This window comes from Pseudomonas sp. BIOMIG1BAC, assembly GCF_001705995.2.
GTDB classification, from domain to species: Bacteria; Pseudomonadota; Gammaproteobacteria; order Pseudomonadales; family Pseudomonadaceae; genus Aquipseudomonas; species Aquipseudomonas sessilinigenes.
Window position 1 is genome coordinate 281,843 of the sequence record NZ_CP049045.1, and the last position, 55,263, is coordinate 337,105.

The 55,263-nt window shown below is 63.2% G+C and carries 56 protein-coding genes (2 of these 56 only partly in view); 24 read left to right on the forward strand and 32 right to left on the reverse strand.

Features of this window, described 5'->3' with window-relative positions:
- From ctaD to ATY02_RS01350, 3 genes are all read left to right on the forward strand, one after another.
- Positions 1–410, forward strand: partial view of a cytochrome c oxidase subunit I gene (gene ctaD / locus ATY02_RS01340; RefSeq protein ID WP_068578094.1) — the 3' portion only. 1,186 nt of this gene lie to the left of the window's left edge; 410 of the gene's 1,596 nt are visible here — the last part of the coding sequence; the start codon falls outside the window, past its left edge; the stop codon is at positions 408–410.
- 83 nt (positions 411–493) lie between these two features.
- Entirely contained in the window at positions 494–1,054 is a 561-nt protein-coding gene (locus ATY02_RS01345) for a cytochrome c oxidase assembly protein (protein WP_068578097.1), read from the forward strand.
- Between the two features lie 33 nt (positions 1,055–1,087).
- Positions 1,088–1,975 (forward strand): cytochrome c oxidase subunit 3, encoded by an 888-nt coding sequence (locus ATY02_RS01350; RefSeq protein ID WP_068578099.1) that lies wholly within the window; start codon positions 1,088–1,090, stop codon positions 1,973–1,975.
- A gap of 6 nt (positions 1,976–1,981) precedes the next feature.
- Here the strand turns inward: ATY02_RS01350 and ATY02_RS01355 are convergent, their stop codons facing one another.
- Positions 1,982–2,185, reverse strand: coding sequence for a twin transmembrane helix small protein (locus ATY02_RS01355; protein WP_022642262.1), 204 nt, complete (start codon positions 2,183–2,185; stop codon positions 1,982–1,984).
- 70 nt (positions 2,186–2,255) lie between these two features.
- Here ATY02_RS01355 and ATY02_RS01360 point away from each other — a divergent pair, with 70 nt between their 5' ends.
- Genes ATY02_RS01360 through ATY02_RS01380 form a run of 5 tightly spaced genes read left to right on the forward strand, consistent with a single transcriptional unit; the run spans position 2,256 to position 6,164 of the window.
- Positions 2,256–2,996 carry an SURF1 family protein gene (locus tag ATY02_RS01360; protein WP_068578101.1) on the forward strand — a complete coding sequence of 247 codons (741 nt, stop codon included), beginning with the start codon at positions 2,256–2,258 and terminating at the stop codon, positions 2,994–2,996.
- Complete coding sequence (locus ATY02_RS01365; protein WP_068578107.1) at positions 2,962–3,552, forward strand: hypothetical protein; 591 nt, start codon at positions 2,962–2,964, stop codon at positions 3,550–3,552. Before ATY02_RS01360 ends, ATY02_RS01365 begins: the two co-directional genes overlap by 35 nt.
- Positions 3,553–3,562: 10 nt before the next feature.
- The gene (locus tag ATY02_RS01370) at positions 3,563–4,642 is read left to right on the forward strand and encodes a COX15/CtaA family protein (protein WP_068578103.1); all 1,080 of its coding nucleotides are present in this window, start codon (positions 3,563–3,565) and stop codon (positions 4,640–4,642) included.
- Positions 4,630–5,532, forward strand: coding sequence for a heme o synthase (cyoE, locus tag ATY02_RS01375; RefSeq protein ID WP_124345409.1), 903 nt, complete (start codon positions 4,630–4,632; stop codon positions 5,530–5,532). The genes ATY02_RS01370 and cyoE overlap by 13 nt, the downstream gene beginning before the upstream one ends.
- A complete protein-coding gene (locus ATY02_RS01380) occupies positions 5,529–6,164 on the forward strand; it encodes an SCO family protein (RefSeq protein WP_068577355.1) in 636 nt (211 codons plus the stop codon). The genes cyoE and ATY02_RS01380 overlap by 4 nt, the downstream gene beginning before the upstream one ends.
- A gap of 169 nt (positions 6,165–6,333) precedes the next feature.
- Here ATY02_RS01380 and ATY02_RS01385 read toward each other — a convergent pair whose 3' ends face one another.
- The 3 genes from ATY02_RS01385 to ATY02_RS01395 form a co-directional block, all read right to left on the reverse strand.
- Positions 6,334–7,107 (reverse strand): MetQ/NlpA family ABC transporter substrate-binding protein, encoded by a 774-nt coding sequence (locus ATY02_RS01385; RefSeq protein WP_068577353.1) that lies wholly within the window; start codon positions 7,105–7,107, stop codon positions 6,334–6,336.
- 61 nt (positions 7,108–7,168) lie between these two features.
- Positions 7,169–7,843 (reverse strand): methionine ABC transporter permease, encoded by a 675-nt coding sequence (locus tag ATY02_RS01390; protein ID WP_068577351.1) that lies wholly within the window; start codon positions 7,841–7,843, stop codon positions 7,169–7,171.
- Entirely contained in the window at positions 7,843–8,850 is a 1,008-nt protein-coding gene (locus ATY02_RS01395) for a methionine ABC transporter ATP-binding protein (protein WP_068577350.1), read from the reverse strand. Before ATY02_RS01395 ends, ATY02_RS01390 begins: the two co-directional genes overlap by 1 nt.
- Positions 8,851–9,084: 234 nt before the next feature.
- Between ATY02_RS01395 and katE the strand changes: the two genes are divergently transcribed.
- The gene (katE, locus tag ATY02_RS01400; protein WP_083236617.1) at positions 9,085–11,259 is read left to right on the forward strand and encodes a catalase HPII; all 2,175 of its coding nucleotides are present in this window, start codon (positions 9,085–9,087) and stop codon (positions 11,257–11,259) included.
- A 36-nt stretch (positions 11,260–11,295) separates the two neighbouring features.
- On the opposite strand, the gene ATY02_RS01405 is transcribed toward katE, so the two are convergent.
- The 4 genes from ATY02_RS01405 to zur are packed head-to-tail and all read right to left on the reverse strand — an operon-like array spanning position 11,296 to position 14,086.
- Positions 11,296–12,015: a PA5502 family lipoprotein gene (locus ATY02_RS01405; RefSeq protein WP_068577346.1), complete on the reverse strand. Its 720-nt coding sequence runs from the start codon at positions 12,013–12,015 to the stop codon at positions 11,296–11,298.
- 37 nt (positions 12,016–12,052) lie between these two features.
- A complete protein-coding gene (gene znuB, locus ATY02_RS01410) occupies positions 12,053–12,841 on the reverse strand; it encodes a zinc ABC transporter permease subunit ZnuB (RefSeq protein WP_022642273.1) in 789 nt (262 codons plus the stop codon).
- Positions 12,834–13,604, reverse strand: coding sequence for a zinc ABC transporter ATP-binding protein ZnuC (gene znuC, locus ATY02_RS01415; RefSeq protein WP_068577344.1), 771 nt, complete (start codon positions 13,602–13,604; stop codon positions 12,834–12,836). The genes znuB and znuC overlap by 8 nt, the downstream gene beginning before the upstream one ends.
- A complete protein-coding gene (gene zur, locus ATY02_RS01420; RefSeq protein ID WP_068577342.1) occupies positions 13,604–14,086 on the reverse strand; it encodes a zinc uptake transcriptional repressor Zur in 483 nt (160 codons plus the stop codon). The genes znuC and zur overlap by 1 nt, the downstream gene beginning before the upstream one ends.
- Positions 14,087–14,143: 57 nt before the next feature.
- On the opposite strand from zur, the gene ATY02_RS01425 reads away from it, so the two are divergent.
- Positions 14,144–15,073, forward strand: a complete 930-nt coding sequence (locus ATY02_RS01425; RefSeq protein WP_068577340.1) for a zinc ABC transporter substrate-binding protein — start codon at positions 14,144–14,146, stop codon at positions 15,071–15,073.
- An 84-nt stretch (positions 15,074–15,157) separates the two neighbouring features.
- Here ATY02_RS01425 and ATY02_RS01430 read toward each other — a convergent pair whose 3' ends face one another.
- Together ATY02_RS01430 and ATY02_RS01435 are read right to left on the reverse strand one after the other, a co-directional pair.
- Positions 15,158–16,108: a homoserine kinase gene (locus ATY02_RS01430; RefSeq protein WP_068575395.1), complete on the reverse strand. Its 951-nt coding sequence runs from the start codon at positions 16,106–16,108 to the stop codon at positions 15,158–15,160.
- A gap of 65 nt (positions 16,109–16,173) precedes the next feature.
- Complete coding sequence (locus ATY02_RS01435; protein ID WP_068575394.1) at positions 16,174–16,461, reverse strand: DUF2782 domain-containing protein; 288 nt, start codon at positions 16,459–16,461, stop codon at positions 16,174–16,176.
- Positions 16,462–16,535: 74 nt separating this feature from the next.
- On the opposite strand from ATY02_RS01435, the gene polA reads away from it, so the two are divergent.
- Positions 16,536–19,325 (forward strand): DNA polymerase I, encoded by a 2,790-nt coding sequence (polA, locus tag ATY02_RS01440; protein ID WP_068575393.1) that lies wholly within the window; start codon positions 16,536–16,538, stop codon positions 19,323–19,325.
- A 407-nt stretch (positions 19,326–19,732) separates the two neighbouring features.
- Here the strand turns inward: polA and yihA are convergent, their stop codons facing one another.
- Complete coding sequence (yihA, locus tag ATY02_RS01445; RefSeq protein ID WP_068575392.1) at positions 19,733–20,374, reverse strand: ribosome biogenesis GTP-binding protein YihA/YsxC; 642 nt, start codon at positions 20,372–20,374, stop codon at positions 19,733–19,735.
- A gap of 193 nt (positions 20,375–20,567) precedes the next feature.
- Here yihA and ATY02_RS01450 point away from each other — a divergent pair, with 193 nt between their 5' ends.
- The 7 genes from ATY02_RS01450 to ATY02_RS01480 all read left to right on the forward strand — a co-directional run bounded on the left by ATY02_RS01450 (position 20,568) and on the right by ATY02_RS01480 (position 27,973).
- Positions 20,568–20,858, forward strand: a complete 291-nt coding sequence (locus ATY02_RS01450) for a c-type cytochrome (protein ID WP_068575391.1) — start codon at positions 20,568–20,570, stop codon at positions 20,856–20,858.
- A gap of 45 nt (positions 20,859–20,903) precedes the next feature.
- Positions 20,904–21,509 carry a c-type cytochrome gene (locus ATY02_RS01455; RefSeq protein WP_068575390.1) on the forward strand — a complete coding sequence of 202 codons (606 nt, stop codon included), beginning with the start codon at positions 20,904–20,906 and terminating at the stop codon, positions 21,507–21,509.
- Between the two features lie 196 nt (positions 21,510–21,705).
- Positions 21,706–22,335: a thiol:disulfide interchange protein DsbA/DsbL gene (locus tag ATY02_RS01460; RefSeq protein ID WP_068575389.1), complete on the forward strand. Its 630-nt coding sequence runs from the start codon at positions 21,706–21,708 to the stop codon at positions 22,333–22,335.
- Positions 22,336–22,346: 11 nt separating this feature from the next.
- Entirely contained in the window at positions 22,347–23,225 is an 879-nt protein-coding gene (locus ATY02_RS01465) for an endonuclease/exonuclease/phosphatase family protein (RefSeq protein WP_068575388.1), read from the forward strand.
- Positions 23,222–25,411: a GGDEF domain-containing protein gene (locus ATY02_RS01470; RefSeq protein WP_068575387.1), complete on the forward strand. Its 2,190-nt coding sequence runs from the start codon at positions 23,222–23,224 to the stop codon at positions 25,409–25,411. The genes ATY02_RS01465 and ATY02_RS01470 overlap by 4 nt, the downstream gene beginning before the upstream one ends.
- 86 nt (positions 25,412–25,497) lie before the next feature.
- Positions 25,498–26,277 carry an N-acetylmuramoyl-L-alanine amidase gene (locus ATY02_RS01475; protein ID WP_068575386.1) on the forward strand — a complete coding sequence of 260 codons (780 nt, stop codon included), beginning with the start codon at positions 25,498–25,500 and terminating at the stop codon, positions 26,275–26,277.
- 76 nt (positions 26,278–26,353) lie between these two features.
- Entirely contained in the window at positions 26,354–27,973 is a 1,620-nt protein-coding gene (locus tag ATY02_RS01480; protein ID WP_068575385.1) for an EAL domain-containing protein, read from the forward strand.
- Positions 27,974–27,977: 4 nt separating this feature from the next.
- On the opposite strand, the gene ATY02_RS01485 is transcribed toward ATY02_RS01480, so the two are convergent.
- Positions 27,978–29,765 (reverse strand): KinB sensor domain-containing domain, encoded by a 1,788-nt coding sequence (locus ATY02_RS01485; protein ID WP_068575384.1) that lies wholly within the window; start codon positions 29,763–29,765, stop codon positions 27,978–27,980.
- A 10-nt stretch (positions 29,766–29,775) separates the two neighbouring features.
- Positions 29,776–31,122: a sigma-54-dependent response regulator transcription factor AlgB gene (gene algB, locus ATY02_RS01490; RefSeq protein WP_068575383.1), complete on the reverse strand. Its 1,347-nt coding sequence runs from the start codon at positions 31,120–31,122 to the stop codon at positions 29,776–29,778.
- Between the two features lie 455 nt (positions 31,123–31,577).
- Here algB and ATY02_RS01495 point away from each other — a divergent pair, with 455 nt between their 5' ends.
- The 5 genes from ATY02_RS01495 (at position 31,578) to ATY02_RS01515 (ending at position 35,994) form a co-directional block, all read left to right on the forward strand.
- Positions 31,578–31,865, forward strand: a complete 288-nt coding sequence (locus ATY02_RS01495) for a hypothetical protein (protein ID WP_068575382.1) — start codon at positions 31,578–31,580, stop codon at positions 31,863–31,865.
- A gap of 84 nt (positions 31,866–31,949) precedes the next feature.
- Positions 31,950–32,114: a DUF1328 domain-containing protein gene (locus ATY02_RS01500; protein WP_003170804.1), complete on the forward strand. Its 165-nt coding sequence runs from the start codon at positions 31,950–31,952 to the stop codon at positions 32,112–32,114.
- A 2-nt stretch (positions 32,115–32,116) separates the two neighbouring features.
- Positions 32,117–32,581 carry an inhibitor of vertebrate lysozyme family protein gene (locus ATY02_RS01505; RefSeq protein ID WP_068575381.1) on the forward strand — a complete coding sequence of 155 codons (465 nt, stop codon included), beginning with the start codon at positions 32,117–32,119 and terminating at the stop codon, positions 32,579–32,581.
- 728 nt (positions 32,582–33,309) lie between these two features.
- The gene (gene gltP / locus ATY02_RS01510) at positions 33,310–34,641 is read left to right on the forward strand and encodes a glutamate/aspartate:proton symporter GltP (protein WP_068575380.1); all 1,332 of its coding nucleotides are present in this window, start codon (positions 33,310–33,312) and stop codon (positions 34,639–34,641) included.
- Between the two features lie 123 nt (positions 34,642–34,764).
- The gene (locus tag ATY02_RS01515; RefSeq protein WP_068575379.1) at positions 34,765–35,994 is read left to right on the forward strand and encodes a nucleoside recognition domain-containing protein; all 1,230 of its coding nucleotides are present in this window, start codon (positions 34,765–34,767) and stop codon (positions 35,992–35,994) included.
- 30 nt (positions 35,995–36,024) lie between these two features.
- Here the strand turns inward: ATY02_RS01515 and ATY02_RS01520 are convergent, their stop codons facing one another.
- From ATY02_RS01520 to ATY02_RS01560, 9 genes are all read right to left on the reverse strand, one after another.
- Entirely contained in the window at positions 36,025–36,645 is a 621-nt protein-coding gene (locus ATY02_RS01520; RefSeq protein WP_068575378.1) for an ABC-type transport auxiliary lipoprotein family protein, read from the reverse strand.
- A complete protein-coding gene (locus ATY02_RS01525; RefSeq protein ID WP_068575377.1) occupies positions 36,642–37,580 on the reverse strand; it encodes an MlaD family protein in 939 nt (312 codons plus the stop codon). The genes ATY02_RS01520 and ATY02_RS01525 overlap by 4 nt, the downstream gene beginning before the upstream one ends.
- A gap of 1 nt (position 37,581) precedes the next feature.
- Entirely contained in the window at positions 37,582–38,385 is an 804-nt protein-coding gene (locus tag ATY02_RS01530) for an ABC transporter ATP-binding protein (protein WP_068575376.1), read from the reverse strand.
- Entirely contained in the window at positions 38,382–39,530 is a 1,149-nt protein-coding gene (locus ATY02_RS01535; protein WP_068575375.1) for an ABC transporter permease, read from the reverse strand. The genes ATY02_RS01530 and ATY02_RS01535 overlap by 4 nt, the downstream gene beginning before the upstream one ends.
- Before the next feature lie 54 nt (positions 39,531–39,584).
- Positions 39,585–40,628: a DUF5924 family protein gene (locus tag ATY02_RS01540; RefSeq protein WP_068575374.1), complete on the reverse strand. Its 1,044-nt coding sequence runs from the start codon at positions 40,626–40,628 to the stop codon at positions 39,585–39,587.
- Between the two features lie 160 nt (positions 40,629–40,788).
- Positions 40,789–42,171, reverse strand: coding sequence for a M16 family metallopeptidase (locus ATY02_RS01545; RefSeq protein WP_068575373.1), 1,383 nt, complete (start codon positions 42,169–42,171; stop codon positions 40,789–40,791).
- 58 nt (positions 42,172–42,229) lie between these two features.
- Positions 42,230–43,888, reverse strand: coding sequence for a Na/Pi cotransporter family protein (locus ATY02_RS01550; protein ID WP_068575372.1), 1,659 nt, complete (start codon positions 43,886–43,888; stop codon positions 42,230–42,232).
- A 224-nt stretch (positions 43,889–44,112) separates the two neighbouring features.
- The gene (locus ATY02_RS01555) at positions 44,113–44,877 is read right to left on the reverse strand and encodes a TerC family protein (RefSeq protein ID WP_068575371.1); all 765 of its coding nucleotides are present in this window, start codon (positions 44,875–44,877) and stop codon (positions 44,113–44,115) included.
- Between the two features lie 66 nt (positions 44,878–44,943).
- Positions 44,944–46,251: a CitMHS family transporter gene (locus ATY02_RS01560; protein WP_068575370.1), complete on the reverse strand. Its 1,308-nt coding sequence runs from the start codon at positions 46,249–46,251 to the stop codon at positions 44,944–44,946.
- Positions 46,252–46,569: 318 nt separating this feature from the next.
- Between ATY02_RS01560 and ATY02_RS01565 the strand changes: the two genes are divergently transcribed.
- Entirely contained in the window at positions 46,570–46,971 is a 402-nt protein-coding gene (locus ATY02_RS01565; RefSeq protein ID WP_068575369.1) for a GFA family protein, read from the forward strand.
- A 75-nt stretch (positions 46,972–47,046) separates the two neighbouring features.
- Here the strand turns inward: ATY02_RS01565 and ATY02_RS01570 are convergent, their stop codons facing one another.
- From ATY02_RS01570 to ATY02_RS01615, 10 genes are all read right to left on the reverse strand, one after another.
- Positions 47,047–49,008 carry a DUF4105 domain-containing protein gene (locus tag ATY02_RS01570; protein WP_068575368.1) on the reverse strand — a complete coding sequence of 654 codons (1,962 nt, stop codon included), beginning with the start codon at positions 49,006–49,008 and terminating at the stop codon, positions 47,047–47,049.
- Complete coding sequence (locus tag ATY02_RS01575) at positions 49,005–49,325, reverse strand: DUF2388 domain-containing protein (protein ID WP_068575367.1); 321 nt, start codon at positions 49,323–49,325, stop codon at positions 49,005–49,007. Before ATY02_RS01575 ends, ATY02_RS01570 begins: the two co-directional genes overlap by 4 nt.
- A gap of 27 nt (positions 49,326–49,352) precedes the next feature.
- Positions 49,353–49,661 (reverse strand): DUF2388 domain-containing protein, encoded by a 309-nt coding sequence (locus ATY02_RS01580; RefSeq protein WP_068575366.1) that lies wholly within the window; start codon positions 49,659–49,661, stop codon positions 49,353–49,355.
- Between the two features lie 104 nt (positions 49,662–49,765).
- Positions 49,766–50,086, reverse strand: a complete 321-nt coding sequence (locus ATY02_RS01585; RefSeq protein ID WP_068575365.1) for a DUF2388 domain-containing protein — start codon at positions 50,084–50,086, stop codon at positions 49,766–49,768.
- Positions 50,087–50,245: 159 nt separating this feature from the next.
- Positions 50,246–50,434 (reverse strand): DUF1127 domain-containing protein, encoded by a 189-nt coding sequence (locus tag ATY02_RS35885; protein ID WP_083235705.1) that lies wholly within the window; start codon positions 50,432–50,434, stop codon positions 50,246–50,248.
- 278 nt (positions 50,435–50,712) lie between these two features.
- Positions 50,713–50,928 (reverse strand): DUF1127 domain-containing protein, encoded by a 216-nt coding sequence (locus tag ATY02_RS01595; protein WP_068589259.1) that lies wholly within the window; start codon positions 50,926–50,928, stop codon positions 50,713–50,715.
- 320 nt (positions 50,929–51,248) lie between these two features.
- A complete protein-coding gene (locus ATY02_RS01600) occupies positions 51,249–52,742 on the reverse strand; it encodes an acetyl-CoA hydrolase/transferase family protein (RefSeq protein WP_068584257.1) in 1,494 nt (497 codons plus the stop codon).
- A 179-nt stretch (positions 52,743–52,921) separates the two neighbouring features.
- Positions 52,922–54,358 carry an NAD(P)(+) transhydrogenase (Re/Si-specific) subunit beta gene (locus ATY02_RS01605; protein ID WP_068584260.1) on the reverse strand — a complete coding sequence of 479 codons (1,437 nt, stop codon included), beginning with the start codon at positions 54,356–54,358 and terminating at the stop codon, positions 52,922–52,924.
- Positions 54,358–54,678: an NAD(P) transhydrogenase subunit alpha gene (locus tag ATY02_RS01610; protein ID WP_003233786.1), complete on the reverse strand. Its 321-nt coding sequence runs from the start codon at positions 54,676–54,678 to the stop codon at positions 54,358–54,360. Before ATY02_RS01610 ends, ATY02_RS01605 begins: the two co-directional genes overlap by 1 nt.
- 15 nt (positions 54,679–54,693) lie before the next feature.
- A protein-coding gene (locus ATY02_RS01615; protein ID WP_068584264.1) for a Re/Si-specific NAD(P)(+) transhydrogenase subunit alpha crosses the window boundary here: on the reverse strand, positions 54,694–55,263 show its 3' portion. It continues 552 nt past the right edge of the window; the window shows 570 of its 1,122 coding nt (coding positions 553–1,122); its start codon lies off the right edge, out of view; its stop codon occupies positions 54,694–54,696.

Here is a 55,263-nt window from a genome sequence, read left to right on the forward strand (position 1 = left end):
ACTACGTGCTGGTGCCCGGGGCGATCTTCGGCATCTTCGCCTCGGCCTACTACTGGCTGCCCAAGTGGACCGGGCACATGTACGACGAGACCCTGGGCAAGTTGCACTTCTGGCTGTCCTTCATCGGCATGAACATGGCGTTCTTCCCCATGCACTTCGTCGGCCTGGCCGGCATGCCGCGGCGGATCCCGGACTACAACCTGCAGTTCGCCGATTTCAACATGGTGTCGTCCATCGGGGCCTTCACCTTCGGCGCGACGCAGGTCTTCTTCCTGTTCATCGTCATCAAGTGCATTCGCGGCGGCGCGCCGGCTCCGGCCAAGCCATGGGAAGGGGCCGAGGGGCTGGAGTGGAGCATTCCTTCGCCAGCGCCCTACCACACCTTCGTCACGCCACCGGAAGTGAAGTGAACCCCTGGCCGACTGTGCAGGAGCGGACCTGTTCATGAGGGCGGCGCGGGGCGTCGCCCGGTTTGTTGCAGGAGGGTATCGGGATGGCTGAAGTCTCGTTGAAGAAGCTGGTCACGCGGCTGCTGCTGGTGGTCGTGGCGATGTTCGTCTTCGGTTTTGCCCTGGTGCCGATCTACGACGTGATGTGCAAGGCCCTGGGGATCAACGGCAAGACCGGCGGGCAGTACCAGGATGCGCAACGGCAGCAGGTCGATGCCTCGCGCCAGGTGCGGGTGCAGTTCTTGTCGACCAACGCCATCGACATGGTCTGGGACTTCTACCCCAAGTCCGATGACATCGTGGTCCACCCGGGGGCGGTGAACGAGATGATCTTCATTGCTCGCAACCCCAGCGACCACCCGATGAGTGCCCAGGCGATCCCGAGCATCTCGCCCAGCAGTGCGGCGATGTATTTCCACAAGACCGAGTGCTTCTGCTTTACCCAGCAGGTGCTGCAACCCGGTGAGCAGATCGAGATGCCCGTGCGTTTCATCGTCGATCGCGACATGCCCAAGGATGTGAAGCACCTGACGCTGGCTTACACGCTGTTCGATATCACCGCGCGTCATCCACCGGTGGCGGCCGCCACCAAGACTGGCGGCTAGGCGCCCTGGCGTGCCCGATAAGGAGAACAATCAATGGCGACTCATGAGCACTATTACGTTCCCGCCCAGAGCAAGTGGCCGATCATCGCCACGCTGGGCATGTTCGTCACCGTGGCCGGCCTTGCGACCTGGTTCAACGACCTCAAGGCGGCGCGCCCGGAATCCCACGGCCCGCTGATCTTCTTCGTCGGCGGCCTGCTGCTGGCCTACATGCTGTTCGGCTGGTTCGGCGCGGTGATCAAGGAAAGCCGCGCAGGCCTGTATAGCGCCCAGCTCGATCGCTCGTTCCGCTGGGGCATGAGCTGGTTCATCTTCTCGGAGGTGATGTTCTTCCTGGCCTTCTTCGGCGCCTTGTTCTATGTGCGGCACCTGTCCGGCCCCTGGCTTGGCGGTGAGGGGCACAAAGGCATCGCCCACACCTTGTGGCCGAACTTCCAGTTCGTCTGGCCGCTGCTCGAAAACCCCGATCCGAAGCTGTTCCCATCGCCCAAGGGGACCATCAGCCCCTGGGGCCTGCCACTGCTCAATACCGTGCTGCTGGTGAGCTCCAGCGTCACCGTGACCATCGCCCACCACGCCCTGAAGAAGGGCCATCGCGGGGCGCTGAAGCTGTGGCTGGCGCTGACCGTGCTGCTGGGCTGCGCCTTCCTGGGCTTCCAGGCCCAGGAGTACATCCATGCCTACCACGAGCTGGGCCTGACCCTGGGCTCGGGGATCTACGGCGCGACGTTCTTCATGCTCACCGGCTTTCACGGGGCCCACGTGACCATCGGCACGCTGATCCTGTTCGTGATGCTGATGCGGGTGATGCGTGGGCATTTCGATGCCGAGCACCAGTTCGGCTTCGAGGCCGCCAGCTGGTATTGGCACTTCGTCGATGTGGTGTGGATCGGCTTGTTCGTTTTCGTCTACGTGCTCTGAACAGCCTTACCAGGGGGAATGGGACACCAGCTGGCCGCTGAAGAAACCCCAGGCGATCAAGCCGACGGTGATCACGGCCAGGCACACCCGAATACTCAGCGACGTCAGCAGGCGCTTGGATTGGCTGTCGTCCTTGACCAGAAAGAACAGGCCGCTGAACAGGCTGATAACCGTGGCAATCAGCATCAGGACGATGGCTGCTTTGAGCATGGTGGACTCCGGGGGGAAGCGCGATGCAAGTCAGTATAGCGAGTGGATTTATCAGCTTTGCGGCGCGGCCATGAAAGGCTTTCGCCCGGGCCTGGTGCCGACGCTGGTGGTGCTTGCGTTGCTGCCGGTGCTGGTCTGGCTGGGGTTCTGGCAGCTGGGGCGTGGCGAGCAGAAGCGCCAGTTGCTGGCCAGCTACGCCGAGCGTCGCGCTGGCGCGCCGGTGCCGTTGTTCGAGCTGCTGGAAGCGCCGGACCCGGCCTTCTTGCGCGTGCGCCTGCACGGGCATTTCGATGGCGAGCACAGCCTGTTGCTGGATAACCGCATGCATGACGGCAAGGTCGGGGTCGAGCTGCTGCAGCCCTTCCTGGACCAGGCCAGCGGCCGCTGGCTGCTGGTCAACCGTGGCTGGCTGCCCTGGCCCGACCGGCGTACGCCACCGCGTTTCGAGACGCCGGCGCAGAGCCTGGACCTGGAGGCCTGGGTCTATGTCGTGCCGGGGGCGGCGTTCCAACTGCATGCCGATCCGGCGGGGGCCAGTTGGCCCCGGCTGGTGACGGCGGTGGCGCCGGACAAGCTGTGGGCTGAGCTGGGTCGCACAGGTTTTGCCCATGAGGTACGCCAGGAATCCGGCCCCGGCGCCTATCTCACACAGTGGCCCGTGGTCGCCATGGGCCCGGAAAAGCACCAAGCCTATGCCGCGCAGTGGTTCGCCATGGCCGTGGCGCTGCTGCTTCTCTACGGCTACTTCGGCTGGCACAACGCAAGGGAGAAACGCCATGGGAACGGCCATGAATCCACCCAACATCTCTGAAACCCGGGAACCCAACCGGCGGCGTGGTCGCTGGCAACTGGTGCTCATCGTGCTGATGGTGATCGGTCCGATGATCCTCGCTACCAGCATGTACAAACTGCAGTTCTGGGTGCCGGACAGCCGCAGTTATCACGGCGAGCTGATCGGTAATGGCCAGACCCGTGCCGAGATCGGCGTGCAGTCCGAGGACGATCGCTGGCAGATCCTGGTAACCGCGCCCAAGGGCTGCGCGGTGGATTGCCAGCAGTTGGTGTACCTGGCGCGGCAGGTCCAGGTGGCGCTGGGACGTGATGCCTCGCGGGCCAGCCACGCGCTGGCCGTTGCCCAACCCCTGGATGCCGACTATGAGGCCCGGTTGCAGCGGGAATATCCACAACTGCAGCGCTACCCCCTGGACCCGGCGAGCTTCGCCAAGGGCACCAGGGACCAGCAGGCGCCGCAACTGTGGATCGTCGATCCCCACAGCAACCTGGTGTTGCGCTACGACGCCCGGGTCAAGGGCAAGGACCTGCTCGACGACCTGCGCCACCTGCTGAAACTGTCGAACATCGGATGAGGGCATCGACATGGCCAAACCTGGATTTCGCCTTGCCTTGTTCGCCACCCTGCTGGCGTTACTGGTGGTGCTGCTGGGGGCCTATACCCGGCTGACCCATGCCGGTCTCGGTTGCCCCGACTGGCCCGGTTGCTACGGCTTTATCAGCGTGCCGCAAAGCGAAGCCCAGCTGGCCCATGCCGAGCTGCATTTCCCCGAGTCGCCAGTGGAGGAGCACAAGGGCTGGAACGAGATGATCCACCGTTATTTCGCCGGCACCCTGGGGCTGCTGATTGCGCTCCTGGCCGCGCGTTCCTGGACCCATCGGCGTTACCCCGGACAGCCCCTGAAACTGCCGCTGTTCATCCTGGCGGTGGTCTTCGCCCAGGCCGCCTTTGGCATGTGGACCGTGACCCTCAAGCTCTGGCCCCAGGTGGTGACCGCTCATTTGCTGGGCGGCTTCGCCACCTTGAGCTTGTTGTTCCTGTTGACCTTGCGCCTGTCCGGCGTGCTGCCGGCGCTGATCGTGCCGCGGCGCCTGCAGTATTGGGCCACGGCTGCCCTGGTGCTGGTGATTGGGCAGATCGCCCTGGGCGGCTGGGTCAGCTCCAATTACGCGGCGGTGGCCTGTATCGACCTGCCCACCTGCCATGGGCAGTGGTGGCCGCAGATGGATTTTGCCAATGGCTTCCACCTGACCCAGCACATCGGCCCCAACTACCTGGGGGGGCAGTTGGATAGCGATGCCCGCACCGCGATCCACATGACCCACCGCCTGGGCGCGCTGCTGGTGAGCCTGGTGCTGCTGGGACTGGCCTGGCAGTTGCGCCAGGTGGGCATGACCCGCCTGGCCGCGCTGGTGCTGGTGGCGCTGGCCGCGCAGGTCAGCCTGGGCCTGAGCAACGTTCTGTTCCACCTGCCGCTGCCCGTGGCTGTCGCCCATAACGCCGGCGGTGCGGCGCTGTTGCTGACCCTGGTGCTGGTCAACTATCACGCCCGCACCAGCCTGGTGCCGGTCCGGGACCGCCGCCTGCCGGGCTGGCGGCTCAGTCCACGCAAGCACGTGGCGAGTCTCATCACCATCAAAGGAGAGATGCCATGGCGACTCTGATCGGTACCCGTCAGCACCCCCAGGCGCTCTGGCGCGATTACCTGGAACTGACCAAGCCCAAGGTGGTGGTGCTGATGCTGATCACCTCCCTGGTGGGCATGTTCCTCGCCACCCGGGCCGGCGTACCCTGGACCGTGCTGGTGTTCGGCAACCTGGGCATCGGCCTGTGTGCGGGAGGCGCGGCGGCCGTCAACCATGTGGTGGACCGGCGCATCGATGCGCAGATGGCCCGCACCCACAAGCGTCCACTGGCCGAGGGCCGGGTCTCGCCCCGGGCCGCCCTGGCCTTCGCCCTGCTTTTGGCCCTGGCCGGGCAGGCGTTGCTGCTGGCCTTCACCAATCCATTGACGGCCTGGCTGACCCTGGCTTCGCTGTTGGGTTATGCGGTGGTCTACACCGGCTTTCTCAAGCGCGCGACGCCGCAGAACATCGTCATCGGCGGTTTGGCGGGCGCCGCCCCGCCGCTGCTGGGCTGGGTCGCCGCCACTGGCCACCTGAGCGCCGAGCCGCTGCTGCTGGTGCTGGTCATCTTCGCCTGGACCCCACCGCACTTCTGGGCCCTGGCCATCCACCGCAAGGAGGAGTACGCCAAGGCCGATATCCCGATGCTGCCGGTGACCCACGGCGAGCAGTACACCAAGGTGCATATCCTGCTCTACACCTGCGCCCTGCTGGCGGTGAGCCTGCTGCCCTTCGTGATCCACATGAGCGGCGTGCTGTACCTGGCCTGCGCCCTGATCCTGGGCGGGCGCTTCCTGCAATGGGCATGGGTGCTGTACCGTGGCACTCGACCACACGCGGCGATCGATACCTTCAAGTACTCTATCTACTACTTGTTCCTGCTGTTCATCGCCTTGCTCGTAGACCACTACCTACTGTTGAACCTATGACCAGAACCCAGAAAACCGTCTTCATCCTCGTTGCCGTGGTAGCCCTGATCCTGGGCCTGACCGTTAACAAAGTCCTGTCCGGCAAAGGCCAGGGCGACCCTACCGCGCTGATCGACGCCGGTATCATCATGCTGCCCCAGAGCCGTACCCTGCCCGCGGTGAAGATGCTCGACCAGGATGGCCAGCCAGTGGTGGTGGACGAGCTCAAGGGCAAGTGGTCGCTGCTGTTCTTCGGCTATACCTTCTGCCCGGACATCTGCCCCACTACCCTGGCCCAGCTACGCCAGATCAAGAGCGAGCTGCCCAAGGAGGTGGTGGACCAGTTGCAGATCGTGCTGGTCAGCGTCGATCCCAACCGCGATACCCCGCAGCAGCTCAAGCAGTACCTGGGCTACTTCGACAAGGACTTCAAGGGCCTGACCGCCTCTTCGGTGGAAGACCTGCAAAAGCTTGCCAATGCCGTGAGCATTCCCTTCATCCCGGCCGACACCAGCAAGGCCAACTACACCGTGGACCACAGCGGCAACCTGGCGGTAATCGGCCCGGATGGCAACCAGCGTGGCTTCATCCGCGCGCCGTTGAACAACCAGAAACTGGTGGCCCAACTACCGGCGATGGTGCAACGCAAGTAATGCTTGCCCTGTAGCCGCTGCCGCAGGCAGCGCCTTCAGGATCGCCAGGTCGCATCCGCGGCTACACGAAACGTGTCGGGACTTCAGGATGCGGCTACACGCCGCCGGTGCAATGCCTGAAACGCAACGGGGCGCCCCAAGGCGCCCCGTTGTTGTTTCTGCGAGTCGATCAGAACGCCGGCACGATCGCGCCCTTGTACTTCTCTTCGATGAACTTCTTCACCTCAGGGCTGTGCAGGGCGGCAACCAGCTTCTTCATGGCGTCCGAGTCCTTGTCGTCAGCACGGGCCACCAGGATGTTCACGTAAGGCGAGTCCTTGCCTTCGATCACCAGGGCGTCCTTGGCCGGATCCAGCTTGGCTTCCAGGGCGTAGTTGGTGTTGATCAGAGCCAGGTCGACCTGGGTCAGCACGCGCGGGATGGTGGCGGCTTCCAGCTCGCGGAACTTCAGGCCCTTGGTGTTCTCGCTGATGTCCTTGACGGTGGCCAGGATGTTGTTGGAGTCCTTGAGCTTGATCACGCCGGCCTTGTCCAGCAGCAACAGGGCGCGGCCGCCGTTGGTGGCGTCGTTGGGCACGACCACGGTGGCGCCGTTGGGCAGTTCCGACAACTGCTTGTACTTGTTCGAGTAGGCGCCCAGGGGCTCCACGTGCACGCCGGCGACACTCACCAGCTGGGTGCCCTTGGCCTTGTTGAACTCATCCAGGTACGGCTGGTGCTGGAAGAAGTTGGCGTCCAGGCGTTTTTCGGCTACCTGCACGTTGGGTTGCACGTAGTCGGTGAAAACCTTGACCTTCAGGTCTACACCTTCCTTGGCCAGGGCCGGTTTGACGAACTCCAGGATCTCGGCGTGGGGCACCGGCGTAGCGGCCACGGTCAGGGTTTCGGCAGCATGCGCGGAGAACGCGGCCACGGCTGCGAAAGCGACGAGTAGTTTTTTCATCGAACAAGCTCCTTGTAAGTCGCCCGACCCCGGGCGCCTGCCGGCCAGCCGGCGATTGCGTTTATTTACGGGAAAAGTGCACTACCAGTTTATCGCCGATGATCTGCAGAACCTGAACCAGCACGATCAGCAGCACCACGGTGACCGACATCACGTCATCCTGGAAACGCTGGTAGCCATAACGAATGGCCAGGTCGCCCAGGCCCCCCGCACCCACCACACCGGCCATGGCGGTATAGCCGACCAGGGCGATGGCGGTGACGGTGATGGCCGCGATGATGCCCGGACGGGCTTCTGGCAGCAGGGCGTTCATGATGATCTGCCGGGTCGTGGCGCCCATGGCCTGGGTCGCTTCGATGATGCCCCGGTCCACTTCGCGCAGCGCGGTTTCCACCAGGCGGGCGAAGAAGGTCGAGGCCCCCACCACCAGCGGCGGAATGGCCCCTGCGACTCCAAGAGAAGTGCCTGTGATGAACACGGTGGTGGGGATCATCACAATCAGCAGGATGATGAATGGCAACGAGCGTATGGCGTTGACCACGAAGCCCAGCACCGAATAGACGCCTTTCTGCTCCAGTAGCTGCTTGGGGCTGCACAGGAACAGCAAGACGCCCAGTGGCAAGCCCACCAGTACGGTGAAAAACAGGGATGTGCTGAGCATGATCATGGTGTCGCTGGTGGCGATGCCGATGTCGACCCAGTCGATATTGTTGAAGTAACTCAGTAGTCCTTCCATTAGCGCAGCACCTCCATGTGGACGTCCGCCGCGGCGAAGCGAGCAAAGGCCGCTTCCATGTCGCCGCCGGAGATGGCCAGGGTCAATTGCCCGTAAGGGGTGTCTTTGATGCGGTCGATGCGTCCGGCGAGGATGCTGTAGTCGACTCCCGTCTCCCGGGCCACGGTGCCCAGCAGCGGTGCATAGGTGGATTCGCCCTGGAAGGTCAGGCGCACGATACGTCCCGGTACATGGGCGAAGTCATCGCGCTGTTCGTTCTCGTCGATCTGTTCGTCTTCCTGGACGAAGCGCTTGGTGGTCGGGTGCTTGGGATGCAGGAACACCTGGGCCACATCGCCTTGCTCGACGATCGTACCGGCGTCCATCACCGCCACCTGGTCGCAGACGCGGCGGATCACGTCCATTTCATGGGTGATCAGGACGATGGTCAGCTTCAGCTCACGGTTGATCTCGGCCAGCAATTGCAGGACCGACGCAGTGGTCTGCGGGTCCAGGGCGCTGGTGGCTTCATCGCACAGCAGGATCTTGGGCTTGGTGGCCAGGGCACGGGCGATGCCGACGCGCTGCTTCTGGCCGCCGGACAACTGCGCCGGGTACTTGCGGGCATGGTCGGCCAGGCCCACGCGGGCCAGCAGTTCAGTGACGCGCTTGTCGATCTCGGTCCGCGACAGCTCGCCGGAGAGCTGCAGTGGCAGGGCCACGTTGTCGGCCACCGTCTTGGAAGCCAGCAGGTTGAAGTGCTGGAAGATCATCCCGACCTGCTGGCGGAAGCGGCGCAGGCCGCCGGCGTCCAGCGCGGTGATTTCCTCGTTGTCGACGATGATCTTGCCGCCGCTGGGGTTTTCCAGGCGGTTGATCAGGCGTAGCAGGGTGCTTTTGCCCGCACCGGAGTGGCCGATCAGGCCGAACACCTGGCCATTCTCGACCCGAAGACTGGTCGGGTGCAGGGCAGGGATATCCTTACCGGCGACCCGGTAGGTTTTATGGACGTTTTGAAACTCGATCACGTAGCGAACCTTGTGAGGCGCGTTAGAAAAGGGGCAGCGGTTGGCCGGGCGCGCATTTTAGCCTGTCCGTATAGAGGTTCTTAGTATTTATTTCGCAATCATCCTGCCATTTGGCAATAACGCGATCAAAGGTCATAAAAAAGGAACGCCTGCGGCGACTCCCCAGTCACTACTCAAGCCACTCGAAAGCGCCCAGGTGCCGTGCCTCGGCGCATCCGCCCGCGAAGCCCCGGCATGCCAGGGATTTCGCCAACGAGGAGTATGTGTCTGATGAGTACCCAGAAAACCACCAGCCCGAACAGCCAGGCCGCGGGGACCGACACCCTGGACCGGGGCAACAGCAACGCCAAGCTCGAAAGCCTGGAGCGGTTCCGCAGCGACGCCACCGGGCAGGCCCTGCGGACCAACCAGGGAGTGAAGATCGCCGATAACCAGAACACCTTGAAAGCCGGCACCCGCGGCCCTTCGCTGCTCGAAGACTTCATCATGCGGGAGAAGATCACCCACTTCGACCATGAGCGGATTCCCGAGCGCATCGTCCATGCCCGAGGCACTGGCGCCCATGGTTACTTCCAGAGTTATGCCGACCATTCGGCGTTGACCAAGGCTGGATTCCTGCGTGATCCGGGGAAAAAAACACCCGTGTTCGTGCGTTTTTCCACGGTCCAGGGGCCAAGAGGCTCTGGCGATACCGTGCGTGACGTGCGCGGCTTTGCGGTGAAGTTCTTCACCGACGAGGGCAACTTCGACCTGGTGGGCAACAACATGCCGGTGTTCTTCATCCAGGACGCGATCAAGTTCCCCGACTTCGTGCATGCGGTGAAGCCCGAGCCGCACAACGAGATGCCCACCGGCGGCTCGGCCCACGACACCTTCTGGGACTTCGTCTCGCTGGTGCCGGAGTCGGCGCACATGGTCATCTGGGCCATGTCCGACCGGGCAATTCCCAAGAGCCTGCGCAGCATGCAGGGTTTTGGCGTGCACAGTTTCCGCTTTATCAACGCCGAGGGGCGCTCGCACTTCGTCAAGTTCCACTGGCATCCGTCGGTGGGCACTTGCTCGCTGCTATGGGACGAAGCGCAGAAGCTGGCGGGCAAGGACACGGATTTCCACCGCCGTGATCTCTGGGAGGCCATCGAGATCGGTGATTACCCGGAATGGGAACTGGGTGTGCAGATCATCGCCGAGGAAGACGAACACCAGTTCGAGTTCGACATTCTCGACCCGACCAAGCTGATTCCCGAAGAGCTGGTGCCCGTCACGCCGCTGGGCAAGATGGTGCTCAATCGCAACCCGGACAACTTCTTCGCCGAGACCGAGCAGGTGGCGTTCTGTCCGGGGCATATCGTGCCCGGCATCGATTTTTCCAATGACCCATTGCTGCAGGGCCGGTTGTTTTCCTACACCGATACCCAGATCAGCCGCCTGGGCGGGCCCAACTTTCATGAATTGCCGATCAATCGGCCGGTGGCGCCGTTCCACAACAGCCAGCGCGACGCCATGCATCGCTCCACCATCGACAAGGGACGGGCTTCCTACGAGCCCAACTCGATCGACGGCGGCTGGCCCAGGGAGACCCCGCCGGCCGCCGAGAACGGCGGTTTCGAGAGTTACAACGAGCGTATCGATGCGCATAAGATCCGCCAGCGCAGCGAGTCCTTCAGCGACCATTTCTCCCAAGCGCGGCTGTTCTACAACAGCATGAGCAAGCATGAGCAGGAGCACATCATCGCCGCCTACAGCTTCGAGCTGGGCAAGGTCGATCGGCCGCAGATCCGCGAGCGGCAGGTGCAGCAGATCCTGGCCAATATCGATTTGCAGTTGGCCAAGCGCGTGGCCGAGAACCTCGGCCTGAAGGCTCCGGCCAAGGGCACGGTGGCCGAGCGCAAGGTGTCGCTGTCGCGCTCGCCTGCCCTGAGCCAGGCCAACCTGTTGTCCGGGGGTATCAAGACCCGCAAGGTGGCGGTGCTGGTGGCCAATGGCGTGGACGGCGCGGCGATCGCTGCGTTGCAGAAGGCGCTGAAGGCCGAAGGGGCTCATGCCAAGCTGCTGGGGCCGACCTCGGCGGCGGTGACGAGCGCCCAAGGCAAGGCATTGGCGGTGGATGCCTCGATGGAGGGTTTGCCGTCGGTGGCGTTTGACGCCGTGTTCGTGCCGGGTGGCGCCCAGGCGATCAAGGCCCTGGCGGGCGATGGCGTCGCCCTGCACTACCTGCTCGAGGCCTATCGGCACCTGAAGGCCATCGCCTTGCACGGCGAAGCCCGGGAGCTCTTGAAGGTACTTGGGCTGGAGGCGGATGAAGGCGTGATCGTCGGTGGCGATGCCAAGGCCCTGAAAGCGTTCTTCGCGGCCATGGCCCAGCATCGGGTGTGGAGTCGCGAGGCCAAGGCCAGGGCGGTTCCGGCCTGAGGTGGTTGCCGGCAGCCTGCGGGCTGCCGGCCACTGTCATTGCGCCTGGCGTGGGGTCAGGACCATCTGCGCCGGCACATGGCGCACGATCTGCCGGTCGATCTTCTGCTGGAAGTCGGGAGCCAGCTTCTTCACCCGCTTGTGCAGCAGGGTCGAGAGCCACGGGTAGTCTTCGCGACGTGGGACCTGGAGGGTGACGTCGCACTGGTAGTTCACCACGTCCGCGGCCAGGGCATCGAGCTGGCGGCGCAGCTGGCGGATGTCGGTGACATTCAGGGCGATGGTGCTGCTGGGGGCGGTGGGGTCGATCAGCTTGGCTGCAGGGCGCGCCTCGGCGGCCTTCAGTGCGGCTTCGGCCTTGTCCAGCTCGGCCTTGCGGGCGTGGGCGATGGCATTGTTGACCCCGCCAGTCAGGGCCGGCGCCTTGGGCATCAGCGCCCGGGCACGGCTCAAGGCCGTGGCGGCAGCGTTCACGTCGCCCTTTTGCAGGACGATCTGGCTGCGCTGCAGGTAGGCCTCGGCCAGCTGTCGCTGGTACTGGACCAATTGTGGGTCGTCAGGGGTCTGTGCCTGCAAGGCGCTCAACTGGTCCTCGGCGGTCGCCAGTTCGCTGCTGGCGATGCTTTGCTGCAGTTGTGCGACGGCCGTGGCCCGCGCATCGGGGACCTCGGTGGCCACCGGCGGCGTGCTTTGGCAGGCCCCCAGTAGCAGGGAGAATGCGACAAGGAGCAGATAACGGGAGGCGAACGGCTTCATTCCTGCGACTCTCTAATTGCGCAAAAAGCGAGCAAGTCTACACCCCTCGACGGGGCAGAACAAAACTCAGCAGAAACAGGGCGGCCGCTGTGACCACGATCGACGGCCCGGCCGGGGTGTCCTTGAACCAGGACAGCGCCAGCCCGCCGCCCACTGCCAGCATGCCCAGCAGGCTGGCGCCCAGGGCCATCTGCTCCGGCGAGCGGGCGTGACGCTGTGCCGCAGCGGCGGGGATGATCAACAGGGAGGTGATCAGCAGCACCCCGACGATCTTCATGGCGACGGCGATCACCACCGCGATCAACAGCATCAGCGTCATGCGCAGCGAGGCCACGGGCAGGCCTTCGACCTTGGCCAGCTCCTCGTGCACGGTGATGGCCAGCAATGGCCGCCACAGCGCTACCAGCAGCAACAGTACAGCGGCGCTGCCGCCGAGGATCCACGCCAGGTCGCCGGGGCTGATCGCCAGCAGGTCGCCGAACAGATAGGCCATCAGGTCGATCCGCACTTCATGCATGAAGCTTAGTACCACCAGGCCCAGGGACAGGGTGCTGGGTGCAAGAATCCCCAGCAGCGTGTCGGATGCCAGGGGTTGGCGCTGTTGCAGGGTGACCAGCAGTACCGCCAGCAACAGGCAGCCGACGGTGACCGCCACCGCTGGGCTGACATCCAGCAGGAAACCCAGGGCGACGCCCAGCAGCGCGGCGTGGGACAGGGTGTCGCCGAAATAGGCCATGCGCCGCCAGACCACGAAGGAGCCCAGGGGGCCAGCGACCAGCGCCAGGGACAAACCTGCGAGCAGGGCGTACAGCAGGAAATCAGCCATGCTTGCAGTTTTCTCCGTGGACATGGGGCTGGACCACCACCGAGCCATGCAGGTCGTGGGCGTGGTCATGATGGTGGTGGTAGATCGCCAGGCTTGGCGCGTTCTTGCCGAACAGCTCGACAAAGGCCGGGTCGCCACTGACCTGCTCGGGGTGCCCGGAGCAGCAGACGTGGCGGTTGAGGCAGACCACCTGGTCGGTGGTGCTCATCACCAGGTGCAGGTCGTGGGAAACCATCAGCACACCACAGCCGTGGCGGTCACGCAGGCGGGTGATGAGGCTGTACAGCTCAGCCTGGCCGGCCACGTCGACACCCTGCACCGGCTCGTCGAGGACCAGTAGCTCAGGCTCGCGCAGCAGCGCCCGGGCCAGCAGCACGCGCTGCATCTCACCACCGGAAATACTCTGCACCGGGCTGTCGATCACCTGTTCCGCTCCGACCTCCTTGAGTGCCGCCAGGGCCGCCGGGCGGTCCACCCCCGGCACCAGGCGCAGGAAGCGCAGCACCGAGAGCGGCAGGGTCGGGTCGACATGGAGTTTTTGCGGCATGTAGCCCACCCGCAACCGAGGCTTGCGCCAGACGCTGCCGGTATCGGGCTTGAGCAGGCCGAGCACGGCGCGCACCAGGGTGGTCTTGCCGGCACCGTTGGGGCCGATCAGGGTGACGATCTGCCCGGGTTCGACACTGAGCTGGATGTTGTCCAGCACGTTCTGCCCGGCAAAGGTCACCCCGACTTGCTCGAGGCGGATCAACGCAGTGCTCATCACGCCCCCTGGCAGCCGGAGCAGAGCCCGATCACTTCGACGGTCTGGCCCTCGACCACGAAGCCGACGTCGCGGGCGCTGTTGATGATCGCGTCGCTGATGGATTTCTGTTCGAGTTCGATGGCCGCGTGGCACTCGCGGCAGATCAGGAACTGGCCCTGGTGCGCGTGTTCCGGATGGTTGCAACCGACGAAGGCGTTGAGCGAGGCGATGCGGTGTACCAGGCCGTTGTCCAGGAGGAAGTCCAGGGCCCGGTACACCGTTGGCGGTGCAGCGCGGCGCCCATCCTGCTCGCTGAGCACTGCCAGGATGTCGTAGGCGCCCAGGGGCTTGTGGCTTTGCCACACCAGCTCCAGCACCCGCCGGCGCAGTGCGGTCAGGCGCAGGCCCTGCCGGGTGCACAGGGCATCGGCCTCAGACAGTGCGTTGTGCACGCAGTGAGAGTGGTCGTGTGGTCGGCTGGCAAGAGGTGTTTTAGGCATGAGCGGCGACGAGGTTGGTGAGAGACGTTATTATGTTACCCGCTATCGCCTCTTCGAGTGTCCATCGTGCCCCGACTTTTTCGTCTTTTTGTCGCTTTTACCTTCAGCTTGTTCGCGATCGGCTCGGCCCAGGCTGAAGTCCGGGTGCTGACCAGTATCAAGCCCCTGCAGTTGATTGCCGCGGCGGTGCAGGACGGCGTGGCGATTCCCGAGGTGCTGCTGCCGCCGGGCGCTTCGCCGCACAACTATGCGTTGCGCCCCTCCGATGTGCGCAAGGTGCAGAGCGTGGATCTTCTGTACTGGATCGGCCCGGACATGGAAGGGTTCCTGCCGCGTGTCCTGAAGGGGCGCAGCCTGCCCTCGGTGGCGGTACAGGACCTGCCAGGCATGAAGCTTCGCCGTTTTGCCGAAGATAGCCACTCCCACGCTGAAGATGCCGACGAACATGATCACGATCACCGTCCCGGCAGCCTGGATGCCCACCTTTGGCTGTCGCCGGTCAATGCCCGGGTGATCGCCACTCGCATGGCGGCCGACTTGAGCGCCGCCGATCCGGCCAATGCCACGCGTTATCAGGACAACCTGAAGGCTTTCAGCGAGCGCCTGGATGCCCTGGACACCCGCCTGAAGGCTCGCCTGGCGGGGATCGCCGGCAAGCCCTATTTCGTCTTCCATGAAGCCTTCGACTATTTCGAGGACGCCTATGGTCTCAAGCACACCGGGGTGTTCAGCGTCGCTGCCGAGGTGCAGCCTGGGGCCCAGCATGTAGCGGCCATGCGCGCGCGCCTGCAGCAGGTGGGCAAGACGTGTGTGTTCAGCGAGCCGCCGCTGAGTCCGCGGCTGGCGGAAACCCTGGTGGCCGGCCTGCCGGTAAAGCTGGCCGAACTGGATGCATTGGGCGGCTACACCCCGGCGTCCGCCACGGGCTACGAGCAGGTGCTGGAGAAGCTCGGCAACGATCTGGCCGGCTGCCTGGAGCAGCTATAAGCGGGTTTCCAGTACAGGCTTCATCCTTCGCGGGCCAGCCGCTCCTGCTCGTTTACGGCAGGGGCGGCTGGCCCGCGAAGCGTTTCAGAGGGCGAACGGCAGGGCCACGCTGACCTGCTGGCGCTGGGCCAGGTAGCGCTGGAACTCCATCGGGTCGTGGATCAGTACGTCCTGGCCGGCAAAGGTCTCGGCAGCGATCAGGCGTGACAGCCAGAAACGCACGCAGGCCACCCGCAGGATGGTTGGCCACAGTTCGGCCTCGGCGGCGGTGAATGGCCGCAAGGTCGCGTAGGCACCGAGCAAGGCCCGTGCGCGTTGGCCGTCGAGCATCCCTTCGGCGTCGGAACACCAGTCGTTCAGGGCAATGGCCACGTCATACAGCATCGGCCCCGAGCAGGCGTTATAGAAATCGATCAGGCCGGTCAGGTGGGTACCTTCGAACATCGCGTTGTCGCGGAACAGGTCGGCATGGATGTTGGCCCGTGGCAGGGCGAGGATCCTGGTCCTCTGTTCGACGATCTCTTGCAGCGCACGTTGCAGCAGGTCCTTGGCGGTGCTGTCCAGGTGTGGCAGCAGCTTGGCACCCTCTTCCTGCATCCAGTCCAGGCCACGATCGGTCTTGCGCTTGATCATGTTGTCCTTGGTGGCCACGTGCAGGTGGCCCAGCAGCTCGCCAACCTGGACGCAGTGCTGGGCGTTGGCTTGCTTGATGTGCTTGCCGGCCAGGCGCGGTTGCAGCAGCGCTGGCTTGCCCGCCAGTTCCCGCAGGGCGACGCCGTCGGTGGTACGCAGCGCGTAGGGAACCGGCAGGTCCGCCTCGTGCAAGACGTCCAGCAACTCGATGAAGAACGGCATTTCCTGGACAGGCCCGCGCTCGACCAGCGTCAAGACGAACTCGCCCTGTTCCAGGCTGATGAAGAAATTGGTGTTTTCGCTACCAGCGGCAATCCCCTGGAAATCAAGCAGGCGGCCGAGCCCATATGGGGCGAGAAAGGTTTCCAGCTCGGGCCGAGCCAGGGGGGTGAACACAGACATGGTTAAGAACTGCCAGTACGGGCGCCGCTATCGGGCCGGCGCCATTGAGTTGAAGTCGGAGTGGCTTACCACTCGAAGATTTTCCACGAAGGGATCAGCATATCGGGCTGATCCGAACGGATGAAGTTGCCGTCTGAGCCATCGGCGCGCACCAGAAAATAGGGCTTGCCACCTTTTGGCGTGACCTTGATCGCATACAGGAAGCCATTTTGCCGGTATTCCTGGATGGTCTTGTCGCCTTCCGTGCGAATGGTGACTTCCGGGTCGGCCGAAGGTGCATCTTCCGCGGCGATCGCTGCCATGGAGGAAACTGCAATCAAGCCGGCCAGCAGCAAGCGATTTATTGTGCGCATGATAACCTTGTCCCTTTGTCGTCAACGGTCCCGCTATTCTAGCGCCGGACCCGTCCAAAAGGTTGATTCCGCTCATGAGCCAAGCCCCCCTCGTCCTGGTGGACGGTTCGTCCTACCTGTACCGCGCTTTTCACGCGCTGCCACCGCTGACTACCTCCAAAGGCATGCCGACCGGCGCGGTCAAGGGCGTGCTGAACATGCTCAAGAGCCTGCGCAAGCAGTACCCGCAAAGCCCGTTCGCCGTGGTGTTCGACGCCAAGGGCGGGACCTTTCGCGACGAAATGTATGCTGACTACAAGGCCAATCGCCCCAGCATGCCCGATGACATGCGGGTGCAGATCGAGCCGCTGCATGCCAGCGTGATCGCCCTGGGCTTCCCGTTGCTGTGCGTCGAGGGCGTCGAGGCCGACGACGTGATCGGAACCCTGGCCCGCAGCAGCTCCGCGGCGTCCCGGCCGGTGGTCATCTCCACCGGCGACAAGGACATGGCGCAGCTGGTGGATGGGCACATTACCCTGGTCAACACCATGTCCGGTAGCAGCATGGACGTGGAGGGCGTGAAGGAGAAATTCGGTGTCGCTCCCGAGCAGATCATCGATTACCTGGCGCTGATGGGCGACTCCTCCGACAACATCCCTGGCGTTCCGGGCATCGGCCCGAAGACCGCCTCGGGCTTGCTGGTGGGGGTCAACGGCGGCCTCAAGGAGCTCTACGAGCAGCTCGATATCGTGCCGACCCTGCCGATTCGCGGGGCCAAGACGCTGCCGGCCAAGCTTGAAGAACATAAGGAAATGGCTTTCCTGTCCTATCAACTGGCGACCATCAAGGTCGACGTTGCCCTGGATGTGGGCCTGGACGACCTGCACCTGCGCGAGCCGGATCGCGAAAAGCTCGCAGAGCTCTACAGCCTGATGGAGTTCAAGAGCTGGCTCGACGATCTGCAGCGCGATGCCAAGCGTGTCGAGCTCGATACCAGCGCTGCCCCGGCCGCCGCTGAACAGCAAGCGCCGGCGGAGGAGTCTCCGCTGGAACTGCAGTACGAAACCATCCTCGACCCGGCGCGTTTCGACTTCTGGCTGCAAAAGCTCAAGGGGGCCAAGCTGATGGCCTTCGATACCGAAACCACGGGTATCGATGCCCAGCAAGCCCAACTGGTGGGCCTGTCCTTCGCGGTCACCGCGGGTGAGGCGGCCTACGTTCCGCTGACACACAGCTACATGGGGGCGCCCGCGCAGTTGGATCGCGACACCGTGCTGCTGGCACTGAAGCCGTTGCTCGAAGATCCGCAACTGCTGAAGGTGGGCCAGCATGCCAAGTTCGACATGAACATCCTGGCCAACTGCGCCATCGGTGGTGATCAGGCCAATGGCATCACCATGCGTGGCGTGGCCTTCGACACCATGCTCGAGTCCTATGTGCTCAATTCCACCGCCACCCGCCATGACATGGACAGCCTGGCGCAGAAGTACCTGGACCACAGCACCGTGAGTTTCCAGGACATCGCCGGCAAGGGCGCCAAGCAGCTGACCTTCGACCAGATTCCGCTGGAGCAGGCAGGTCCCTACGCAGCCGAGGACGCGGACGTGACCCTACGCCTGCACCAGGCCTTGTTCGAGAAGCTGACTGCCATCCCGAGCCTGGCCAGCGTGCTGACCGATATCGAGATGCCTCTGGTACCGGTACTGGCTCGCATCGAGCGCCAGGGCGCGCTGGTGGACGACAAGCTGCTGGGCGTGCAGAGCATCGAGCTGGGCGACAAGATGGAGGCCCTGGAGCGTGAGGCTTTCGAAATCGCCGGCGAGGAATTCAACCTGGGATCGCCGAAGCAGTTGGGCAGCATCCTCTATGACAAGCTTGGCCTGCCAGTGCTGAAGAAGACTGCCAAGGGCCAGCCGTCCACCGCCGAAGAGGTGCTGGCCAAGCTGGCCGAGGACGACTACCCGCTGCCCCGGGTGCTGATGCAGTACCGCTCCATGAGCAAGCTCAAGAGTACTTATACCGACCGCCTGCCGGAGCAGATCAACCCGCGCACCGGACGGATCCACACCTCGTATCACCAGGCAGTAGCGTCTACCGGGCGCCTGTCTTCCAGTGATCCGAACCTGCAGAACATCCCGGTGCGCACGGCAGAGGGGCGGCGCATTCGCCAGGCCTTCGTCGCTCCGGCCGGCTACAAGCTGCTGGCGGCGGACTACTCGCAGATCGAGCTGCGGATCATGGCGCATCTGTCCCAGGACGAAGGCTTGCTCAATGCTTTTCGCAACAACCAGGACGTGCACACGGCCACGGCGGCGGAAGTGTTTAAGGTCGATCTCGGGGACGTTACCTCCGAGCAGCGCCGCAGTGCCAAGGCCATCAACTTCGGCCTGATCTATGGCATGGGGGCGCAGAAGCTGGGCAAGGATATCGGCGTCGATACCAAGCAGGCCAAGGCATATATCGACACCTACTTCGCCCGCTATCCGGGGGTGCGCGAGTACATGGACCGCACCCGTGCCCAGGCGGCCGACCAAGGGTATGTGGAGACCATCTTCGGTCGCCGCCTGTACCTGCCCGAGATCAACTCCAACAAGCCCCAGGAGCGGGCCGGTGCCGAACGCACGGCGATCAACGCGCCAATGCAAGGCACTGCCGCGGACATCATCAAGAAAGCCATGGTGGCGGTGGACAACTGGCTGCAGGGCTCGGGGCTGGACGCCAGGGTCATTCTCCAGGTGCACGACGAACTGGTATTGGAGGTTCGCGAGGACCTGGTGGACCAGGTGCGCGAAGAAATTCGCGGTTACATGAGCGGTGCCGCGACCCTGGATGTGCCGCTATTGGTGGAAGTCGGGGTGGGAAATAACTGGGATGAGGCCCATTAAGGGGACTTTTCGCCGATTTTTGCCGCGACATAGTGTCGCGGCAAAAGCCTGGAGAACCATTAGCGCGAAAAATTCCAGGGGTTATCGCCAATAGTTTTTGCGCTCGGCCGGAACTAAATCGAGAAACGCCCACTCAGAGTTACTGAATGGCTGGTGAAGCCCTTCAATGTTCCTATGTTGTGTTAAGTGTTGGCAGATATCTGGACCCCGCCCTAGCGGTCTAGAACTTGAACCCCGAACTTCCCCCTCCCCATATGAAGTCCGGGGTTTTTTTTGCCTGAAAATTGCCTGCGTGGCGACCATGCTGCGTTAAAAAGCGGCGGGAAATGCTCATTTAGGCCCCTAAACTCCGCTTTTCCGCCGCTTTTTGCCTTGCCTGATCACCGCGCAGACAATTTTTATCTCTCTCAGGCCTCGATCTCGGCGCCTTTGTCGGCCAGTTCCAGCCAGCCCGCCAGCACGGTGTAGGCCTCTTCCAGGCCCATGCGCTTGGGTGCGGAGAACAGCTGGATAGTGATGGCTTCGCCCCAGCCCTTGCGAATTTGCGACTGGACCTTGAGCAGGGTGTTCTTGGCTGCGCCATAGGTCAGTTTGTCGGCCTTGGTCAGCAGGATGTGCATTGGCATGCCGCTGGCCACGGCCCAGTCCAGCATCAGGGTGTCGAAATCGGTCATTGGATGACGGATATCCATCATCAGGATCAGGCCCTTGAGGCTCTCCCGGCTGCCCAGGTAGGCCTCCAGGTGGCGCTGCCAGTGCTGCTTCAAGGGGATCGGTACCTTGGCGTAGCCATAGCCCGGCAGGTCGACCAGACGGCGATCGTCGTCTAGCTTGAAGAAGTTCAACAATTGTGTGCGGCCCGGGGTCTTCGAGGTGCGTGCCAGGCTGGCGTGGGTCAGGGTGTTCAAGGCGCTGGATTTACCGGCGTTGGAACGCCCGGCGAAGGCAACTTCGAAGCCGGCGTCGTCAGGGCATTGATCGACCTTGGCGGCGCTGAGCATGAAAGTAGCCTGTTGGCACAGACCGAGGATGGGGTTCTTCAGTTGCATGGGATTTCCGAAATAGGGGCGGTGCCGAGGATGGGTGCGGCGAGCGGTGTCGTTTCCGTTTCAGTAGCGCCAGTATATAATGCCGCAGATTTTGTGTGCGCTTTGTCCCAGCGTAGGATGAAGTTCACGAGAGCGATAAACCTTGTATGCGCATTAGAACGCAGCACGCTCTCAACCCTGAAAAGGTCGTTTTATGACGAAATGGCTGCTGGCTACCGGGCTCTTGATGCCGCTTTACAGCGCGCAGGCTACACAGGATCCGGAAGCTGTGTACAACCGTGTTTGTGGGGCTTGTCATTCCGGCCAACTACCGACGGCGCCCCGCAAGGGCGACCAGGAAGCTTGGGCGCCGAGGTTGGCGCAAGGTATGGAGACGCTGGTGCAACACGTGACCCAGGGTTTCAAGGCGATGCCGCCGCGTGGTTTGTGCATGGACTGCAGTGCCGAGGATTACCGAGCCATCATCCACTGGATGAGCGAGTGATCCCGGTCCATAACTCTTAACCCTTAGCCGTAGTTGGATTAGCTGATGAACAAATTACTCGTGAGTCTGCTGTTGACCTTGGGCATCACCGGTGTTGCCCATGCCGCAGGCGACGCTGCTGCCGGTCAGGCGAAAGCCGCAGTCTGTGGCGCTTGCCACGGCCCTGATGGGAACAGCATGGCGCCAAACTTTCCCAAACTGGCAGGCCAGGGGGAGAGGTACCTGGACAAGCAGCTGCACGATATCAAGTCCGGTAAGCGTCAAGTGCTGGAAATGACCGGCCTGCTGACCAACCTGAGCGATCAGGACCTGGCTGACATCGCCGCCTATTTCGCCAGCCAGAAAGGCAGCGTCGGCGCGGCTGATCCAAAAGTTGTGGCCCGTGGCGAAGAACTGTTCCGTGGCGGCAAGCTGGACCAGGGCATGCCAGCCTGTACCGGCTGCCATTCGCCGAACGGCGCGGGTAACGCAGCGGCAGGTTTCCCTCACCTGGGTGGCCAGCATGCTCAATATGTGGCCAAGCAGCTGACCGACTTCCGCGAAGGCGCACGTACCAACGATGGCGACACCATGGTCATGCGCAGCATTGCCAGCAAGCTGAGCAACAAGGACATCGAAGCAGTGTCCAGCTATATTCAAGGCCTGCACTGAGGCCGCCGCGATCAGTTGCCGGAAGGTGCATAGCCACGGCGACGTTAATGATCGATTAATCTGACGGTGCAAGCATAAAGGGTGGCTCAGGCCGCCCTTTTTTATGGCGCCAGCCGCTACACTAGCGAACTCAAGCCCGCCATGATCTGTCTGAATTCAGGTCGCGCGAGGCGCCTAAATCGTCCAGGAGTAAAGCATGCGTAATCTGATTCTCAGCGCCGCTCTTGTCACCGCCAGCCTGTTTGGCGTGACCGCTCAAGCCGCCGAACCGCTTGAAGCCGGTAAACAATATGTCGAGTTGAGCAGCGCCGTTCCGGTTGCGGTGCCTGGCAAGATCGAAGTGGTGGAGCTGTTCTGGTATGGCTGCCCTCATTGCTATGCCTTCGAACCCACCATCAACCCTTGGGTCGAGAAACTCCCTGCCGACGTCAACTTCGTACGTATCCCAGCCATGTTCGGTGGCATCTGGAATGTCCATGGCCAGCTGTTCATCACCCTGGAAGCCATGGGGGTCGAGCACAAGGTGCACAAGGCCGTGTTCGAGGCCATCCACAGCGGCAAGAAACTCGCTACTCCTGAGGAAATGGCCGACTTCCTGGCTGGCGAGGGTGTCGACAAGGACAAGTTCCTGAGCACCTACAATTCCTTCGCCGTCAAAGGCAAGGTCGAGGATGCCAAGAAGAAAGCCCAGGCCTATCAGATCTCTGGCGTACCTACCATGGTGGTCAACGGCAAGTATCGTTTCGACCTGGGCACCGCTGGCGGTCCTGAAGGTGCGCTGAGCGTGGCCGACCAGCTGATCGCCAAAGAGCGCGCGGCCAAGTAAGCGCCGCCGCCATGCCGCGCTGGGGCTCGGAACGCATCGTTGGCCTGCATGATCCGCAGGTCAACGAACATCATTTAGCGTCGACCGGCCTGCCGGCAGACAGTCGCCTGCGACTACTCAGCTTCAACATCCAGGTCGGCATCAGCACCGAGCGTTATCGTCACTACCTGACCCGCGGCTGGCAGCACCTGTTGCCCCATAACGGTCGGGCGGACAACCTGCAGAAAATAGGCAACCTGCTGGGGGACTTCGACCTGGTAGCCCTGCAGGAAGCCGATGGCGGCAGCCTGCGTTCGGGCTACGTCAACCAGGTGGAGCACCTGGCCCAACTGGGTGCCTTTCCCTACTGGTACCAGCAGCTCAATCGCAACCTCGGACGCCTGGCCCAGCACAGCAATGGCGTGCTCAGCCGCTTGCGGCCCTGGGCGATCGAGGATCATCCCCTGCCCGGCCCCAAGGGGCGTGGGGCGATCCTGCTGCGTTTCGGCGAGGGGCCGGAGGCCCTGGTCGTGGTGATGATGCACCTGGCCCTTGGCGCTCGGGCGCGAACCCGGCAACTGGCCTACATTCGCGAGTTGATCGGCGGCTACAAGCATCAGGTGCTGATGGGGGATATGAATACCCATGCCAGCGACCTGTTGGAGCATTCCCCCTTGCGCGACTTGAGCCTGCTGGCGCCGCAACTGCAGGCGACCTTCCCCAGCTGGCGCCCACAACGCTGCCTGGATCACATCCTGCTCAGCCCCAGCCTGACCCTGGAGCGAGTCGAAGTCCTGGCCCAACCCATATCCGATCACTTGCCGGTCGCGGTAGAGATTCGTCTGCCGGGTTCGCTCACGGCCGATGCATTGCCCGCGTTGAGTCCTGCCCCTCGCGGAATCGATGAATGAGCGACGACGCCCAACGTTGGAAAGAGAAGTACTTAAAAAGCATCGAACAACAGGAAAAGCTCGAGCGCCGCTGGGCTGCACGACTGGACTTGTTGCGCCGGGGCCTGGTGCGCAGCACCCTGGCCGCGGAGGGCACCGACCGCGCGGTTGACCAATGCATGAAGGAAATGCGCGAGGTCGTGCGTACCGACGATATGGACGCCGGACTGGCTGCCTTGATTCCGCGCCTGGAAAAGGCCGTGCTGGACTCCGAACAGCGTCGGGAAACCCGTATCGACCAGATGAGCAGCGCATTGACGGCGCTGGTCACCCAATTGCAGTCCCTGCCCCTGCCCAGGGAAGTCAGTCGCCCGCTCAAGGCGTTCGCCAAGCAGCTGGATGGCCGGGTCGGTCAGGCCCGGGAGATTCCCTTGCTATTGGGGGAACTGAGCGCCCTGCAAGGCAAGGCCCTGAACCAGTTGGACGGTCCGGCCGAACCCGGGCGCCCTGGCCTGTTGCAACGGCTGTTCGGCTCCCGTGATCCTGCGCAAGCCGCGCCGGGAGCCGAGGCGCTCGCCCCTTCGGCTCAGGCTGTAGACAATCATCCACAGCCTGAGGAGCCAACGGCCCCGGATGAAGCGGCTCGCGAGCACGACGAAGTGCCCGATAGCGTTGTGCCCCAAGCTGGCGTGGTAGCGCCGGCACCTGGTGTCGCACCGTTGTCGGCAGAGGCGGAACCCTTGCCCCAGCCCGCCTTCGAGCCCTCTGCTGCCGTTGCCCCCAAGCTCGAAACCGAGCCAGAACCCGAACCCGGCCCGACAGAGGCTGTCGCCTTCATACCCCAGGTCCTGGTGCCGGAAACTCCTGCGCTCGAGCTGGAGCGCCCTTCCGAGGTGCCGGCAGGGTTGCAGGAGCCCATTGACGTATTGCGAACCGAGAGGCCCGGGCCGACCCTGGCACCTGCACCTGCACCTGCACCCGATCCCCTGATCGCCCCCGAGCCGAAGGGCGGCAATCCTGACGAGCTGCTGCCCATTTCCTCTGCCGCCTTGCTCGACAGCCTGCCCCTGCCCCAGGTGATGGCCGAGGCGTTGGCGGCCATCGACCCGGAGCAGCCGGATCATGACGTGCTCTATGCGTTGCCGGACTCGCCCGAGCCTTCCTACAGTTCGGTGGCCAAGCACATCGAGCACACCCTCCTGGGCCTGCTCGATGACCTGAGCCTGCCTGAGCGGCATCGCCCTCAAGCAGAGGCAATGCGTGATCGTCTGCAACATGGCCTGAACTGGTATGAGTTGCTGCCGATCCTCGATGATCTTGCGGTGTTGATGCTGGCGATCACCGACTCTGGCCAGCATGAGTTCGAGAATTACCTAAAGCAGCTCAACGAGCGCCTGGAAGCCTTCCAGAGCAATCTGCAGGCAGCCAGTGACGGTCATGCCGATATCAGCTCGGCCGCGCGCGCCATGGATACGCAGATCCGCGAGCAGGTCGATGGTCTGCAGAGCAGCGTGCAGGAAGCAGCGGACCTGGACGACCTCAAACAGGTACTGGAAAGCCATCTGGAAGGCCTGCTGGGCACCATGGACCAGCATCAGCGACAGCGCGACGAGCGCGAGAAGGACATGGCCACACGCTTGCAAAGCCTGGCGGCCCGGGTCTCGAGCATGGAGCAGGAGGCCCAGGGCTATCGCGAGCACTTGGAGGAGCAGCGGCAGAAGGCATTGATCGACCCGCTGACCGGGCTGCCCAACCGTGCGGCCTGGAGCGAGCGCCTGGAGCATGAGATCGAACAGTGGCAACGCCATGGCAACAGCCTGTTGCTGGCCATGCTCGATCTCGACCACTTCAAGCGGATCAACGATAACTATGGGCACCTGGCTGGCGACAAGGTGCTGAAAATCATTGCCAGCGTACTGCGCAAGCGCTTGCGGGGTACCGACTTCATCGCCCGCTTCGGTGGTGAGGAGTTTGTCCTGCTGTTGCCCAATACACCGTGGCCGGTGGGCGTACGGTTGGTGGAAACCCTGCGTGCGGCGATCGAGGCCTGTCCGTTCCATTTCAAGGGCGAACCGGTGACCATCACCGTGTCTGTGGGTGTGAGTGCGTTCAAGTCGGGAGATCGCAGCGATATGGTGATAAAAAGAGCCGATCAGGCGCTATATCGAGCAAAAGATGCCGGACGAAACCGGGTCGAGGCCGGCTGAGCCGAGCCGGGTAGCGCAGTTTTGCCCATGGATCGGGGAGCAGTACGTTACACTGTTGCATTAATGTCGCAACGTGCTGCCCTGCCATGAAACTGTTTGCCCTTGCCTTCTCCCTGTTGCTGCTTGCTGGCTGCGCCAGCGGCCCGCGCATCGATACCAGCCACCCCTCGGTCAACTACGACCAACGGGCCCAGTTCATCATCGTCCACTACACCTCGGCGTCCATGGAGCGTTCCCTGGCCCTGCTGACCCATGGCCAGGTCAGCAGCCATTACCTGATCGGCGATGACAAGTCCGCCACCATCTACAAACTGGTGGATGAACAGTACCGTGCGTGGCATGCCGGCGAGAGCCAATGGCAGGGACGAACCTGGCTCAACTCCAGCTCCATCGGTATCGAGATCGTCAACCCGGGGTTTCGCGACGGCCCCAACGGGCGGCTCTGGTACCCCTACAGCGAAGCGCAGATCCAGAACCTGATCGTGTTGCTCAAGGACATCAGCAAGCGCAACAACATTTCCCCTCGGCACATCATCGGCCACAGCGACATCGCACCGCTGCGCAAGCTCGATCCAGGCCCGCTGTTCCCCTGGAAGCGCCTGGCCGAGGCGGGCCTGGGCCTGTGGCCCAACGCCCAGGCAGTGGCTCGCCAGCAGGCGTTCTATGCGGCGAACCTGCCGAGCATCAGCTGGTTCCAGCAGCAGTTGGCCCACCTGGGCTACGCCACCCCGCAGACCGGCGAGTTGGATGTGGCCACCCGGCATGTGCTGGCGGCCTTCCAGATGCACTACCGGCCCGGCCGTTTCGATGGCACCCCGGACGCTGAAAGCGCAGCGATCCTGCAGGTCCTCAACCAGACAAAATAATGACGCCGCCGGACGGTCCGCGCCGATTGCCCAATCAGTTGCTATAACTCATTGGTAATCCTTCGGATCTTCCAAGATGCAGGCCTCCGGCGAGCCCGTGCGCAGTTGGTTTCATCGCCCATGGGTGTTGGCGATGCTGGCGGCTGCCTTGAGTGCGGCGGTGCTGATGCTGGGCAGCGTTGGCGTGGCGATGCATCAGGTCCAGCAGCAGGAAAGCGAGCAGATGAATGCCCAGGGCCAGCGATTCCTGGAGCGCCTGGAGCAGTTGTTCGGACAGCTGCGTGAGGGCCTGGATGCCTTGGAGGCGCAACCGCTACGCGAGTGCAGCGCGGACATGATCACGGCGTTGCAGCAGGTCAGCTACAGCTATCGCTTCATCTACGAGGCGGTTTACATGGACGCCGACCAGACCTGCTCCAACTGGCCGCAGCAGAACCTGACGCCATCCCCCAGGCCGGCGGATATCCGGGGCCCCACCTATAGCTACTGGCTCAATACCTCCATCGAACCCAATGAAAACCTCGCGGCGCTCATGCTCGGCCGTGGCAACTTTCGCGTTGCCACTTCCCGTGGGCACCTGACGGACGTGGTCGACCTGCCGCCCGGGGGCAGCCTGATGGTGGTGGTCGATCATGGTGCCCGGGCCATTCCGGTACTGGGCCTGGCGCGCCCCTGGCCGCCGGTGCAGCCCTGGCATCCCAGTCGAGGCCAGCCACTGCAGGTGACCCGGGACCTGCTGATCTACCGCATGCCGACCCAGAACCCCGAGTACCAACTGGTGCTGATCACTCCAAGGGCCAGCATGCAGGCGGAAATGCTCGATGGCTGGTGGTGGTTGCTGCCGGTGAGCCTGTTGTTGGCGCTGTTCATCTGCGCACTGGTGTATCAGCTGGCGCGGCAGCGGCAGTCCCTGGGGGCGGAACTGCAAGGTGCCTTGCGTCGTAAGGAACTGCAGGTGCTGTACCAACCGATCTTCGATCTCAACAGCCGGCTCTGCGTGGGAGCTGAGGCCTTGCTGCGCTGGCGGCGCCCGGACGGCACCCTGACCAGCCCCGAGCTGTTCATCCCGCTGGCGGAGAACACCGGGCAGATCCGCCAGATCACCGACTTCGTCCTGCAGCGCCTGCTGGAACAGTTGGGCCATGTGTTGCGAGCCAATCCGCAGCTGTACATCTCGGTCAACCTGGCCGCTTGCGATGTCATGGTGCCGCGTATCGGCCGGGTCATGGCGCGCCTGCTGGCGTTGCACAGGGTGGCGGCGCGGCAGATCGCCTTCGAAGTGACCGAGCGCGGACTGATCGACGTGGTGGTGGCACGCAACAACCTGCAAGCCCTGAGGGATGTCGGGCATCAAGTGTTGATCGACGATTTCGGCACCGGCTATTGCAGCCTGGCCTACCTGCAGAACCTGCCGGTGGACTGCCTGAAGATCGACAAGGCGTTCGTCGACGCCCTGGGCCACGATGCCGCCAGCAGCGGCGTGGCCCCGCACATCATCCGCATGGCCCACGCCCTGAAGCTCAAGGTGATCGCAGAAGGCATCGAGTTCGAGGACCAGGCCTTGCTGTTGAGCAGCGAAGGGGTCAGCTTCGGCCAGGGCTGGCTGTTCGCCCAGGCCCTGAGCGCCTTGCAGTTCACCGAATTGATCACGCGGGGACGGCGCCTGATGGCCAGGCGCTTGGATGATGAAGCGTGATGTCCTACAGCGGCAGCGCCAGGTAGAACTGGGTACCCTGTCCCGGTCTTGAGTACACCCCCATGCGTCCGCCATGGAGCTGGACGATTTCCTTGCACAGTGCCAGCCCGAGCCCGGCGCCACCCTTCTTGCGCCCCACCTGGACGAAAGGTTCGAAGATCCGCCCCTGCTGGCCGTAGGCGATCCCTTCGCCATTGTCCTCGACACTGACGATCACCCGCTCGCCATGACGCCTGGCCTGCAGGCGGATCTGGCCTCCCTTGGCGGTGTGGCGCAGGGCGTTGCCTACCAGGTTGTCCAGGACCCGCTCCAGCTGTGGCTGGTCGGCATGCAGTCGTGGCAGTGGCGCCTGCATATCCAGCAGCAGCGCTATGTCCCGGTTTCGCGCCTGTTCGATGAAGCGTTCCCGGGTCTGCTCCAGCAGATCCTCCAATGAGCAGGGGGCGAGAGTGAGCTTCTGCAGGCCGTTCTGGTAGCGGGAGAAGTTCAACAGATCGTTGATCAACTGCATCAGGCGCTGCATTTCTTCATTGACGGTATTGAGCAGGTCGGTTTCCCGCGACTCCTCGGCGAAGTGCAGGCGTTCCTGGAGCAGCCCGAAGGCCATGTGCATGCCGGTGACCGGGGTGCGCAGCTCATGGGAGGCGCGCAGCACGAACTCACTGCGCACGCGCTCGAAGGCCCGCTGCTCGGTGACGTCATGCAGCACCATCACTGCGCCAAGGATGTGCCCTTGGGTGTGGCATACCGGGGTCAGGCTATAGGTCAACAGGCGTGCCTCGCCGTCGACTTCGATATCCAGGTCTTCCGGGGCCCGCTCCAGGCTGCCGCCCCGCAGCACCAGTTGCAGTTGTTCGTCCAGCTCCGGTCTTTGCAGGGCACTGCCCAGGCCTTGGCCAAGGCGATCCTGGTCCCAGCCCAGTTGCCGCTGGGCCACCGGGTTCAAGTGCTCCAGGCGGCCCTGGCGGTCGATCATCAGCAGGCCGTCGTCGATGCTGTCGAGCACCGCTTGCAGGCGTTGCTGGCCGGCCAGCAGTTCATCGACGTTGGTTGCCTGATGTTGGCGCAGCGCCTCAGCCATGATGCCGAAGCGCCGGGTCAGCAGATTCATTTCCGCGGCGCCTGAAATCGGCAGGGTAACGTCGAAGTTACCCTGGCCGATCTTGTCCGCCGCCTTGGCCAGGGCCTCGATGGGACCGCCAAAGCGTTGGGCGATGGAATGCGCGGTAATGAAACCGATGATCAGCACCGCCAGGCCAACCAGGCCCAGCAGGCCGGCCACCAGCAGGGCGCGGCCGCGGGTCTGGCGCTCCACTGCGCTGATGTTGTCCAGGGCGCGCTTGTGCTCATTGATCAGGCCTGAGCGCAGGGTGTTGAAACGCTCGGTCAGTTGGTTGTCGCTACTCAATCCGGTGCTGGGGGCGTTGCTGTGTTCGAAGGCCTGGAAGAAGCTTTGATAGTCGCTGCGGGCTTGCTGGAAGCCGCTCTGATTGTGGTTCTGCTGCTCATGGGCAATGCCTTGGTCGAGCAGGTCCAGGTAACGTTTCCTGGATGCTTCCAGGGCCTCTGGGTCGGGCTTGTTGCTGAGCATGAGGATCAACTGGTCGCCCAGGGTCTGGCGCAGCTTGAGCCCCAGGTCCAGGGTGATGAAGTTGTTGCGGATCAGCGACTCCTGGGTACTGGCCATCTGCATCACGCTGACCAGCCCGAGCACCAGGCCCAGCATCGCCACGGTGATCAGGGCCGAGATGCTCAGAAACAGCCGGGTCCGCAGTTTCATCGCTAGCTTCATGGGATATCGTTCACAGGTTGTACTGTTTGCGCTTGCGATACAGCGTCGAAGCATCGATGCCCAGTGTCTTGGCGGCTTGGTCCAGGGTGTCGCTGGTGGCCAGTACCGCACCGATATGGGCTTTCTCCAACTCGTCCAGGCTCAAGGCCGCGCCGATTCGCGGCGCATTGCTGGTGGGCTGCTCGGCCATGCCCAGGTGGCTGATCTCGACTCGTTCCTGGGGACAGATGATGCTCGCCCGCTCCACCACATTGCGCAGCTCGCGAATGTTGCCTGGCCAGCGGTAGTTCAACAGGGCCTCCCGGGCCTCGTCGCTGAAGCCCCGTGCCGGTCGCGAGTACTCCTTGACGAAGCGCGCGAGGAAACGGTCGGCCAGGGTCAGGATATCTTCGCTGCGCTCGCGCAAAGGCGGCAGGTGCAGGGTAATCACGTTCAGGCGGTACAGCAGGTCCTCGCGAAAACGCCCGTCGCGCACCATGTCTTCCAGATTGAGGTTGGTGGCGGCGAGGATGCGTACGTCGGCGCGCCGGGTCACCGGATCGCCGACACGTTCATATTCCTTGTCCTGGATAAAGCGCAGCAGTTTGGGCTGCAGGGTCAGCGGGAAGTCGCCGATCTCGTCGAGAAACAGCGTGCCCCCGTCGGCCTGGTTGACCCGGCCCAGGGTGCTTTCGCTGGCGCCGGTAAAGGCCCCGCGGCTGTGGCCGAAGAGCTCGCTCTCCATCAGCTCGGCAGTCAGCGACGGGCAGTTGATGGTCACGCAGGACTTCTTCGCGCGCTTGCTCCAGCCATGGATGGCCCGGGCCAGCTCGCCCTTGCCGGTTCCAGATTCACCGAGAATCAGGATGTTGGCATCGGTGCTGGCTACCTGGCGGGCGGTCTCCAGCACCACCTTCATGGCCGGGCTGTGGGAATCCAGGCCATCGCTGGGCTTGCGGACCTCGCCCTCCAGGGCCTCCAGGCGTGCTGACAGCTGGCGCACTTCCAACTGCTTGGCGGTGGCCAGGCGCAATTGATCGGGGCTGCACGGCTTGACCAGGTAATCGGCGGCACCGGCCTGGATGGCATCCACGGCGGTATCGACGGCGGAATGGGCGGTGACGATCACTACCCGCATCCAGGGCGCCTGGATACGCATCTGGGCCAATACATCCAGGCCGTTGTCTTCTCCCAGGCGCAGGTCGAGGAAGCACAGGTCGAACACCTGGCGTTGCAGCAACGTGTCTGCCTGGGCCGCACTGTTGGCGGTAGCGACGATGTAGCCCTCGTCTTCCAGGCAATAACGGAAGGTGCGAAGGATGGCGGACTCGTCATCTACCAGAAGGATGCGGCCCTGATTCTCCGGCGCTGGCTCCATTTTTCCCAGGCTCCTTTAATGAACGATCTGATTTAGTCCCGGAAAAATCGGGCAAGTTGCAAGATTGATTCTGATCCATTCCACCGGTTGCAGGTTAGATATCTCCGGTCGAAATAGCTAACTAACTGAAATAACTGATGTTTTCAGCGGTGGCTGAAGGTTGTGCAGGTACAGGTCTGTATCAGGCTGCTCGCTGCTCGGCAAAGTTCCCACCGAAAATCAGAAAGCAGGAGAAACCCCTGAGTTGAAGATCGTGCATTTCGCACGGTCAGCCAAGTGGGCATCGTGCAGGATGCGTCCATGGGTTTTTTCTGGTCTTTATATAAGTTATTGATTTTATTGATATTTATTGCTCGATAAAAGCTGGCATGCAGTCTGCAACTTCCTTTCCCATCGAGGGGCCCAGGCAACGGCTTCCATAACAACATCACCATCGGTGTGGGAGGATTTTCAGGATGAATCGCCAACGTCTTGCCCAATTGCGCATCGCGCCGCTGCACCTCCAGCAAGGGCTGTTTGCTTGCCTTGCATTGCTGGTCACTCTAATCGCCGGGCAGCAGTTCCAGCGCTGGCAGGATCGCCAGGCCCCTATTCCCCAGGTGCCGGCCCATCAACACCCCATCCAGACCCATTTTCGTCCGGTGAGCAGTTCGTTCGCCGACACCGCACCCCTACAACTGATGACCGTTGACCAGGCGCAGCCCGTGCTTGAGTCGCCACGCCAGGAGCGCTGGGTGTTCTAGGCACCATGGCCGGGGCCGCCCTTGGCGGTAGCGGGCCAACCATGTCGGCAGCTTTCCTAATAGAGAAGAGTAAGGAGAATCATCATGCTGAGTTGGGCAATCACATTCCTGATCATCGCCATCGTCGCTGCTGTCCTGGGCTTCGGTGGTATCGCTGGCACCGCTACCGGGATCGCCAAGATTCTTTTCGTGGTGTTCCTGGTGATGTTCATCGCTTCCTTCTTCTTTGGCCGTCGCGGTCGGGGTTGATCATGGGGATCTCCTTCAAGACCCTGGCCTTCGTATTGCTGTCGAGCGCCAGTGCCCTGGCGTCGGCTGCCAACGATGGCCAGGCACGGGCCAGCCAACTGCTCAATGCAGATCCGCAGTTTCGCGAGACCTGGCAGAAGGTCGTGCAAAAGGAAGAGCGATTGCCCGAGTGGGTCATGAACCTGTCGGGCGATGCCGAACAAATGAATGCCGTGGAGGAGGATGGCGACAAGTACCTGGTGGGACCGTTGTGCGAGACCGCCCAGAGTTGCCGCAGCCAGCGGCTGATCGTGGCCTTCGCTTTCGACAAGAAGCATGCCTATGCATTGCTGGTGGAAGTGCCTGCGGGGTTGCCCGCCGACAAGTCGCCGACCCGGCATGCCAACTACCGGTTTCTCGGCAAGCCCGAGCCCGGTATGCAGGAATTGCTTAAAGAGCAGCTGAGAAAAGACCCGAACTGGTATTGAGTCCGGGTCAGTCGAATAGACGAAAGGGCCTGGTGCGCTTTCGGCTGTTGCACGACCCGAGGAGGGCACGTGCATGACCAGGGGGCCGGGACGTTCTGATCCACCAGAGATCGGAGTGACCTAGGGGTACAGGGAGTGCCTCCGCAAGGGCCGGGTCAGGAAAAAGCGGCGGCGCAAGCTCCCGGGTCGGTGTCGATCCGACGAGCTTGCGGCGTGCGTGAACGGTCAGATCCCCGTTCTAGAGCCATTGGCCTGATGGCACCGATGTCTGAACTGAAAAATCTTCCTTTGACTCCGGTCAAACGTTTCCTGGTGTTTCTCTGCGACCGTATATCGAGAAACTTTCCGGAAAATCCGGAAGGTTCCAGGGCACCCGAAACAGAACATTCCTAAAGTTTTTTAGACCTTTTCCTGACCCTTCCGACAAGCCTGCACGCCGCCTGAAATGGCCGTTTCACGGCATTCTGGTCTGCCGAAATGTCGTATTCGAACCGGTTGGGACGCTCGTTTTGTTTCGAAAAACTCATGCCGATTCGGCATAGGGTAGGCGTTTACGGCATTAGACGCGCCACCCTTGCATCGGAATAGTTGCGCCTTTTTTCGCCTGCAGAGAGCCGTAAATGCTCGCTCGGGATGACCTTATACGGGGGCTGATGCACAGACTTTTCCGCCATTGAGCGTTGCAGTTCGCGCATCAGCCCGAGTCCAACTGAAGTAAGGGTAATGATATGAAGAAGGCCAAATTAAGCCTCGCCTGGCAGATCCTCATCGGTCTGGTCCTGGGTATTGCGATCGGCGCACTGCTCAATCATTTCAGCGCTGAAAAAGCCTGGTGGATTAGCAACGTCCTGCAACCTGCGGGCGATATCTTTATCCGCTTGATCAAGATGATCGTGATCCCGATCGTCATCTCCTCGCTGGTGGTCGGCATCGCCGGTGTTGGCGACGCCAAGAAGCTGGGCCGCATCGGCCTCAAGACCATCATCTACTTTGAGATCGTGACCACCATCGCCATCGTCGTCGGCCTGCTGCTGGCCAACCTGTTCCATCCGGGCGCAGGCATCGACATGAGCACCCTGGGCACCGTGGACATCTCCAAGTACCAGGCCACCGCGGCCGAAGTGCAACATGAACACGCCTTCATCGAGACCATCCTCAACCTGATTCCGTCGAACATCTTCGCGGCCATGGCCCGTGGCGAGATGCTGCCGATCATCTTCTTCTCGGTGCTGTTCGGCCTGGGCCTGTCGAGCCTGCAGGCCGACCTGCGCGAGCCGCTGGTGAAGATGTTCCAGGGCGTTTCGGAAACCATGTTCAAGGTCACCCACATGATCATGAACTACGCCCCTATCGGTGTATTTGCCCTGATCGCGGTGACCGTCGCCAACTTCGGTTTCGCCTCGCTGCTGCCTTTGGCCAAGCTGGTGATCCTGGTCTACGTGGCGATTGCCTTCTTCGCCTTTGTGGTCCTGGGCCTGATCGCACGCCTGTTCGGTTTCTCGGTGATCAAGCTGATGCGTATCTTCAAGGATGAGCTGGTGCTCGCCTACTCCACCGCCAGCTCGGAAACCGTGCTGCCGCGAGTGATCGAGAAGATGGAAGCCTACGGCGCGCCGAAGGCGATCTGCAGCTTCGTGGTGCCTACCGGCTACTCCTTCAACCTCGACGGTTCGACCCTGTACCAGAGCATCGCGGCGATCTTCATCGCCCAGCTGTACGGCATCGACCTGTCCATCAGCCAGCAGCTGCTGCTGGTCCTGACCCTGATGGTCACTTCCAAGGGGATCGCCGGGGTTCCGGGCGTGTCCTTCGTGGTCCTGCTGGCCACCCTGGGCAGCGTTGGCATCCCGCTGGAAGGCCTGGCCTTCATCGCCGGTGTCGACCGCGTGATGGACATGGCGCGTACCGCCCTGAACGTGATCGGCAACGCCCTGGCGGTGCTGGTGATCGCTCGTTGGGAAGGCATGTACGACGAAGCCAAGGGCCAGCGCTACTGGAACTCCCTGCCGCACTGGCGCAGCAAGGAGAAGCTGCCAGCCGGCGAGATCTCCAAGGGCTGAGACGCCTGACGCCCGCCCGCCACCCCGGCGGGCCCGCGCAACAGACAAACCCCGGTCGATCCGGGGTTTGTCGTTTCTGCAGCCCCCGCTATCATTCGCCGCATCTTCCGAGGGATATGACCGATGCTCAATGGCCTGTGGCTTGGCTTCTTTATCGTTGCAACCGTTTCCGCCCTGGCGCAGTGGCTGGTGGGAGGCAACGCCGGGATCTTCGCCGCCATGGTGGAAAGCATCTTCGCCATGGCCAAGCTGTCGGTGGAGGTCATGGTGTTGCTGTTCGGCACCCTGACCCTGTGGCTGGGGTTCCTGCGGATCGCCGAGAAGGCCGGCATCGTCGAATGGCTGGCCAAGGTCCTCGGCCCGCTGTTCAAGCGCCTGATGCCGGAAGTGCCACCGGGCCATCCGGCCCTGGGCCTGATCACCCTGAACTTCGCCGCCAACGGCCTGGGCCTGGACAACGCCGCCACGCCCATCGGCCTCAAGGCCATGCGCGCCCTGCAGGAGCTCAACCCCAGTGCGACCACCGCGAGCAACGCGCAGATCCTGTTCCTGGTGCTCAACGCTTCGTCCCTGACCCTGTTGCCGGTGACCATCTTCATGTACCGCGCCCAGCAAGGTGCGGCGGACCCGACCCTGGTGTTCCTGCCGATCCTGCTGGCCACCAGCGCCTCGACCCTGGTAGGCCTGCTGTCGGTGGCGGTGATGCAGCGCCTGCGGCTGTGGGACCCGGTGGTGCTGGCCTACCTGATTCCCGGTGCCCTGGCCCTGGGGGCTTTCATGGCGCTGCTGGCGAGCCTGTCGGCGGCGGCCCTGGCGTCACTTTCCTCGATCCTCGGCAACCTGACGCTGTTCGGCCTGATCATGCTGTTCCTGGTGATCGGCGCGCTGCGCAAGGTCAAGGTCTACGAGGCTTTCGTCGAGGGCGCCAAGGAAGGGTTCGACGTCGCCAAGAACCTGCTGCCGTACCTGGTGGCCATGCTGTGCGCCATCGGCGTGCTGCGGGCTTCCGGGGCGCTGGATTTCGGCCTCGACGCAATCCGCCACCTGGTGGCCTGGGCCGGATGGGATACGCGCTTCGTCGATGCCCTGCCCACTGCCATGGTCAAGCCGTTCTCGGGCAGTGCCGCCCGGGCGATGTTGATCGAGACCATGAAGAGCCAGGGTGTGGACAGCTTCCCGGCGCTGGCGGCGGCGACCATCCAGGGCAGCACCGAAACCACCTTCTATGTGCTGGCGGTGTATTTCGGTGCGGTGGGCATCCAGCGGGTACGGCACGCCGTGGGCTGCGCCCTGTTGGCGGAGTTTGCCGGCGTGGTCGCGGCGATCGCCGTCTGCTACTGGTTCTTCGGCTGATCCTGCGCCGGCCTGCCGGCGCGCTGGAGCTCAGCGTTTCCCCACCTGGTTGCCCTGCCCTACGGCCCAGTCCACCACCTGGCGGGCCAGCACATCGCTGGCTTGGCCAAACCCGGCCACGACCGCCGGCACCCGGGTCTCGGCCAGCGGCTGGCGTACCTCGAAGCGTCGGCTGGCGAGGATCTTCTGGTCAGCACCACGGATCAGCCGTGCATCCAGGCGGATCACCACCTGGGCGGCCTTGCCCTGGTATTCGGTCTGGAACGCTTGCAGGTCGCCGCCCAGGGCCAGGTCGGTCTGCAAGTTGCTGTCGTCGGTGCTCAACAGCTGGACCCGGCCGTCGCGCTGGAATCCATCCAGCAGGCGGTTGCGCAGCAGGATCGGTGCCGGGTCGGTCCAGCGCGAAGCCTTGTAGCTGCTGATCAAGTCGCCCTGGGGGATCACTGCGATCCTGGCACTGTTCAGGGCATCGCTGGCCTGGGGCTTGAGCAGTTGCAGCGACCACGGCAAGGCCTTGCCCGGGGTGCTGGGTTGGTTCACCGGCAAGCGGTAGATATCCAGCGGCTCGCTCTTGGGCAGGATCGAGCAGCCGCCCAGGACCAGGGCGGCTCCCAGGGCCAGGGGGGCAAACAGGCGACAGGCACGCATCATGGCGTGAACTCCTTGTTCTTCTCGTTACCCAGCAGGTAACCGCCGGGGTTGGCTTCCAGGCGGCGGGTGATGGCCCGCAGCGAGCTCATGGTCTCGCGCAGTTCGCGCACGGCCGGCGCCAGGCCATTGAGGCCCTGCATGCCGTTGCTCAGCGAATCCTGGTTGTCGGTCAACAGTGTGTTCAGGGTGGCACTGCTTTGCTCCAGCGAGCGCATGGCCTGCTCGGCGCTGCCGAACATCTGCCGGCCCTGGTCGTTGAGCAGGCCGTTGGCGTTGCGCATCAGTGCCGTGGTCTGTTCCAGCATGGCGCTGGTCTGCTTGGTGATGGTTCCCAGTTGCTGCATCAGCTGGCGCAGGTCGTTACGTTGCTCGGCGATGCTGGCGGTGGTCTTCTGCAGGTTATCCAGGGTATTGCTGACCCGGCCCACGTTCTCCGGGGAAAACAGCCGGTTGGCGTTATGCAGCAGCAGGTTGACCCCGGTCATCAGGTCGTCGCTGTTGTTCAGCAGGCGGGCGATGGGCGATGGCGAGGCGATGATGGTCGGCAACTGGCCGTTCTTGCCCTTGAGGGGCTGGCTTTGCGGGGTGCCGCCACTGAGCTGGATGATCGAGGTGCCGGTGATGCCGGTCAGGGCCAGCTTGGCCTGGGTGTCTTCCTTGATCGGTGTGTCGCCGCCCAGGCGAATCTGCGCCAGTACCCGGCGCGGGTCCTTGGGGTCCAGGCGCAGGTTGACCACGTCGCCGACCTTGATCCCGCTGTACTGCACCGAGCTGCCCCGGGACAGGCCGCTGACGGCCTCATTGAAGACGATCTCGTAGTCCTGGAAGGCGCTGTCGACGCTGGACTTGGCCAGCCACAGGCCGAACAGCAAGGCGCCGGCCACCAGAATCACCGTGAACAGGCCGATCAGTACGTGATGGGCTCGGGTTTCCATGTCATCCCTCGTTGGTCGGTGTCGCGGCCTGGTACGCCGCGCGGCCGCGAGGGCCGTGGAAGTATTCGTGGATCCAGGCGTCCGGGGTCTCGGCGACGATGTCGATGGCATCGGCCACCAGCACCTTCTTCTGGGCCAATACCGCCACCCGGTCGGTGATGGTGTAGAGGGTATCCAGGTCGTGGGTGACCAGGAACACGCTCAGGCCCAGGGCGTCGCGCAGGGTCAGGATCAGTTGGTCGAAGGCGGCGGCGCCCACCGGGTCCAGGCCGGCGGTGGGCTCGTCGAGAAACAGGATGTCCGGGTCCAGGGCCAGGGCTCGGGCCAGGGCCGCGCGTTTGATCATGCCGCCGGACAGCGACGCCGGGTACTTGTCCGCCGCCGACAGCGGCAGGCCGGCCAGGGCCAGCTTCACCGCCGCCAGGTGCTCGGCGTCGGCGCGCGACAGGCCGGCGTGTTCGATCAGTGGCAGGGCGACGTTCTCGGTCACCGTCAGCGAGGTGAACAGCGCGCCCTTCTGGAACAACACGCCGAAACGTCGCTCCACCAGCGAGCGCTGCTGCTCCGGCAGGCTTGGCAGGTCCTGGCCGAATACCCGCACCGAGCCCTCGCTGGGCTGGCGCAGGCCGACGATGCTGCGCAGCAGTACCGACTTGCCGCTGCCCGAGCCACCGACCACGCCGAGGATCTCGCCCTTGTACACGTCCAGGTCGAGGTTCTCGTGCACGCTCTGCGGGCCGAAGCGGTTGCACAGCCCGCGAACCTCGATCACCGCCTCGGCGGGCGCGCGCGGCGGGCGGCTCACCAGCCCATCTCCATGAAGAACAGTGCGGCCACGGCGTCGATGACGATCACCACGAAGATCGACTGCACGACGGCGGAGGTGGTGTGGGCCCCTACCGATTCGGAACTGCCGCTGACCTTGAAGCCCTCCAGGCAGCCGATGGCGGCGATCAGGAAGGCGAATATCGGGGCCTTCACCAGGCCCAGCAGGAAGTGCTTCACGCCGATGTCCGAATGCAGCAGCGAAAGGAACATCGCCGGCGAAATATCCAGCGACAGCGCACAGACCACCCCGCCGCCGATGATGCCCGATAGCATGGCCAGGAAGGTCAGCATCGGCAGTGCCACCAGCAGGGCTAGGACCCGGGGCAGGACCAGCAATTCCATGGGGTCCAGGCCCAGGGTGCGGATCGCGTCGATCTCCTCGTTGGCCTTCATCGAGCCGATCTGTGCGGTAAAGGCGCTGGCGGTGCGTCCGGCCATGAGGATGGCGGTGAGCAGTACGCCGAATTCACGCAGAAAGGAAAACGCTACCAGGTCCACGGTGAAGATGCTGGCGCCGAATCCGGCCAGCACCGTGGCCCCGAGGAAGGCCACCACCGCCCCCACCAGGAAGGTCAGCAGGGCCACGATGGGCGCGGCGTCCAGGCCGGTCTGCTCGATATGCGCCACCACCGGGGTGATGCGCCAGCGTTTGGGATGTAGCAGGCCGCGGGCCAGGGTCTCGAGGATCAGGCCGATGAAACTCAGGACTTTCAGGGTGTCCTGCCAGACGGTGTAGACCGATCCGCCGATCCGCGAGAGCAGCTGTATGCCGACCGGAATCTCCGGTTGCTTGACCGGTACGCAGAAATCGTTCAGCGAGCTGTAGACGGTTTGCAACAGGGCGCGGTCGGCGGCGGAGAGGGTGCAGTCGGGGTGTTCGGCACTGTGGCCCAGGCGCTCGGCCCCGAGCAATTCCACCAGCAGCGAGGCGCCGGCGGTGTCCAGGGCACCCAAGCCATTGAGGTCGATATGGGTGCTGCTGTCGTAGCGGCCATCCAGCGCTTGGCTCAGGCGCTTGAGCTCGCTGTAGTGCGCCAGCGTCCAGTCGCCACGGATGCGCAATTGCGCCGGGGATTGGGCAAGATCCAGTTGAGCGGTGCCGGGCGTCACGCTGGTAGTCATAAGCTCCGTGCTTGTGTGGCGATTTCGCAGTGCTACGTAATAGCACGATCCGGATTAATTTGCCTTGCCCGTCTTGGCGGCGCCTTGATCTGGATCGTCGATCCGAAAACGCAGCACGCCGATCACCTGATCGTCTTCGGTGACCACCCGCACTTGCCAGTCGCCTGTGGGGTTGGCCGGGAAGTTCTGCTTGTGGGACCAGGCCCGATAGCCTTCCTTGCGTCCGCCATGGATATCCAGTGCGATGCGATCCACTTCGCTGCCGTTGAACTGCCAGACATGGTAGATGCGCTCGTCCAGGCCGCGCGGTGCATTGATCGCGGTATAGGCGTACAACCCATTGCCGCGCACCTGGGTGGTGTCCAGGCGTTCCAGGCTGGCCCCGGGAGTACGGTCCTGGAGCTGGGTGCTGATGGTTTGCTCGGTCAGCCACAGGGTGGCCGGCGGCACCCAGGAACGCATCAGCCAGCCGGTGCCGCCGATGGCCAGGGTGATGCACAGAACGGCCACGCCACTACGCGCACTGCGGATCGGCAGGATCGAGGCCAGGCTCGGAAAGGACAGCAGCATCGCTGTGCCCAGGGCCAGCTTGAAGCTCTGGGCGGTGGTCAGGTGCAGGATCAGCGGCAAGGCCGTGAGCAGTGCGGCGAACAGCGTCAGGGTATGCAGCGCGAGGAACAACCAGCGGCGCGGGGCCAGCCACTTGTAGTACAGCGGGTCGGTGATGGAGATCAGCGCCGCGGCGCCCAATAGTCCGGTGAACACCAGCTGGCCGCTGGTCCAGCTGGTGGTGACGAAGAAGAATGGCAGGACGAAGAACAGGCTTTCCTGATGGATCATCTGCGTGGCATAGCGCAGCAGCGGCTGGGGGATCTCGCGCTTGAAGACCTGGGCGAACAGCTGGGTCAGGCTGTTCTCCAGCATCAACCAGACCCAGCTCACCAGCATGATGATGGCGATCCATGACGCCAGGCTCTGTTGCCGGTCCACCAGGATGAAGCTGCAGACCCCAGAGATGAAGCCACCCAGTGCAATGACCCCCGGATAGCGCTCTATCAGTTGCAGCAGGCGCTTTATGTGTCGGTTCCAGTCGGGCATCGGGTGCAAGTCACGGTCATGGCAGGAAAAAGCGCGACAGGATAACGTCGGCGGCGGTCCCTGGCGAGGGAGCAGGCTGTTGTCCGGACATGCTGTACAGGGTGTCCGGCCCGGGGAGCTGGTCGTGCTCTTCGAGGCTTGCCGGTTTGCTCGTCATGGCTTATCGGGATTGACGACGCCACAAGCCCACGCCCAGGCCACCGAGGAGCACCAGGGCTAGCAGCCCGCCCATCAGCCAGAGCAATTGCTCGTCGCCCAGCAGGGGTTTTTCGATCCGCAGGTAGCCTGGCTGCTGCAGCAGTTGGTGCAGGGCCTGGTTGGCCTGGTCCAGGGTCACGGCCCGCAAAGCCTTGGCCGGATCGCTGAACCGGCCATCGTCGAAGTCGCCCAGTGCGCTCCAGTAGTAGTCCGCCAGGGCGCTGTTGCCCTGCACTGCCCAGGCCTGGCGGTCGATGGCGGCCTGTTTCAAGCGGGCGAAGGTGGCGGGGTCGAGCCCGTCCTTGAGCAGGTGGCTGCGCAGCTGTTCGACGACTTGCCGGGCCTGGGGCAGGTTCTCGCGCTCGAGGTCCGCGTTGAGGCTGAGGAAGCCGACGCCGCCGAATACCTCACGATCGCTCCAGGGGCCGTAGGACAGTTCATGTGTCAGGCGTAGCTGGCGATACAGCGCCCAGTCCAGATAGTCCTTGAGCAGGTCGAAGGTCTCGCTGTGCTGCTGCTCCAGTACCGGCTCGGGGAACAGCCAGTGCAGTTGGGCGCTCTGCCCCACCCAGCCACGGATCAGGTCGCGTACGGGGGCCGCGTGGCCTTCGAGCTGGGGCAGCTCCGGATGTTCCCTTGGCTCCACCGGTTCGAGGGCGCCGTAGGTGCGCTCAAGGTAGGCCGGCAGCAGGCGATCCAGTTCGCCGACCACGATCAGGGTCATGTTGTTGGGGGCGTACCAATCCTTGCGCACCTGTTCCAGCTGGGCCAGGGTCAGATGGTCGACCTCGGCCCGCTCGGCACACTTGAGGCCCAGTTCCACGGCCAATTGGTTGCTGGCCTTGTGACCCAGGTCCTGGCGGTCGAGCCAGCGTTGCAGGTGCGAATAGTGGCCGCCGTCCTCACGCTCCACTACCCGCTTGGCGGCGGCCACTGCATTGTCGTCCAGGCGGGTATGGGTCAGCAGCGAGAGCAACAGGTCGAGGACCTTGCGCTGGTTCTTGGCCGGGGCCTCGATGACGAAAGTGGTGTCGGCATTGCTGGTGTAGGCATTCCACTCGCCGCCCAGGGCCTGCATGCGTTCTTCCAGGCCGCCCTCGCCGCTGGCGTCGATACCGCTGAACAGCAGGTGTTCGAGCAGGTGCGGCAACTCCTTTTCGTGGCACGGGAAATCGTCCAGGCCCACGCCCACCACCAGGCGAATCGCCACGTGGCCGCGCTCGCTGCCGGGCTTGAGCAGCAACTGCAAGCCATTGGGCAGGGTATAGCCTTCGACCTGGAAGCGATCCAGGGCCCAAGCTTGTGCGCTGCCCAGCAGCAGGCAGGCGAGTAACAGACAACGCATAACAAGAACTTCCTTACGACGTGCGTAAGTTGTAGAGACTGCACATCATCCTGGACGTTCAGGGTGAATGGGTGATGTCGCTCATGTCCTCGACCTCCAGGGCACCGGTGTCGGAGGTTTCCAGGACCACATAGGCGCTGCTGCAGAACAGCGAGTTGAGGCGCTTCATGTCGGCGATCAGCTCCAGGTGCAGCGAACTGGTCTCGATGCTCTGGACGATCTTGCGCTGCAAGCGGCTGACGTGGGCGTGGGCCAGGCGCCGTTCCTGGGCGCGGAAGCGGCGCTTCTCCCGCAGTAGCTGGCGGGCGCTTTCCGGATCGGCGCTGAGGAATACCGACAGTCCCAGGCGCAGGTTGGCCAGCAGTTGGGCGTGCAGTCCGGCCAGCTCCTCCAGGCCGACCTCGGAAAAGGAGCGGCGCTGGGAGGTCTTTTGCTGCTGGACCTTGCGCAACATGCGTTCGATCAGGTCGCTGGCCAGCTTGAGGTTGATCGCCAGCTCGATGATCTCGGCCCAGCGCCGGCTGTCCTGTTCGCTGAGGTCTTCGCGAGGCATTTGTGCCAGGTACAGCTTGATGGCGCTGTAGAGCACTTCGACGTCGTCGCTCAGGGCCCGCAGTTCCTGGGTGATGGAGGTCTGCTTGCCCCGCAGTACGTCGCCCATGGCTTCGAGCATGTTCTCCACCAGGTCGCCGATACGCAGGGTTTCCCGGGCAGCGTTGGCCAGGGCCAGGCTGGGTGTATCCAGGGCGGTCGGATCGAGGTGGCGGGGCCGTGCCCGGCCATTTTCCTGGGGACGCTCGGGCAAGAGCCAGGAACAGAGCCTGGCCATGGGACCGACGCTGGGCAGCAGCAACAGGCAGCGGGCGGTGTTGTAGAGCAAGTGGAAGCCGATCACCACCTCCTGGGGGCTGAAGTCCAGGCTGTCCATCCAGTGTGCCAGCGGGCTGAGCACCGGGATGATCAACAGCAGGCCGATCAGCTTGTACAGCAAGCTGCCCAGGGCCACCTGGCGCCCGGCGGCGTTCTGCATGCTGGTGCTGAGGAATGCCAGCACGCCACTGCCGATGTTGGCGCCGATCACCAGGCCGATGGCCACCGGCAGGCCGATGACCCCGGCACCAGCCAGGGTCGCGGTGAGTAGCACGGCAGCCAGGCTGGAGTAGGAAACCATGGCGAACACTGCGCCCATCAGTGCATCCAGCAGGATGTCGCCGGTCAGCGAGGCGAACAGCACCTTCACGCCCTGGGCGTGGGTGATGGGCGCTGCGGCCTCCACGATCAGTTGCAGGGCCAGGATGATCAGGCCCAGGCCGATGCCGACCCGGCCCAGTTGGCCGGCGCGGGTCTGCTTGCGCGAGAGGAAGAACATCACCCCGATGAAGATCAGCAGGGGCGACAGCCAGGACAGGTCGAACGTCAGCACCCGGGCCATCAAGGCGGTACCGACATCGGCGCCGAGCATGGTGGCCAGGGCCGGAGTCAGGCCCATCAGCCCCTGGCCGACGAAGGACGTCACCAGCATGGCCGTGGCGTTGCTGCTCTGGACCATGGCGGTTACCAGGATCCCGGCGATGAAGGCCAGCGGCCGGCGGGCCATGTTCTGGCCGATCACGTGGCGCAGGTTGGAGCCATAGACCCGCAGGATTCCGGTGCGCACGATATGGGTGCCCCAGACCAGCAGGGCCACGGCGGAAAGCAGATTGAGCAGGGTCAGCATGAGAGGGCCCCCTGGGGTGAAGAGCCCCAAGCGGGGCCAGTGGACGTTGCTGCGCGCGGTTCTTGGTTATGTCAGTAAGCTTTAGTCGGCTAACGCGCTAGGCGCCAGCATCGCACAGCTAATCTTGCGACTGAAACATAACTGTTATGAAAACGTCATGTTCCAGGCAAGCAAAAGGGGCCCGAAAGCCCCTTTTTCATTTCGACGATTTCAGCGCATTCGGGTTATTGACCGGGAATGTCCTTGCGCAGTTTCACAGGCTCTTGCTGTTTTTTCTTCGCCAGGTTGGTCCGCAGCTTGATGTTGATGACTTCCACCGCCAGGGAGAAGGCCATGGCGAAGTACACATAGCCCTTGGGTACATGCACGTCGAAGGCTTCGGCGATCAGCACGGTACCGACCACCAGCAGGAACGACAGCGCGAGCATCTTCAGCGATGGGTGCTTGTCGATGAACTCGCTGATGGTGCCCGAGGCCAGCATCATCACCAGCACCGCGACGACGATCGCCGCGACCATCACCGGTACGTGGGAAACCATGCCCACTGCGGTGATCACCGAGTCCAGGGAGAACACGATGTCGATGATCGCGATCTGGATGATGGTGTAGATGAACTTGCCGCCCTTGCCCTTGGGCTCGTCGTTGGTCTCATCCTCGCCTTCCAGCGCGTGGTACATCTCCTGGGAGCTCTTCCACAACAGGAACAGGCCACCGAAGAACAGGATCAGGTCGCGCCCGGAGATGCCCTGGCCGAGCACGGTGAACAGGTCGTCGGTCAGGCGCATGACCCAGGTGATCGACAGCAGCAGCAGGATCCGCGTGATCATGGCCAGGGCCAGGCCGAAGATCCGGGTACGGGCCTGCATGTGCTTGGGCATGCGGCTGACCAGGATCGAGATCATGATGATGTTGTCGATGCCCAGGACGATCTCCAGGGCGGTCAAGGTGAAGAAGGCAACCCAGATCTCCGGGTTGGTCAGCCATTCCATGTGTATTCCTTTGAGCGAGTGTTATGGCCCTGTCCGGTGATCGGCCAGGGCGAAGAATCTATGGCCTTAGAGAGTGCTGAACAGGGGAAATATTCCCATCAGCAAGGCGGCGAACATTATGCACAGGCAGACCAGCACTGCCCACTTGAGGGTGAAGCGCTGGTGGTCGCCGAATTCGATACCGGCCAGGGCCACCAGCAGGTAGGTCGAGGGTACCAGCGGGCTGAGCAGGTGTACGGGCTGGCCGACGATCGACGCGCGAGCCATCTCCACCGCGGTGATGCCGTAGTGGCTGGCAGCCTCGGCCAGTACCGGCAGGACACCGTAGTAGAAGGCATCGTTGGACATGAAGAAGGTAAACGGCATGCTCACCAGGGCGGTGATCACCGCGAGGTAAGGGCCCAGGGCTTCGGGGATCACGGCCAGCAGGCTCTTGGACATGGCGTCGACCATGCCGGTGCCGGACAGGATGCCGGTGAAGATACCGGCGGCGAAGATCAACCCGACCACCGCCAGGACACTGCCAGCATGGGCCGCGACCCGGTCCTTCTGCTGTTGCAGGCAGGGGTAGTTGACGATCATGGCGATGCTGAACGCCACCATGAACAGCACGGGCAGCGGCAGCAGGCCGGCGATCAGGGCACACATCAGGGCGAAGGTCAGGGCGCCGTTGAACCAGATCATCTTGGGGCGACGAGCGTCAGGGTATTGCGACACGCTGATCTCGCTGTGATCGATCTCTTCGCCAACCAGGTGCAGTTCACCCAGGCGGGCGCGCTCGCGCTTGCCGTACAGGTAGGCGATGGCCAGGATCGCCACCACGCCGGCCAGCATCGCCGGGATCATGGGTACGAAAATGTCCGATGGATCCACGTGCAGCGCGCTGGCGGCGCGGGCGGTGGGGCCGCCCCATGGGGTCATGTTCATTACCCCGCCGGCGAGGATGATCAGGCCGGCCATGATCCGCGGGCTCATGCCGATGCGGCTGTACAGCGGCAGCATGGCGGCCACGCAGATCATGTAGGTGGTGGCACCGTCACCGTCCAGCGATACCACCAGGGCCAGCACCGCAGTGCCCACCGAGACTTTCAGCGGATCACCCTTGACCAGCTTGAGGATCTTGCGCACGGCCGGGTCGAACAGGCCGGAGTCGATCATCAGGGCGAAATACAGGATGGCGAACATCAGCATCACGCCGGTGGGGGCCAGCTTGGTGATGCCTTCGAGCATCATCGGGCCGATCTTCGGCGCGAAGCCACCGAACAGGGCGAACAGGATGGGCACGATGATCAGGGCGATCAGCGCCGACAGGCGCTTGGTCATGATCAGGAACATGAACGTGATGACCATGGCGAAGCCAAGGAAAGTCAGCATGGGAATACTCCAGGCGTAGCGCGGCTAGGGAATGGCGATCGGGAAGGATCAGCGCAGGACGGCAAGCACGAGGCGTACGGGAGTGGGGACAGCGAACAGGCGGGTACGAGCGGACATCAGAATCACCATTGTTGTTGTTAATAGGGCCGGGAGCGCGCGTGCGCTCGCTCTGGCCAACCGGTCTGTCGCCGGTGGTGGGAGGCGATCCTAATGGCGCAAGCTTTCAGCCAGCTTTCGCCGAAGAAAGGAAGTCGCGGCTGTGGCAATGCCCGACAGGCGGCATACAGTGAAGGACTTCAAGGCAAAGGAGGCAGGGACATGGACCCATTGCACAGCGGGGGCTGCCATTGCGGCCGGGTGCGTTATCAATTCAGTGGGCCGTTGCAGGATATCGCCCACTGCCATTGTTCGATCTGTCGTCGGGTCAGCGGCGGCTTGGTCACGACCTGGATCACCCTGCCCGCCTCGGCTTTCCGGTGGCTGCAAGGCATTCCTGCCCGTTATGACTCGTCTGCCAGCTGTGCGCGTTACTTCTGTAGTGATTGCGGGGCGCACCTGGCGCTCATCACCCAGCTGAGCCCGGACAGCATCGACGTCACTATCGCCACCCTGGACCACCCGGAGCAGGCCCCGGCGCAGCGGCATATCTGGACCGACAGTCGCCTGCCCTGGCTGCACCTGGACGAGCACTTGCCGCAGGAACCGCAAGAAACCCTGTAGCCGCGGTCGCGAGGCGCTCAAGAACGCCAAGCAAGGCCTGTGGTCCTTTTCGCAACCCCGCGGGTTCGGCTGCGGTTATGGCAGTTCCAGACCGCCGGCGGCCTTGTGCAGCGCCCGCAGGTGTTCGCCCACCTGCTTGAGGTTGGCTTCGTTGGCGGCAATTTCCGCTGCCCGGGCCGGTTCCAGCAAGGCTCGCACTTCCTTGTCCAGGTCGCCGGTCAAGGATTGCAGTTGCTTTTGCCGCGTGCTGCTTTCCGACTCCAGGCGCTGCCATTCGCTGGGCTGTGGCAGGCCATAGCCACTGCTGCCCAGCAGTTCCGCCGGGCGACTGAGGAAGCCGCTGTTGGCGAGAATTTCCTGCAAGGTCTTGTTGGCCTGTTCCATACCGCCGTTCTTCAGCTCGCGGGCACCCAGGTAGCGTTGCTTGACCTCGTCCTGGGCCAACAGCAACTGCCGGCGAAAACTGGCTTGCTCCAGCAGTAGCAACGCAGCGCTGGTGCGCAAGTCCGCCTGGTCGAACCATTGGCGGCGCTGTTCGGCGCTCAGGGACAGCCAGTCTTCGACACTGGTTTCCTTGATCGGCAGGTGCTTCTTGATGACTTCGAACATCGCCTGGTAGCGATCGCGAAAGGAGTCGAAGCGATAGCCCAGGCGCAGGGCCTCGCGAGGATCGTCGAGCACGCTGGTATCGGCCAGTCCCCTGCCCTTGAGCACCTCCAGGAGACCGTTGGGCATGATGCTGTCCAGGCCAACCAGTTGCTGGTTGTTGCTGCCGCTACGCAGCAGCTTGAGGCTTTCCACGGCGCAGTTGTTGGACAGGAAGTAATAGTTGCCGTCGTAGCTCCAGTGCATTTCGGCGGCGTGCTCCACCACTTCCTCGATTTCGCTGCGCGAGAGGTTCAGGGGCACCGAGGCCAGGCTGCGCAGCTCGGTCTTGGTGTACTCGTCGATCACCTGGGACAGCGGCAGGATGAACAGGCGTGACGGGTACTTGCCCACCAGGCCGTCCCAGCTGGAGAGCTGCACGTCACCGACGAAAGCGCGATAGGACAGAACCAGGTGCTGGTCCAGGTCCAGCCGGCAATCCGGCCCACGAGGCCGGCCCGGCGCGCAGATCACCAGGCGCAGCATGCTGTGGCCCCAGCGACTGACCCAGTTCTGGTTGGCTTCGGCCAGCAGGTAGTCCACCGCGTAGACCCGCTCCGGGTCGACCTTCCCCAGGGGCGTCTTGGCAAAGTCGTTGCCGGCATTGAGGAACGCAAAGGACTTGGCGCAGGTGTCCTTGGCGGCTGGTGCCCAACCGAAGTGCTCCTGGTAGTAGCGATATAGCGCCGGACGCCGACAGGCGTAGCTCGGGTCGAGGAGGAAGTACTCCATGTTCACCGCGACGAACTCTTTGGGATTGGTCGTCTCGTAGAGGTCGGGGCTGCGGGCAACCTGGCGGTTGTGCTGCTCACGCTCCCCGCGGCGGCCGACGTACTGCGGCCAGCCGGCCAGGTCCAGCAGGCGCGGGTCGTCGCTCAGGGTGAAGCGGCGATCGTTCTGGCCGCGACAGGCGTCTGGCAGGCCCACCAGGCCTGTGGTGCCGTTGTTGCGGGTGCAGCGTTGGATCAGGCTGCGCTCGGCGCTGGGCCAGAGGCGCGCACGATCATAGATATGGGTCAGCTCATGGAGCACGGTGGCGAGCATTTCCCGGCGCACGGTGCCATGGGGGCGATGGGTCTTCTGGGTGGCGGCAGAACCATCGGCGAGGCTGGGTAGCAGTGCGCGGTTCAGGTCCAGCTCCGCGACCAGGGAGGCCTCGCCATAGGCGTTGTCCGGCATGCGGTCGGTCCAGCCGACGTCGATGGTGCGGTCCAGTTGCTGGATGAAGCGTGGCGGCAAAGCCTGCATCGCTTCATCCAGCAGCGCCTGGCTGGCTTGTTGTTGCTGCGGGTTCAGGCCGTCGGTCTTCAGGCGCAGCTTCAACTCGGCTTGGGCGCTGGCACAGGACAACCCCAGGGCTGCCGCGAGCAGCCAGGCGAAGAGTGGTTTCACAGGGCGAGGATGGCTTCGGCGAGCACCTGGTCGCTGGCGTCACGAGCTTCCGGTACGCGAGAGCGCAGGGTGCCGAAGGCGGCCTCCAGCTGGGCACCACGGATATCGCCGTTGCTGGCGACGAAGCTGGCGGCGTCGTCGTGGGCTTCGCGAACGATCTTGGAGTCACGGATGGATGTAGTGGTGTCCGAGGTGAAATCGATCGTGCGGCCGAAGGCGCGAACGATGATGTTACTGGTGGCCACCAGGGTATGTGCCTGGGCCACGTCGGCCAACAACAACAGGCCGAGGGTGGCGGCAATCAGTGGGCTACGCATGGAACGACTCCGGAATAACAGGGGTGGCTATTGGACGAGAATTGCCTGCGCCAGTTCAAGGTCGCTGGCATGAAGTTTTGCCGGGGCGTGGCGCAGATATTTCAGCGCTGACTCCAGGCGCGCACCAAGCAGTCGACCGTCCGTTGCAACGAAGGCAGCGGCGTCATCCTGGGCGGCAAGTACAAGTTTATGGTCGAAGGGCGCGGAGGTCACCTGGCTAGTAGCGTAGGCGGTGATGACCGAGCTCTGGGTGCTCAGGTCCATTGCCTGTGCCAGGTTGGTCCAACCAAGGACGATCAATACGGGAGCGATAAGCGTGATGCGGAACAAACCCATGGGTCTCTACAGCTGAAAACCAGCGGCCAAGGCTAGCGCAATGACCGCCGGAGGACCAGCGCAGAGGGCTCCAGGTGCGTAGCTGCACCTGAAGTCGACGATGCTCAGATGGCCAGGATGGCCTGGGCCAGTTGTGCGTCCGTGGCCTGTTGCAGCAGTGGGGCCTGCTGGCGGATGTGGGCGAAGGCGCTTTCCAGTTTCACGCCGCGAATGGCGCCATCGGTGGCGACGAAGCTGGCGGCGTCATCCCGGGCAGCACGGACGATCTTGTGGTCGCGCAGGGAGGATGTGGCGTCGGAGGTGGCATCGGAGGTGGCCTTGAGCGCGCCGACGATGGCATCGGTGGTCACGATCAGGCTGGTGGCGTGGGCGTTGGCGGCCAGGGCCAGCAGTGCGGCAGCGCTAAGCAAGCGGAGACGGGACATGGATAACTCCTGTAGATGAACAGACAGATGAAGGGCGCTGAGTGAGACGCCGGGCAGTCACTGCGAGGTGCTGTGTCTGATAGCTCTGACGCAGCTCGAGCGAGAATCGCCACGTCAGGACTGATATTAGGCTCAGCCGTTCTGTTCGCCCATACCTGCTCAGGTCCGCCAGAAAGGTTTGCGCAGTTCTGCTGCCCTTTCGCAATGACTGATGCCGCTGTCTGCCAGTTGTCGCTCATCCAGTTGGGCCAGCAGCCGACGGGTCCTGCTTCGTTCCTGCATGTTCCTGAAAGCGTCCAGCCAAGTGTGCAAGGCCTGGAGGCCGGTGTGCCTGACTGATGAGTTCATGATGCGATCCTCGATGAAAGGCCGGGCATTGTTCCCGTAGATCACATGATGAGCCGTGCCAGCAGGCGCGGACAGGTACACCAGGGGAAAATTGTACTGGTTCAGTTTTGAATTATTTAAAACTGTACTTGTCGCTATCGACCGAGGCTGTACGCCGGGCTCCAGGGTTTTTCAGGCCAGAAACGACAAGACCCGCCGCGGTTTCCCGTGGCGGGTCTTGTTAATGCAATTCGGGGTGCTGGCGGTGGACCCGGTGGGTCAGGGCCAGCGACGCTGAGTTAGCGCCAGAACGGCTTGCTCAGCTCTTCGTAGCGTTGTGCTTCGCTGATCCCGGCATCGGCCAGCAGACGCGAGTCCAGGCGAGCCAGTTGATGGCGGCTGGAGATGCGGCGCTGCCACAGCATCAGGTTGGCGATGATACGCAGAGGCATGGAAGCCTGGGATTTTGCAGCCTTGTCTTCGAAGAACAGTTCGGAACTGAGTGTACGTTCCATGGTTGACATCCTTCCGCTTGTGGCGGGATCAGGTAGTGGTTTAACTGGTGCCCATGATCCTCCTCCGGCGCAAGACTCTGTAGATACAGTTCACCTGTATTGTGAATGACCAGTTAACTGTTTATAGGGGCTGTACTGTTCCGAAATGGCACAACTGTACCTGTCAGCACCTTTTTGGTGCATTTCGCGGATTTTTGGTGGGTAGGCGGCGGTTTCAGGCGAGGAAAAGACCGGTACAGCAGTACAGTTTTTGCAATGTTGTAGAAGTGAAGTCGGCGGGCTGGCGCAACTGTGCTTGCGTCAGCCGCCGACTGTATCCATCACTCGGCGAGCATCTTCCCGGTTTCTTCCAGGTTGATGTGCCAGCTCAGGGCTTCACGCAGGATGTGCGGGGTGTGGCCACCCAGGGCGCAGGCCTTGGTGAAGTAATCGTTGAGGGCGTCGCGGTAGGACGGATGCACGCAGTTGTCGATGATCACCCGTGCCCGCTCCCGGGGCGCCAGGCCGCGCAGGTCGGCCAGGCCGATTTCGGTGACGAGGATGTCGACGTCGTGCTCGGTGTGGTCCACATGGCTGACCATGGGCACCACGCTGGAAATAGCCCCGTCCTTGGCGATCGACTTGGTAACGAAGATCGCCAGGTGCGCGTTACGGGCGAAGTCCCCCGAGCCGCCGATGCCGTTCATCATCCTGGTGCCGCAGACGTGGGTGGAGTTGACGTTGCCGTAGATGTCGAACTCCAGCGCGGTGTTGATACCGATGATGCCCAGGCGCCGTACCACTTCGGGGTGGTTGGAGATCTCCTGCGGGCGCAGCACCAGCTTGTCCTTGTAGCGCTCCAGGTTGCCGAACACATCGGCGTTGCGCCGGCTCGACAGGGTAATGGAGCTGCCCGAGGCGAAGCTCAGCTTGCCGGCATCGATCAGGTCGAAGGTCGAGTCCTGCAGTACTTCGGAGTACATGGTCAGGTTTTCGAAGGGCGACTCGATCAGGCCGCACATCACCGCGTTGGCGATGTTGCCGATACCGGCCTGCAACGGGCCGAGCTTGTTGCTCATGCGCCCGGCCTCCACTTCCCGCTTGAGGAAGTCGATCAGGTGGTTGGCGATGCCCTGGGTCTCGCTGTCCGGGGTCGAGACAGTGGATGGCGAGTCGGACTGGTCGGTGATGACGATGGCGGCGATCTTGTCCGCCGGGATCGGGATGGCGGTGCTGCCGATGCGGTCGTCGACCTTCACCAGCGGGATCGGCGTGCGGGTTGGGCGATAGGTCGGGATATAGATGTCGTGCAGCCCTTCCAGGTTCGGGTTGTGCGCCATGTTGATCTCGACGATCACTTGCTTGGCGAAGATCGCGAAGCTGGCGGAGTTGCCCACCGAGGTGGTCGGCACGATGTGCCCCTGCTCGGTAATGGCCACCGCCTCGATCACGGCGATGTCCGGCAGCTTGAGCTGCTGGTTGCGCAGTTGTTCGACGGTTTCCGACAGGTGTTGGTCGATGAACATCACTTTGCCGGCGTTGATCGCCTTGCGCAGGGTGCTGTCCACCTGGAACGGCATGCGCCGGGCCAGTACGCCGGCCTCGGTCAGTTCCTTGTCCAGGTCGTTGCCCAGGCTGGCGCCGGTCATCAGGCTGATTTTAAGCGGTGACACCTTGGCCCGTTCGGCCAGGGCATGGGGCACGGCCTTGGCTTCACCGGCGCGGGTGAAGCCGCTCATGCCGACGGTCATGCCGTCCTCAATCAGAGCGGCAGCGTCTGCAGCGCTCATCACCTTATCCAACAACGAAGGCAAGCGGATACGATCACGGTACATGGATTGTTATCTCGGGCAACGAAAGCAAGAAGCGCAGTCTAGTGATTTCCAAAAAAAACGCCCCGCGACAAAGGTCGAATGAAGGGGCCCGTTCCAGAGCCTTCCGTCGGCTTGCTGGTATAAATAAAAAACCCCAGCCTACTAAAGGCTGAGGTTTGGGGTATTGCGCTACAGCAGGGTTATTCGACGGCTTTGACCATGTCTTCGATGACCTTCTTGGCGTCGCCGAAGACCATCATGGTCTTGTCCAGGTAGAACAGTTCGTTGTCCAGGCCGGCATAGCCGCTGGCCATGGAGCGCTTGTTGACGATGACGGTCTTGGCCTTGAAGGCCTCGAGGATCGGCATGCCGGCGATGGGCGATTTAGGATCGTTCTTCGCTGCCGGGTTGACCACGTCGTTGGCGCCGAGCACCAGTACCACGTCGGCCTGGCCGAACTCGGAGTTGATGTCCTCCATCTCGAACACCTGGTCGTAGGGCACTTCTGCCTCGGCCAGGAGCACGTTCATATGGCCAGGCATGCGCCCTGCCACCGGGTGGATCGCGTACTTCACGGTCACGCCACGGTGGACCAGTTTCTCGGTGAGTTCCTTCAGCGCGTGCTGGGCGCGTGCCACCGCCAGGCCGTAGCCGGGCACGATGATCACGGTGTCGGCGTTGGTCAGCAGGAAGGTCGCGTCGTCGGCCGAGCCGGACTTCACCGGGCGGGCCTCCTGGGCGCCAGCTGGACCGCCGGCATCGGCGCTGTTGCCGAAGCCGCCGAGCAGCACGTTGAAGAACGAGCGGTTCATCGCCTTGCACATGATGTACGAGAGGATTGCGCCGCTGGAGCCCACCAGGGAGCCGGCGATGATCAGCATCGAGTTGTTCAGCGAGAAGCCGATGCCCGCCGCCGCCCAGCCCGAGTAGCTGTTGAGCATCGACACCACCACCGGCATGTCGGCGCCGCCGATAGGGATGATGATCAGCACGCCCATGATGAAGGCCAGGGCCAGCATCAGGGCGAAGGCGCCCAGGTTGCCGGTGACCATGAAGGTGATGCCCAGGCCCAGGGTAGCCAGGCCCAGTACCAGGTTCAGCTTGTGCTGGCCGGCGAACTGTACCGGTGCGCCCTGGAACAGGCGGAACTTGTACTTGCCCGACAGCTTGCCAAAGGCAATCACCGAACCGGAGAAGGTGATGGCACCGATGGCCGCGCCGAGGAACAGCTCCAGGCGGTTGCCGGTGGGGATCGAGTCGCCCAGCTGCTTGACGATGCCCAGGGACTGCGGCTCGACCACGGCGGCGATGGCGATGAACACCGCGGCCAGGCCGATCATGCTGTGCATGAAGGCCACGAGCTCAGGCATCTTGGTCATTTCGACGCGTTTGGCCATGATCGAGCCGGCGGTGCCGCCGATCAGCAGGCCGACGATCACATAGCCGATACCGGCGGTGGCGAGCTCGGCGCCGAGCTTGTAGATCAGGCCGACGGTGGTCAGTACCGCCAGGGCCATGCCCAGCATGCCGAACAGGTTGCCGCGGCGCGACGTAGTCGGGTGCGAAAGCCCCTTGAGCGCCTGGATGAAGCACACCGAGGCGATCAGGTAGAGGGTGGTTACCAGGTTCATGCTCATTATTTCTGCACCTCTTCTTTGGCTTTGGGCGCTTTCTTCTTGAACATTTCCAGCATGCGGCGGGTGACCAGGAAGCCACCGAACACGTTGACCGCGGCCAGGGCCACGGCCAGGGTGCCCATGGTCTTGCCCAGCGGGGTTACGGTCAGGGCGGCGGCCAGCATGGCGCCGACAATGACGATTGCGGAAATGGCGTTGGTCACCGCCATCAGCGGTGTGTGCAGTGCGGGTGTGACGTTCCAGACCACGTGATAACCGACATAGATCGCCAGCACGAAGATGATCAGGTTGTAGATACCGGGGGAGATGAGCTCTTCCATCGTCTGAATCCCTGCTTAGGCGTTTTTGCGGATGACTTGGCCGTCGCGGCACATCAGGCACGCGGCGACGATGTCGTCTTCGAGGTTGACGTCGAACTGCCCTTCTTTGGTGAAGACAAGCTTCAGGAAGTCCAGCAGGTTGCGGGCATACAGGGCCGACGCGTCGGCAGCTACTGCGCCGGCGAGGTTGGTCGGGCCGACGATGGTCACCCCGTTCTCGACCACCACCTGGTCAGCCACGGTCAGCGGGCAGTTGCCGCCCTGGGCGGCGGCCAGGTCGATGACCACCGAGCCGGGCTTCATCTGGGCCACGGTATCGGCGCTCAGCAGTGTCGGCGCCTTGCGGCCGGGGATCAGGGCGGTGGTGATGACCACGTCCGCCTGCTTGGCGCGCTCGTGCACGGCCAGGGCCTGGCGCTGCATCCAACTGGCTGGCATTGGGCGAGCGTAGCCACCAACGCCTTCGGCGCATTCGCGCTCTTCATCGGTTTCGTAAGGGACGTCGACGAACTTGGCACCCAGGGATTCGATCTGCTCCTTGACCGCTGGGCGTACGTCGGAAGCCTCGATCACCGCACCCAGGCG

Coding starts and splice junctions, on each gene's coding strand:
- ATY02_RS01565 (WP_068575369.1), top strand. CDS start 46,570: ATGGACCCATTGCACAGCGGGGGCTGCCATTGCGGCCGGGTGCGTTAT.
- ATY02_RS01455 (WP_068575390.1), top strand. CDS start 20,904: ATGAACAAATTACTCGTGAGTCTGCTGTTGACCTTGGGCATCACCGGT.
- polA (WP_068575393.1), top strand. CDS start 16,536: ATGAGCCAAGCCCCCCTCGTCCTGGTGGACGGTTCGTCCTACCTGTAC.
- znuB (WP_022642273.1), bottom strand. CDS start 12,841: ATGGCTGATTTCCTGCTGTACGCCCTGCTCGCAGGTTTGTCCCTGGCG.
- ATY02_RS01450 (WP_068575391.1), top strand. CDS start 20,568: ATGACGAAATGGCTGCTGGCTACCGGGCTCTTGATGCCGCTTTACAGC.
- ATY02_RS01580 (WP_068575366.1), bottom strand. CDS start 49,661: ATGGGTTTGTTCCGCATCACGCTTATCGCTCCCGTATTGATCGTCCTT.
- gltP (WP_068575380.1), top strand. CDS start 33,310: ATGAAGAAGGCCAAATTAAGCCTCGCCTGGCAGATCCTCATCGGTCTG.
- ATY02_RS01480 (WP_068575385.1), top strand. CDS start 26,354: ATGCAGGCCTCCGGCGAGCCCGTGCGCAGTTGGTTTCATCGCCCATGG.
- ATY02_RS01385 (WP_068577353.1), bottom strand. CDS start 7,107: ATGAAAAAACTACTCGTCGCTTTCGCAGCCGTGGCCGCGTTCTCCGCG.
- ATY02_RS01345 (WP_068578097.1), top strand. CDS start 494: ATGGCTGAAGTCTCGTTGAAGAAGCTGGTCACGCGGCTGCTGCTGGTG.
- ATY02_RS01610 (WP_003233786.1), bottom strand. CDS start 54,678: ATGGAAGAGCTCATCTCCCCCGGTATCTACAACCTGATCATCTTCGTG.
- ATY02_RS01550 (WP_068575372.1), bottom strand. CDS start 43,888: ATGCTGACCCTGCTCAATCTGCTTTCCGCCGTGGCCCTGCTGGTCTGG.
- cyoE (WP_124345409.1), top strand. CDS start 4,630: ATGGCGACTCTGATCGGTACCCGTCAGCACCCCCAGGCGCTCTGGCGC.
- ATY02_RS01495 (WP_068575382.1), top strand. CDS start 31,578: ATGAATCGCCAACGTCTTGCCCAATTGCGCATCGCGCCGCTGCACCTC.
- ATY02_RS01540 (WP_068575374.1), bottom strand. CDS start 40,628: ATGCCCGACTGGAACCGACACATAAAGCGCCTGCTGCAACTGATAGAG.
- ATY02_RS01520 (WP_068575378.1), bottom strand. CDS start 36,645: ATGATGCGTGCCTGTCGCCTGTTTGCCCCCCTGGCCCTGGGAGCCGCC.
- ATY02_RS01605 (WP_068584260.1), bottom strand. CDS start 54,358: ATGAGCATGAACCTGGTAACCACCCTCTACCTGATCGCCTCGGTGTGC.
- ATY02_RS01575 (WP_068575367.1), bottom strand. CDS start 49,325: ATGCGTAGCCCACTGATTGCCGCCACCCTCGGCCTGTTGTTGTTGGCC.
- ATY02_RS01360 (WP_068578101.1), top strand. CDS start 2,256: ATGAAAGGCTTTCGCCCGGGCCTGGTGCCGACGCTGGTGGTGCTTGCG.
- ATY02_RS01475 (WP_068575386.1), top strand. CDS start 25,498: ATGAAACTGTTTGCCCTTGCCTTCTCCCTGTTGCTGCTTGCTGGCTGC.
- ATY02_RS01370 (WP_068578103.1), top strand. CDS start 3,563: ATGGCCAAACCTGGATTTCGCCTTGCCTTGTTCGCCACCCTGCTGGCG.
- ATY02_RS01435 (WP_068575394.1), bottom strand. CDS start 16,461: ATGCGCACAATAAATCGCTTGCTGCTGGCCGGCTTGATTGCAGTTTCC.
- ATY02_RS01545 (WP_068575373.1), bottom strand. CDS start 42,171: ATGCGTTGTCTGTTACTCGCCTGCCTGCTGCTGGGCAGCGCACAAGCT.
- ATY02_RS01535 (WP_068575375.1), bottom strand. CDS start 39,530: ATGACTACCAGCGTGACGCCCGGCACCGCTCAACTGGATCTTGCCCAA.
- ATY02_RS01460 (WP_068575389.1), top strand. CDS start 21,706: ATGCGTAATCTGATTCTCAGCGCCGCTCTTGTCACCGCCAGCCTGTTT.
- ATY02_RS01465 (WP_068575388.1), top strand. CDS start 22,347: ATGCCGCGCTGGGGCTCGGAACGCATCGTTGGCCTGCATGATCCGCAG.
- yihA (WP_068575392.1), bottom strand. CDS start 20,374: ATGCAACTGAAGAACCCCATCCTCGGTCTGTGCCAACAGGCTACTTTC.
- ATY02_RS01365 (WP_068578107.1), top strand. CDS start 2,962: ATGGGAACGGCCATGAATCCACCCAACATCTCTGAAACCCGGGAACCC.
- ATY02_RS01500 (WP_003170804.1), top strand. CDS start 31,950: ATGCTGAGTTGGGCAATCACATTCCTGATCATCGCCATCGTCGCTGCT.
- ATY02_RS01430 (WP_068575395.1), bottom strand. CDS start 16,108: ATGTCTGTGTTCACCCCCCTGGCTCGGCCCGAGCTGGAAACCTTTCTC.
- ATY02_RS01350 (WP_068578099.1), top strand. CDS start 1,088: ATGGCGACTCATGAGCACTATTACGTTCCCGCCCAGAGCAAGTGGCCG.
- ATY02_RS01405 (WP_068577346.1), bottom strand. CDS start 12,015: ATGAAGCCGTTCGCCTCCCGTTATCTGCTCCTTGTCGCATTCTCCCTG.
- ATY02_RS01600 (WP_068584257.1), bottom strand. CDS start 52,742: ATGTACCGTGATCGTATCCGCTTGCCTTCGTTGTTGGATAAGGTGATG.
- ATY02_RS01355 (WP_022642262.1), bottom strand. CDS start 2,185: ATGCTCAAAGCAGCCATCGTCCTGATGCTGATTGCCACGGTTATCAGC.
- algB (WP_068575383.1), bottom strand. CDS start 31,122: ATGGAGCCAGCGCCGGAGAATCAGGGCCGCATCCTTCTGGTAGATGAC.
- ATY02_RS01555 (WP_068575371.1), bottom strand. CDS start 44,877: ATGGAATGGCTGACCAACCCGGAGATCTGGGTTGCCTTCTTCACCTTG.
- ATY02_RS01515 (WP_068575379.1), top strand. CDS start 34,765: ATGCTCAATGGCCTGTGGCTTGGCTTCTTTATCGTTGCAACCGTTTCC.
- ATY02_RS01485 (WP_068575384.1), bottom strand. CDS start 29,765: ATGAAGCTAGCGATGAAACTGCGGACCCGGCTGTTTCTGAGCATCTCG.
- ATY02_RS01595 (WP_068589259.1), bottom strand. CDS start 50,928: ATGGAACGTACACTCAGTTCCGAACTGTTCTTCGAAGACAAGGCTGCA.
- ATY02_RS01505 (WP_068575381.1), top strand. CDS start 32,117: ATGGGGATCTCCTTCAAGACCCTGGCCTTCGTATTGCTGTCGAGCGCC.
- znuC (WP_068577344.1), bottom strand. CDS start 13,604: ATGAGCACTGCGTTGATCCGCCTCGAGCAAGTCGGGGTGACCTTTGCC.
- ATY02_RS01380 (WP_068577355.1), top strand. CDS start 5,529: ATGACCAGAACCCAGAAAACCGTCTTCATCCTCGTTGCCGTGGTAGCC.
- zur (WP_068577342.1), bottom strand. CDS start 14,086: ATGCCTAAAACACCTCTTGCCAGCCGACCACACGACCACTCTCACTGC.
- ATY02_RS01525 (WP_068575377.1), bottom strand. CDS start 37,580: ATGGAAACCCGAGCCCATCACGTACTGATCGGCCTGTTCACGGTGATT.
- ATY02_RS01560 (WP_068575370.1), bottom strand. CDS start 46,251: ATGCTGACTTTCCTTGGCTTCGCCATGGTCATCACGTTCATGTTCCTG.
- ATY02_RS01585 (WP_068575365.1), bottom strand. CDS start 50,086: ATGTCCCGTCTCCGCTTGCTTAGCGCTGCCGCACTGCTGGCCCTGGCC.
- ATY02_RS01470 (WP_068575387.1), top strand. CDS start 23,222: ATGAGCGACGACGCCCAACGTTGGAAAGAGAAGTACTTAAAAAGCATC.
- katE (WP_083236617.1), top strand. CDS start 9,085: ATGCCAGGGATTTCGCCAACGAGGAGTATGTGTCTGATGAGTACCCAG.
- ATY02_RS01390 (WP_068577351.1), bottom strand. CDS start 7,843: ATGGAAGGACTACTGAGTTACTTCAACAATATCGACTGGGTCGACATC.
- ATY02_RS35885 (WP_083235705.1), bottom strand. CDS start 50,434: ATGAACTCATCAGTCAGGCACACCGGCCTCCAGGCCTTGCACACTTGG.